Consider the following 55,392-nt stretch of genomic DNA (forward strand, 5'->3'; position numbering starts at 1 on the left):
GCGTGCCGACCGCATCGAGCACCTCCTGCACGCTGTAGGGCGCCGTGCGCGGCGGCAGATCGCGCGCCATGCGGAAGGCGAATTCCGGCTCGCCGACGCGCATCTCGTTGCCCTTCATCGAGGCGGTGCCGCCATCGGCGATCACGGTCTCGGCGAGGATGCGCCCGGCGAGCGGGCCTGCGACATTGATGTGCTTCTGGCCGGCCGCGCTGGTCGCGGCGATCTTCCAGCCGAACAGTTTTTCGCGCGAGGTTTTCTCCAGCGCGGCCTGCACGGCATAGCCTTCGGCGCGGTCGCGCGGCCGGATCGCGCCGTCGAGCGCGCCGAGCTTGGTGCCGGCGCGCCAGTGGTCGTGCAGGACTTTCGAGGCCGCCGCGATCTGGTTGTTGTCGAGCATTGTCATAGTCTCAAACTATCGTCCTGTTGCGTCATTGGCGCTTTAGTCCCTCGCAAAGCGGCGTCTCGAAGGATGCAGGCCACCGCTCGGGCCTCATGGTTCGCCTGGCGACGCGAAGCGTCGTCCAGAGACGCGCTGCTCCTCACCATGTGGGTTAAGCTTAGCCGATGATGATCCTGGTCTGCGGGCTCATCCGCCGCAACAGGCGCAGCATCGACGATTTCGTCATCGAGACGCAGCCGGCGGTCGGCGAGAAATTGGTGCGCGCCAGGTGCAGGAACACCGCGCTGCCGCGGCCGGCGACGCGCGGCGTGGCGTTGTGGTCGATCTCGACGATGAAGTCGTAAAGATGATCCTCGCGGGTCAGGCGGTCGCCGGTCTGTTCGCGGTCAAGCCGGATCGGCTGGTTGTAATGACGATCCCGGGGGTCTTCGCACCAGGCGTCCTCGGGTCGGATCGGGCGGGTCGGCAGGAAGGTTTTCGGCCGCGGGTGACGGTCAGCGCGCCACCACAGCCGCAGCGGATGGAAGACGCCGCGTGGCGTGCCGCCGTCGCCCTCGCGCTTGTTGGCAAGGATTCCGCCGCGTCCGAGCGCGACCGGCACCGTCCAGCCGTCCGCGCTCAGCCAGCCCCGGCGCGGGTCTCCGGCGGCGCGCTGGACCTGAATGGCGGAGAGCGGGCGATCACGTCCATCTGTCATATAAGTGATTGAAATAGCTGGCCTTCCCCTCAGAATCACTCCAATCCAAACTTGCCTTGGAAGCCCCGGTTGTTCTATCTGGCGGCATTACAGGACATTCACCTCCCGCCTGCCGATTTTGGGATAAACTGCTGCTGCCTTGTGAATCGGTAACAATCGCCTACCTGAAACCATATCTACCTCAAGTCTCGGCCATGAGCGCCCTCCGCTTCTGTCCGCCTGCTGCCCCCAAAGGATTGTACCAATGGCCAATGCCCGCAAGATCTTGATCGTGGATGACGATACCGATCTGCGCGATACGCTGGTCGAGCAACTGTCGCTACACGAGGAATTCGAGGCTTCCGCAGTCGATACCGGCGCCAAGGGCGCCAGCGCCGCCAAAGCGAATTCCCCCGATCTGGTCCTGATGGATGTCGGCCTGCCGGATACCGACGGCCGCGAGGTGGTCCGCAGCCTGCGCAAGGGCGGCTTCAAGGCCCCGATCATCATGCTGACCGGCCACGACACCGATTCGGACACCATCCTGGGCCTGGAATCCGGCGCCAACGATTACGTGGCAAAGCCCTTCCGATTCGCGGTGCTGCTGGCCCGGATCCGGGCGCAGCTTCGCCAGCACGAGGCCAGCGAGGACGCAGTGTTCTCTGTCGGCCCCTACTCGTTCCGGCCCGGCTCCAAGATGCTCACCGGCGCCAATGCCAAGAAGGTGCGGTTGACCGAGAAGGAGACCGCGATCCTCCGCTTCCTCTACCGCGCCGGCCAGATGCCAGTGTCGCGCGAGACCCTGCTCCAGGAGGTCTGGGGCTACAATTCCGGCGTCACCACTCACACGCTGGAAACCCACATCTACCGCCTCCGCCAGAAGATCGAGAAGGACGCGGCCAACCCGGAAATCCTGGTCACCGAAGCCGGTGGCTACAAGCTGGTGCCGTGATACGCTTTGCGCTCAACGATTCGTAAAATCGAGGCGCACTCCGGTTCCCGGCCCTGAATGTCGATCGACGATGATGTAGTCCTGCTCGAGCGGGTCCCGACGATGCGTCTGTTGGGCGATACCTCCTTGCGCATGCTGGCGATCGGCTCCGAGCAACGCGATTTCGAAAACGGTGACGTGCTGTTCAAGGCGGGCGACGCGGCCGATGCCGGCTATGTCGTCCAGAGCGGGAGATTCCGCGTCGAGGAAGGTGGCGCCGAGATCGTCGCCGGCCCCGGCGCGCTGATCGGCGAGCTCGCGCTGATCGTGGCGATGAAGCGGCCCTCGACCGCGACCGCGCTCGAACGTGCTTCCGTGATTCGCATCGCTCGCAGCCTGTTCCAGCGCGTGCTGGAAAGCGATCCCGCCGCGGCGCTGCGGCTGCGCGACGACCTCGCGGCACGCACGAGCCAGCTCGCGAGCGATATCCTGATGGCGGGCGCGAAGCTGAGCGGCTGATCTTCTCCCCCTCTCCCCGTTCTTACGGGGCGAGGCAAACCGAGAGTGCGGCCGCAGCGTCGCCTCAAACTTCCAGCACCGCGGTCACCGGCACGTGGTCGGACGGCCGCTCCCAGCCGCGGGCATCGCGGGTGATCCTGAAATCGCTGACCTGGTCCTTCAGCGCGCGCGACACCCAGATGTGGTCGAGCCTTCGGCCGCGGTCGCCGACGGTCCAGTCGGCAGCGCGGTAGCTCCACCAGGTGTAGACCTTCTCCGACAGCGGGATCCGCTCGCGCGCGATATCGAACCATTCGCCGTGCATTTGCGCGGCGAGCAGCTTCTCGGTTTCAATGGGCGTGTGCGAGACGACCTTCAAGAGCTGCTTGTGCGACCACACGTCGTTCTCGTGCGGCGCAACGTTGAGGTCGCCGACCAGGATGTGGCGGTCGTCGCCGCGCGGATGCAGCGGCTCGCAAGCTTTCATCTCGTCGAGGAATTGCAGCTTGTGCTCGAATTTCGGATTGAGCGCGGGGTCGGGAATGTCGCCGCCGGCCGGCACGTAGAAATTATGCAGCACCAGCGGTCTTGAAAGCTGCGCCTTCTCGCCGAAGGAGACGGAGATGTGGCGCGAGTCGATCTTGTCGCAGAAGGTCCTGATGTCGGTGCTCTCGAATGGCAGACGCGAGACAATGGCGACGCCGTGATAGCCCTTCTGCCCGTTCAGCGCGACGTGCTCATAGCCGAGCCGCTTGAAGCGCTTCAGCGGAAACGCGTCGTCGATGCATTTGGTCTCCTGCAGGCACAGCACGTCCGGCCGCGCCGCCTTGATGAACTTGGCGACGAGGTCGATGCGCAGCCGCACCGAATTGATGTTCCAGGTTGTGACGGAGAACCGCATGAGAGCTGCGTCATAGCACGGTTGTCGATGCGGATTTCAATTGTCCACAGGTCTGGATTCGCTCGCAGGTGCGGCGCCGTAGGATGGGTAGAGCGAAGCGAAACCCATCATTGCCCTACCGCCTCACGATCGCGATGGGTTTCGCTGCGCTCTACCCATCCTACGCGAAACGCTACCCCGGCGAGGAGCCGGGATACGTCGTGAAGTCGATCTTGAAAAGCGACGGATCGGGCTTCTGCGTCGAGTCGAGATTGTAGACAGCAACCGTGGTGTCGTAGCCCTGCGGGTCGGTGACGGTCCACTGCTTCAGCTTGCCGTCCTTGGCGCCGACCATCAGCAGGAAGCGGCTGGTGCCGACTAGCGCCTGCTTCTCCTCGATGGTGATGCTGACGTAGACGTCATCGGCCGTGACGCTGACGACGTTGGTATCCTTCATCAGATCGATGCGGTCGGACAAGAGATAACGCAGCGGGGTCTGCGACAGCGGATAGATGTCCTGGGTCGCGAGCCTACGGTCGCGGACCGCGACCGACGAGCCGTCGGCGATGACCTCGACCGGGCTCGGATCGTCATATTCGAAACGCAGCTTGCCGGGCTTCTGGATGTAGAAATCGCCCTTCGTCTTGGTGCCGTCGGGGCCGATCTGGACGAAGTTGCCGACCAGCGTTTGCAGCGACGAGAGGTAGGCCGAGACCTTGGCCGCCTGCGCCTTCTGGTTGGCGTCGAAGGTCTGGAAGATGTTGGCAGGCACATTGCGGCGCGGATCGGGAATGATCGGCGTCGGCTCCTGGGTCGTGCCTGTCGTCTGCGGGCCCTTGTCCTGCGCGCTCATCTGGGTGCCGCCGTCCCGGCTCTTCTTCGGCGCGGGCTTCGGTGTCGGGACGTTCTGCGCGTTCACCGAGGTTGCGGTGGTGCCGGCGAGCGCGGCGGAGACGAGGAGCGCCAGCGCGTAGCGCATGCCGCGGTGAGTGAGATGCTTTTCCATCAGATATGTCAGGTCTCTGTTCGACGCTCGTCCCGCTTGAGCGATCCTATAGCGCCTCATCCGAGGGAGATATGGTTTTTCCGTGATGATGTCCGATCAGAACTGGCCTTCTTCCTCGCCGACCAGAATTTCGCGCTTTCCGGCGTGATTCGCCGGGCCGACGATGCCTTCAAGTTCCATCCGCTCCATGAGCGATGCGGCGCGGTTATAGCCGATTTGCAGCCGGCGCTGAATGTAGGAGGTTGACGCCTTGCGGTCGCGCTTGACGATCGCAACCGCCTGCGCAAACAGGTCGCCGCCGCCGTCCGCGCCCATGCCGGTCGAATCGAACACAGCGCCGTCCTCGTCGGTCGGCTCTTCCGCGGTAACCGCTTCCAGATATTCCGGCTGTCCTTGCGTCTTCAGATGGCGCACCACCTTCTCGACTTCTTCATCCGACGCAAACGGGCCGTGCACGCGGCTGATGCGGCCGCCGCCCGCCATGTAGAGCATGTCGCCCTGGCCGAGCAGCTGTTCGGCGCCCATCTCGCCGAGGATGGTGCGGCTGTCGATCTTCGACGTCACCTGGAAGGCGATGCGGGTCGGGAAGTTCGCCTTGATCGTGCCGGTGATGACGTCGACCGACGGACGCTGCGTGGCAAGGATGACGTGCAGGCCGGCGGCGCGCGCCATCTGCGCGAGACGCTGCACCGCGCCTTCGATGTCCTTGCCGGCAACCATCATCAGGTCGGCCATCTCGTCGACGATGATGACGATGTAGGGCAGCGGATCGAGATCGAGCTTTTCTTCCTCGTAGATCGCCTTGCCGGTCTCCTTGTCGAAGCCGGTGTGCACCGTGCGCGTCAGCTCCTCGCCCTTGCCCTTGGCTTCGACGAGGCGCGCATTGTAGCCGTCGATGTTGCGCACACCGAGCTTGGCCATCTTCTTGTAGCGCTCTTCCATCTCGCGCACGGCCCATTTCAACGCGACGACCGCCTTCTTCGGGTCGGTGACAACAGGCGTGAGGAGATGCGGGATGCCGTCATAGACGGAGAGTTCGAGCATCTTCGGATCGACCATGATCAGGCGGCACTGATCGGGGCGCAGCCGGTAGACGAGGCTGAGGATCATGGTGTTGATCGCGACCGATTTGCCGGAGCCGGTGGTGCCGGCGATCAGCATATGCGGCGTGCGCGCGAGATCGATGATGACGGGATCGCCGCCGATCGTCTTGCCGAGGCACAGCGGCAGCTTGGCGACCGACTCGGTACTCTCCTTCGCGACCAGCAGCTCGCGCAGATAAACCTTCTCGCGATGCGCGTTCGGCAGCTCGATGCCGATCGCGTTGCGGCCGGCGACGACGGCGACGCGGGCCGACAGCGCGCTCATCGAGCGCGCGATGTCATCGGACAGGCCGATCACGCGCGACGACTTGATGCCGGGCGCAGGCTCGAGCTCGTACAGCGTGACGACCGGGCCGGGATTGGCTTTGACGATCTCGCCGCGCACGCCGAAATCCTGCAGCACGCCTTCGAGCGCGCGCGAATTGGCCTCGAGCTCGGCCTTGCTGAGCGGCTGGCTGTCGCTCGCCTTCGGCGCGGTGAGCACGGAGACCGACGGCAGCTCGAACTTGTCGGAGGACTTTTTCTTGACGCGCGGCTCGGCCTTCTTGCGCGGCGCGCGGGCGGCGGGAGTTTCCTCCTCTTCCTCCTCCTCCTCGTCGTCGAAAGCTTCCGTGTCGTGTTCGACGTCCTCGTTGTCGTCTTCGGCCACAGGCGCAATCGACGGCGCAGCGCGGCCGCCGCCGCCGAGATTGGGCTCCTGACGCTCGAAGGCCGCAGCGCGGCCCTGCGGCGCGCTCGACACCAGCGATTTATAGGCTTTCGCGAACAGCCAGCCGAGCCGCGCCTTGGCGCTCATCAGCGCGTGGAACAGCCAGCCGAGCGAGATCGAGCTGCGATCGTCCTCTTCGTCCTCGACGAACGGTTCGTCGTCGTCTGATATCGCCGTCAGTTCCGGATCGCTTTCCTTGGCGCCCCAGCCGCAGGCGAACAGGAAGAAGGCCGCCATCGCAACGAACAGAATCAAGCCGAGCACGAAGCGATAGATGAAGCCGGGCGGGCCGAACACCACGGCAGGCGCGCGCACCAGCGCGTCGCCGACCACGCCGCCGAGCCCGGTCGGCAGCGGCCACGCGGTGTTGTGCGGCCAGCAGCTGGCAAATCCCGCCGCGATCGTCGTGCACAGCACCCAGCAGCCGAGCCGCAGCGCCTCGCGGTCGAACGGGCGGTGCGTCAGCATCCGCCAGCCCCACACCGCAACCGGCAGCATCAGCATGATCGCGCCGAGCCCGAGGATCTGCATCAGCAGATCGGCGCCGATCGCGCCGGGATAGCCGACGACGTTGCGGATCGCACGCGAGGTGGCGTGGCTCAGCGAGGGATCCTGCACCGACCAGGTCATCAGCGCCGCGGCGACGACACCGGCGAGCGCGATCAGCCCAAGCCCGGTCAGCTCGCGCAGCCGCCGCGCCAACGACTCGCGCATGGAGTGCGGCAAATGGCCGACCAGGGGGATGACACGTTCGATCGCTGCCATGCTCAATCTTCGCGCTTCGCGATTAATCCAGGGTTTCGACCAGCCGGTGCAATGCCTCGGCCGTGGATTCACTGTCGGAGACGAGCGCGAGGCGGATGTAGCCCGCGCCCGGATTGGAACCGTCGCTCTGCTCGCGCGCCAGATAGCTGCCGGGAATCACGCGGACGCCGGCGTCGCGATAGAGCCTGACCGCCGCGGCCTCGTCGCCGCCGCGCTGCGAGACGTCGAGCCAGACGCAGAAGCCGCCCGCGGGGCGCTTGTAGCCGTAGCGGTTGCCGAGGATCTGGTCGGCGAAATCGAACTTGATGCGATAGAGCCGGCGGTTCTCCTCGACATGCGCCTCGTCGCTATAGGCGGCGACGGCGACATGCTGCAGCGGCACCGGCACCTGGGGTGCGGCGACGTTGCGGAGCTCGTGGAACGCGGCCAAAAACTTCTTGTCGCCGGCGGCGAAGCCGACGCGCATGCCCGGCAGGTTCGAGCGCTTCGACAGCGACTGGAACGCGACCACATTGGTGAAGTCGGGTCCCGCGCATTCCAGCGCGCTGCCCGGCGCCTCGCGGGTGTAGATCTCGGAGTAGCACTCGTCACTGAGGATCATGAAGCCGAAGCGGTCGGCGAGCTCCTTCAGCCGGGTGAAGTAGGCGCGCGAGGCGACCGAGCCTTGCGGGTTGGCGGGCGAGGCGATGTAGAACGCCACGGTGCGCGCCAGCGTCGCCTCGTCGATCGAATCCAGATCGGGCAGGAAGCCGTTGGCTAGCGTGGTCGGCAGATAGATCTGCTCGCAGCCGGCGGCGCGGGCGCCGGCGCCATAGGCCGGATAGAACGGGTTCGGCATCAGGATCGCCGGCCGGCCCTTGCGCGGGGAGACGTAGCGCGCCGCGGTGATCGCCGCGAAAAACAGCCCCTCGCGGCTGCCGTTCAGCACCAGAACCTCGCTCTCCGGATCGACCGGGCGCGGCAGTCGAAACCGGCTCGACAGCCAGGTTGCCACCGCCCGGCGGAACGGCTCGATGCCCTTGGCGATCGGGTAGCGGCCGAACTCGGCGGTATGCTTTGATAGCACCGGTCCGACGAAGTCGGGCACGGGGTGCTGCGGCTCGCCTAATGACAGCGTAATCAATGGCTTAGCTGGCTGATAGGGGGCCAGCAGCTCGGTCGTGCGCAGGAACGGGGAACGCTCTGCCTGGCCGGCGGAAGCGACAATGCCGGCGCCCTGCGCCGCGCCGGATGAGGCGGTCATAGCCATGTTTGAAGCGCCAGCACTTTCACTGCGGTCGGGGGTGAGGAGGTCCCGACCGTAAACTGATCAAGTCACCATAGATAGGGCGAGGTTAAGACGCGATTAACCATCGGCGGCTGGTCGTGATCTGTGGAGAGGGCCGACGAAAGTCGGAAACGGCAGCCCGCGCGCGGCGCAACAGCATTGCTCGATCCGCCAACGGCGGACGAAGCGGCCCGCGCCGTGATATCAGCGCCGCCCGCAGGAACGCCGGGCCGTTGCGAGCAGGGCGCGTTAGCAGTCGGCGCGCATTCTAGTGTGCTGCTTTACCCGCCATTAAGGCCAGCGTGCGCTGCACAAGTTCCTTCAGCAATTGGCAAGACACCTCGGACGAATGATCCGCCATTCGGAAGGCGCGCGCAGGGGCATGGCCATCAAGATCGAGACACACGGCGACGTGGTGCGCCGCACCGGCAAGGTCATGGCGATCGCCGCGACGGCGAGTGCGGTGATGTCGTTCACCATGGTTGCGCTGGCGTTCGGTTCTGACTTCGCCGCGCCGATCACGGTCGGGCAGATGCAACTCTTCGGACTGACGGCGGGCGTCTTCATCGCGTTGTCGCTGAGCGGCGCCATGTCCTATCGCGCAGGTCGCTTGATGCTGGAGCTGGCGCAGACGCGCCGCGAGCTCGCGCAGATCTCCCAGACCGATCAATTGACCGGCCTCTTGAACCGGCGCGGCTTCGACGCCGCGGCCGCCACCGCGCTCGACCAAGCGGAGGCCGACGGCGTGTCGGCGGCGGTGCTGATGTGCGACATCGACCACTTCAAGTCGATCAACGATCGCTACGGGCATGAGATCGGCGACAAGGTTCTGGTCGCGATCGCCGACGTGTTGCGTCAGTTCGCGATCCGGCGCGGCGCGCTGGTGGCGCGTTACGGCGGCGAGGAATTCGCCGTCGTCCTCACCGGGCTCAGCCACGAGCAGGCGGCGCACGGCGCCGAGGAAATCCGCCGCGACTGCGCGGCCAGGACAATCCTCGACGGCGCCACGCCGCTCCCCGTGACGATCAGCATCGGCTTCACCGTCAAGACGAGCGGCTTCGATATCGGCGACCTGATGCGCACCGCCGACCAGGCGCTCTACGCCGCCAAGCGCCATGGCCGCGATCGCGTCGAGCACGCGCGCGATGCGGCGTGATCCGCGCGGCTCCTGCGCACCGCCGAGCGCATATGACTTCTCGTAGAACGGCCTGTCCGCAGGATCGGTCAACCTCTCCCGCTTGCGGGGTCGAGACGAGCGAAGCTCGCTCTTAGGTCGTATCGCATCGAAGATGCGATACGGGTGGGGGCTCTCTCCCCAATACGACTCGCGGATAGACCCCCACCCCGGCCCTCCCCCGCAAGCGGGAGAGGGGGCGCAGTCCCATCGCGGTGGGCGTTCGATCTCTACGTCACTACGCGCGGCTCAGTGCGCCGGCAGCTTCTCGAATGCCGGCATGCCCGAGGGCACGTGGTGGTAGGCCTGTTTGTCGCAGGTGTAGATCGCGACCTGCGGATTGAAGAGTTTTGGATCGTCGAAGGTCCCGACCTTGAGGATTGCCGCGGGCAGGCCGGGCACCTTGGTCGCCAGATGGGTGCCGCATTCAGGACAGAATTCGCGCGTCACCGCGCGTTCGAGATCGTTGCGGGTGAACTGCTTGGGTTCGCTCGCGGTGTATTTGAAGCCCGCGACCGGCATCGCCATGAACATGTTCGGCCCGCCGCCCGTGATGTACTGGCATTCCCGGCAATGGCACTGCGCCGCCATCATCGGCTCGCCCTCGGCCTCGTAGCGCACCTTGCCGCAATAGCATCCGCCTCCGAGCTTCATGACGTCCTCCCTGTGTTTGTTGTCTTGTTTTGTTGTCTTGTTTTGGCGTCTTGGCCTGCCAGTTCCACATATAGTTTCTCATGGAACTGAAAAAAGAAAGGGGCTCCAACTTGCGCTGGAGCCCCTCAACGGTCCGGGCATTGCCGGGTATGTGCCCGGACCGTAGTTCTGGGACCAACCGCTTGCGGCGGTCGCGTCCCGGGAGAACTCACATGTTGTAGGCGCGCTCCGTGTGCTCGGTGATGTCGAGGCCTTCACGCTCGGTCTCGACGTTGGCGCGCAGGCCGACGATCACGTCGACGACCTTGTAGAGGATCGCCGAACCGATGCCCGACCACACCAGCGTGGTGCAGACGGCCGAGACCTGCGAGATCATCTGCGCGACGAAGTCGTAATCGGCGACCTTCGGCGGGATCGCGGTGTAGTCGATGATGCCCGTGCCGCCGAGCGCCGGGTTGACCAGAATGCCGGTGCCGAGCGCGCCGACGATGCCGCCGACGCAGTGCACGCCGAACACGTCGAGCGAGTCGTCATAGCCGAGCGCGTTCTTCACGACCGTGCAGAAGAACAGGCAGACCACACCGACCACCAGGCCGAGCACGATCGCGCCCATCGGACCGGAGTAGCCGGCCGCCGGCGTCACCGCGACGAGGCCCGCGACCGCGCCGGACAGCGCGCCGAGCAGCGAGGGATGGCCCTTGATGATCCATTCCGCGAACATCCAGGACAGCGCCGCCGCGGCCGTGGCCACGAAGGAGTTGGTCATGGCGAGCGCGGCGCCGCCATTGGCTTCCAGGTTCGAACCGGCATTGAAGCCGAACCAGCCGACCCAGAGCAGCGAGGCGCCGATCATGGTCATGGTCAGCGAGTGCGGAGCCATCAGCTCCTTGCCGTAGCCGGTGCGCTTGCCGATCAGCAGCGCGCCGACCAGGCCGGCGATGCCGGCGTTGATGTGCACGACGGTGCCGCCCGCGAAGTCGATCGCACCCTTCTTGAAGATCCAGCCGGCATCGGCGTTGATCTCGTCGAGCTTGGCCTGGGCCGCGGTCTTCGCCGCACCGTCAGCAGCCGCGGCGAGCGCCTTGGCGGCATCCTGGATCGCGTCCGGACCGGGCCAGTACCAGACCATGTGCGCGATCGGGAAGTAGATTACCGTCACCCAGAGCGGGATGAACAGCGCGATCGCCGAGAACTTCATGCGCTCGGCAAATGCGCCGACGATCAGGGCGGGCGTGATCGCCGCGAAGGTCATCTGGAAGCAGAAATAGACCAGCTCCGAGATGTTGGCGTCGACCGAGAAGGTCGCCGCCTTGGAGTCCGTGGTCACGCCCATCAGGAAGGCCTTGGAGAAGCCGCCGATGAAGTCGGAGCCGCCGGTGAAGGCGAGGCTGTAGCCGTAGAGGGCCCAGAGAACGGTGACGACGCAGACCGTGTAGAAAACCTGCGCCAGCACCGAGAGCATGTTCTTGGAGCGGACGAGACCGCCGTAGAACAGGGCCAGGCCCGGGATGGTCATCAACAGCACCAGCACCGTCGAGGTGAGCATCCAGGCGTTGTCGCCCTTGTTGATGGTTGGCTCGGCGTGAGCGGCAGTCGCGGCGAAGATGCCGACTGCGAGGGCCGCCAGTCCCGCGCCTGAGGGACGCTTGAACGTCATGTTGTCTTACTCCTGAGGTCTTATGGTTTGAGCGCGAAATCAGAGGGCCGCGGCATCGGCCTCGCCGGTGCGGATGCGCACCGCATGCTCGAGGCTGATGACGAAGATCTTGCCGTCGCCGATCTGGCCGGTCTTGGCGGCTGAGGTGATGGCGTCGATGGTTTTGTCGACCTGATCGGAGGCGATGGCGACCTCGATCTTGATCTTGGGCAGGAAGCTCACCGCATATTCGGCGCCGCGGTAGATTTCCGTGTGGCCCTTCTGACGGCCGTAACCTTTGACTTCCGTCACCGTGAGACCGTGAACGCCAATGGCGGTCAGGGCATCACGGACCTCTTCGAGCTTGAATGGCTTAATGATCGCCATAACAATTTTCATGAGTCCTATCCCCGCTTGGGCCCGGTGCGAAACACCGGGAGAATTGCGACTGAGGTTCACCACGCGGAGAGCATCCACTACGCGGGCACAGCCGGGACCCTTAGAATCAAATGCCGTGCCAGATCGGTCGGTTCAGCTAATGGATTATGAATCCGGACCTTTTCCTGCTTTGCGGGAGGTCTTCGACACTGCGCCATTCCGCCGCGCCTAAAATATCATCACCTCTGTTCAAAACGCGGGCACGACAGACTCCGGACACAATTCTGCCCAGCGGCGGGGCAGCGGGTGGTATCCGGTCGAAGTTCTGGCACCTCATGGATGAGACTGAATGAGATGAGGCTGGGCTGGAGCGGCAACGGAGGGTCACCACTCCCTTGGGAGAGGTCGGCGCGTAGCGCCGGGTGAGGGATTACGGTCTCTCGCTAAAGCCCCGGCCCTCACCCGATTTGCTGCGCAAATCGACCTCTCCCCGTCGGGGAGAGGTGAAGCGAGTCCGCGGCGGAAACGATTCGATCCAAACTCATCGCACGCTAGACGGCCTCGCGTTCCGCAAGAACCTTGTCGATCAATCCCCAGTCTAGCGCCTGCTGCGCCGTCATGAAGTGGTCGCGGTCCAGCGTCCGCTCAACCTCCTCCTCGCCGCGCCCGCAATGTCGCGCGTAGAGCCGGATGATGCGCCGCTTGGTCTCCTGCATCTCGGTGGCGTGGATCAGAATGTCGGAGGCCTGGCCCTGGAAGCCGCCGAGCGGTTGATGCATGTGAAGGCTGGCATTCGGCAGGGCGGCGCGGTGACCGGGCTCGCCGGCCATCAGCAGGAACGATCCCATGGAGCGCGCGGTGCCCATGCACAGCGTGTGGACCGGCGCCTTGATGAACTGCATGGTGTCGTACATCGCGAGCCCGCTGGTGATTACGCCGCCATAGGAATTGATGTAGAGGTTGATCGGCTTGTTCGGATTCTCGGCCTCCAGGAACAGAAGCTGTGCGCAGACGAGTCCGGACATGGCGTCATTGACCTCGCCGTTCAGGAAGATGATACGCTCGCGCAACAGCCTGGAATAGATGTCGAAAGAGCGTTCGCCGCGGGTGGATTGTTCGACGACCACAGGGACGAGTTGCAGCATGTCGCGCATCGGCGACCTCCCTTTCAGCAGGTGATGACGTCTGGCGGTGAGTGCGTTTTCGAGCGAAGCGGATGTCACTTCGCGTGGAGAAAACGCGTCGAAAGCTCTACGCTGCGCGCATCAGGCAGCGGCCGTTGCTGTTGGCCGCCCGCGGCCGCGCTTGTCGCGCGTCACAGGCCTCCTGAATGATGCGAAACCGGGTGCCGCCGGCCTCGTTCGGTTCGATCCGGAAGGTGACATGGCTTTCGCGAAACGGCGGTTCGGACTCGCGGAGCCGGTAGCACACCTCTTCGCCCGCGACCGATGACTCAGGCTCGGCCCCGGCAAGGTCGGCATCGGGCAGCCAGCGCTGGCGCAGCGCGGGAATGGTCACGGCGCGCCAAACCTTCTCGGGCGGCGCATCGAGATCATATTCGAGCACCAGGGCGGCCTCGGCGTGATCGGGCTCAACTGCGTCGCTCATTGATCCATATCCTTCAGCAAGTCGGTGAGCGCTTCCATGCGCTTCGGCCAATAGGCGCGATAGCGCGCAAGCCATGTCCCGATGGTGGCGATCCCGTCCGGGTCGACCGCATAATTCACGAAGCGGCCCTGCCGCTGCTCGCGCACAAGGCCGGCCGCGCGCAGCACCGCGAGATGCTGCGACATCGCCGGCTGGCTGATCTCCAGTCCGTCGCGCAGGGCGCTGGCGTTCAGGCTTCCGCCAGCGAGCTTTTCAAAGACCTTTCGGCGCGTGGGATCGGCCAGCGCCTTGAAGATGTCGGCTTCGATCATGTCCACACATAAGCATATGCTTATGTGTCGTGCAAGCCCGACATGAGCCGGAGGCGGGCCCGCGCTTACTGCAGCGCCTCGCCGTGCTGCGTGATGTCCAGGCCCTCCAGCTCCTGCTGCGCCGAGACCCTTAAGGGGACGAAGACGCTGACCAGCTTGAGCAGCGCGAAGGTCACGCCGCCGCACCAGACCAGCGTGACGGCGACGCCGTAGAACTGGATCAGCAGCTGCTTCGGGTTCCCCTCGAGCAGCCCGGAGGTGCCGCAGATCGCCGATGCCGCGAAAATGCCCGCGAGCAGCGTGCCGGTCAGGCCGCCGATGCCGTGCACCCCGAACACGTCGAGCGAGTCGTCATATTTGAAGCGGTGCTTCAGCCAGGTGCAGGCCCAGTAGCAGACCAGGCCGGCAATGATGCCGATGATCACGCCGTGCCACGGCGCGACGTAACCGGAGGCCGGCGTGATGGTGCCGAGGCCGGCAACCGCGCCCGAGATCATGCCGAGCACCGACGGCTTGCGGCGCGTCGCCCATTCGATCGCGCCCCAGGTCAGCGCGCCCGCGCAGGCCGCGAGATGGGTGGCGGTGATCGCCATCACGGCGCGTGAATTGGCCGCCAGCGCCGAGCCGCCGTTGAAGCCGAACCAGCCGACCCAAAGCAGGCCGGTGCCCATCACGGCGAGCGACAGATCGAACGGCGACAGGTTCTCGCTGCCATAGCCATGGCGATTGCCCATCACCTTCGCCGCCACCAGGCCGCTGACGCCGGCGGAGAGATGCACGACGAGGCCGCCGGCGAAATCGAGCACGCCCGTCGAGGCGAGGAAGCCGCCGCCCCATACCCAATGCGCCAGCGGCACATAGGCGAAGATGAACCAGCCGATCGAGAACAGCACATAGGCGGAGAAACGCATGCGGTCGGCGACCGAGCCAGCGACCAGCGCCACCGTGATGATCGCGAACGTCATCTGGTACAGCATGAACAGCGCTTCGGGGATCGTCTTCGCCGCCGGATTGATGCTGTCCATCGTCAGGCCCGCCAGGAACCGGCGGTCGAGCGAGCCGAGCCACGGACCATCGCCGACAAAGGCCAGCGAATAGCCGAAGGTGACCCAGAGGATCGAGACGATCGCAACCGCGGCGAGGCTCTGCGCCATCGTCGCCAGCACGTTCTTCTTGCGCACCATGCCGGAGTAGAACAGCGCAAGCCCGGGGATCGTCATCATCAACACCAGCGCGGTGGCGACGATCATCCAGGCGGTGTCGGCGGCGTTGATGGTCGAATTGACCGTATCCTGCGCGAACGCCGGCGTGCCCAGCGCAAGCAGGATTGCAGCATTGATCGGCGCAGCGGTTTTCGCTGCACGAAGAGCTCGTGCCCCCATCATCATTCCTCGGCGTGTGGTGTTTTTTGCGCGCCGGCGTCGTTGCCGGTGGCGGTCATGAACTGAAGTCTCAGAGCGCGTCGTTGTCGGTCTCGCCGGTGCGGATGCGAAGGGCGTGGTCGATCGGCGTCACGAAGATCTTGCCGTCGCCGATCTGGCCGGTGCGCGCGTGCTGGGTGATGACGTCAACCGCCTTCTCGGCGAGCTCGGAATCGACCGCGATCTCGATCCTGAGCTTGGGCAGGAAGTTCACGACATATTCGGCGCCGCGATAGATCTCGGTGTGGCCCTTCTGGCGGCCGTAGCCCTTCACCTCGGTCACCGTCATGCCGTGGACGCCGATCGCTGTCAGCGCCTGGCGCACCTCGTCCAGCTTGAACGGTTTGATGATCGCGACGACGAGTTTCATGGTCAGGCCTTCATTCCCTTGAGGTTTTTCCGCATGCGCCCTGTCCCCGGGGCGCTAACCTGCCGGCCAGGGGGCCAGCGTTCTGCGTCCACCAAATCTGGCATCTTTCTAGGCAAATGGCACAAAAAAGTTGCAGGTTGAAGGGGAAAACGTGCGCGGCTCGTGAGCTCCCTCACTATACGGGGCTAAAACCCTCGGCCAGAATGTGGCTTTCCTTTGGCCAGCGGTCCCGCTGGCTCGTTCTGCCCCGTTGCGTCCCCACGCGCGCCCCCGAGGAAAACAAAAATGTCGAACCGAACCTGGTTTTACGCATCGGAAGGCCAGCAAAGAGGTCCTCTGCCGGAAGCTCAGCTCCGCGACTTGATCGCCCGCGGAATGGTGCGGGCCGATACGCTGGTATGGACCGAAGGCATGGCCGGCTGGCAGAAGGCGGGTGAAATTCCGGGCCTCATTCCCGGCGCCGGCGCCTCGCCGGCATTCTCGCAGGCCGGCGGGCCGCCGCCGGTGATGGCATCCGCAAGCTACGGCGGCGGGCAATTGTCGATCGATTTCGGCATCTGGGAGTTCATCTGGCGCAGCATCGTGTTCGCGGTCGCAAGCGCCTTCGTCATCCCGCTGCCATGGATGCTGGTCTGGTATCTCAAATGGCTGGTGCCGTGCGTGCAGGTGCCCGGGCGGCCGAATCTCAGCTTCGAGGGGACGGCGATGACGATCGTGCCCTGGTTCTTCGGCGCGGTCGTGCTCATCGTCGTCGTGTCCATGCTCGGGATTCAGTCGCTCAACCTTCTGGTCTTCCTGGTCGAGATCGCGCTGTACTGGCTGTTCCTGAAATGGCTGGTCGCGAACATCGCCTCCAACGGGCAGCTGCTCGGGCTGACCTTCACCGGCTCATTCTGGGCGTATCTCGGCTGGACCCTGCTAGCGGTCGTCTCGTTCATCACGATCATCGGCTGGGCGTGGGTCTACGCCGCCTGGACGCGATGGTTCTGCCAGAACATCCAGGGCACGCGCCACGAAGTGACCTTCAACGGCACTGGACTGGAATTCCTGTGGCGCGGAATCGTGACCTTTATCGGCATCGCCTTCTTCATCCCGATCCCGTGGGTGTATCGCTGGATGATGCGCTGGATCGCGTCACAGACCGCGCTGGTGCAGCGAGGCACGCAGCCGGGCGTGTGACTGGTTTGAAGATGATCTCCGCGCGGAGGCTTTTGCGTTTGCGCGGAGGGATCATGCGCCAGAGCATTTTCGGTCCTGATTGAATCAGAACCGAAGCTCTAGTTTCTTGTTTTGACGCGTTTTCTTCACGCGAACCGGTGTCCACTTCGCTCGAAAACGCTCTACGCCTTGCGCTCGCGCACCGAGCCTTCCTGCGCGACCGAGGCCACCAGCGTGCCGTCGGGCTTGAAGATCAGGCCGCGCGTCAGGCCGCGGCCTGATTGCGCGCTCGGCGAATCCTGTGCGTAGAGCAGCCATTCGTCGGCGCGGAACGGGCGGTGAAACCACATCGCGTGGTCGAGGCTCGCCGGCATCATGCGCTTGTCGAACAGCGTGCGGCCGTAGCGTGCCATCACAGCATCGAGCAGCGAGAAGTCCGATGCATAGGCGAGCGCGCACATGTGCAGCGCCGGATCGTCGGGAAGCTTCGCCGCGGTGCGGATCCAGACATGGATGCGGCCGTCGTCGATTGTCTGGCCGAAGTAGCGGCCGAGCTCGACCGGACGCAGCTCGATCGGCCGGTCGGATTCATAGTAGCGGCGGATGAACTCCGGCATCTCCTTGAACATCGGCTGCTTTGACACTTCCTCCGCGGTGAGCTTCTCCGGCGGCGGCACGTCGGGCATCTTCTCCTGATGGTCGAACGCGCCCTGCTCATCGGCGTGGAACGACACCATGATCGAGAAGATCGCATTGCCGTGCTGGATCGCGGTGACGCGGCGGGTCGTGTAGCTCTTGCCGTCGCGCAGGCGCTCGACCTGGTAGATGATCGGGATCTGCGGATCGCCGGGCAGGATGAAATAGCAATGGATCGAGTGCGGCAGCCGGCCCTCGACGGTGCGGCACGCCGCGACCATCGCCTGTCCGATCACCTGGCCGCCGAACACGCGCTGCCAGCTTGTCTTCGGGCTGTTGCCACGGAACAGGTTCACCTCGAGTTGCTCGAGATCGAGAATGGACAGCAAGTCGATCAGGCTCTTGGACATGGATGGCTTTCTTTGTCGTCTCAGTGTCATTCCGGGGCGATGCGGCAGCATCGAACCCGGAATCCAGCGGTTTGGCGCGAGATTCTCAGGTGTGCAACTGCACACCAGGGTTCGCGCTTCGCGCGCCTCGGAATGACGCCCGTTACTATGGACCTTGTTTCGCCCAGCTATTATCAGGTAGCAAGCACAGTCTGAGAGCGGCAAACGCGTAGAGGAAGGGCATGCCGGGACAGCGAAGTATTGTCATCTGCGGGGGCGCGTTTGCCGGGCTGGCGCTGGCCGTGGCGCTGCGCCAGGGGCTTGGGCCTGACGTGGCCGTCATCGTGGCCGATCCGGCGCTGGGCACGCGGCCAAGCCGCGATCCCCGCGCGACCGCGATCGTGGCCGCCTGCCGGCGGCTGTTCGAGACGCTCGGCGTTTGGGGCCAGGTCGCGCCGACCGCGCAGCCGATCACGGACATGGTGGTCACCGACTCCAAGCTGGAAGACGCGACCCGCCCGGTGTTCCTGACCTTCGCCGGCAACGTCGCGCCCGGCGAGCCGTTCGCGCATATGGTCGAGAACCGCCATCTGATCGATGCGCTCGCCGCGCGCGCGGAGGCCGAGGGCGTCGAGCTGCGCGCCACCGCGGTGTCGACCTACGACGCCCGCACCGACGGCATCAGCGTGACGCTGGCCGACGGTGCTGTGATCGATGCGAGCCTCCTTGTCGCCGCCGACGGCGCGCGCTCGAAGCTGCGCGAGCGTGCCGGCATCGCGACCCATGGCTGGGAGTACGATCAATCCGGCATCGTCGTCACGGTCGGGCATGAGCGCGAGCATCAGGGCCGCGCCGAGGAGCATTTCCTGCCCGCGGGTCCGTTCGCGATCCTGCCGCTGACCGGCAATCGCTCCTCGCTGGTGTGGACCGAGACGCGCAAGGATGCCGCGCGCATCGTCGCGCTGAGTGAGGAGGAATTCCACGCCGAGCTCGAGCAGCGCTTCGGGCTGCGTCTCGGCGAGCTCAAGGCGCTCGACAAGCCGCGCGCATTTCCGCTCGGCTATTTCGTCGCGCGCTCTTTCATCGCCGAGCGGCTGGCGCTGATCGGCGACGCCGCCCATGTGATTCATCCGATCGCGGGGCAGGGGCTCAATATGGGCCTGAGGGATGTCGCGGCGCTGGCCGAAGTCGTCGTCGACGCGGCACGGCTCGGCATCGATCTCGGCCAGGCCGATGTGCTCGAGCGCTATCAGCGCTGGCGGCGCTTCGACACGATGGCAATGGGGGTCGCCACCAACTCGCTGAACTTCCTGTTCTCCAATGAATCGACGCTGCTGCGCGCCGTGCGCGACATCGGATTGGGCCTGGTCGACCGCGCGCCGCCGCTGAAGGAGATGTTCATCCGCCAGGCGGCGGGGCTGTCGGGCGAAGTGCCGCGGCTGTTGAAGGGTGAGGCGCTGTAAAGCTTGTAGCCCGGATGCAGCGAAGCGAAATCCGGGGAAGCATCTCCGGGGAGGGCTGTCCCGGATTGCGCTTCGCTCCATCCGGGCTACGAACCTGCGACGACAATCGACTTAGTCCTGCTCCATCCGGGCTTCTGTAACGGGCCTTGGTTAGTCAATCCCTTTTTGCGTGGTCCGCTTGCCGGGCACTTGCTTCTGTACGGGATCGGCGCGGTGGCCGTCGCCTGATGGGGTGCATTGAGGAGCCGGCCGGCCAATCTACGGAAGCGTGGTTGTGAACCGACTTCCCGGATGGCGGCCTGACCGGATCCGTCGTCCCGGCAAAGGGACTTCGCTCGGGGAAGGCCTGGTGTCGTGGCCTGCCCAGATCGGTTGAGGCTCCTTGGTTAGGTTGCGTGGGCCATCGGATTGAAGGGTTTCGCATCAGCCAGCATCCGATGCAGGATGACTGCGAGCTTGCGCGCCAGCGCCACCTTGGCCTTGCGCATGCCCGCACGTTTGGCAAGCCGCATGGCCCAGCTCTTCAGCGCCGAGCAGTTCCTGACCGGCTTGGTCAGCATGACGTGGGCGGCCTGGTACAGCGCCTCCCGCACCGACGCGTCGCCGATCTTGCTGATGCGGCCAGTGTAGTCGGTTTGCCCCGACTGATACTTCTTCGGGGTGAGCCCAAAATGCGCACCGGTCGCCTTCGAGGAACGGAACCTGTTCGGATCGTCGATCGCGGCGGCATAGGTGAGCGCCACGATCGGGCCGACGGCCGGCGTTGTCATCAGAAGCCTGGCCGGGGGATGCGATCTGGCGAGCCTCTGGGTGTGTCTGTCCAGGCCATTGAACTCGCGCAGCAACACGGCATGGGCTTCGAGCAGGGCCTGCGCCACCAGCTCAAGTCCGGGGTGGCCGGCGACGAGCTCCCGGATCCGGTTGGCGAACGTGCGCTCGGTGGTCTTGCCGACCTTCAGGCCAAAGCCCCGCAGCACGCCACGTACGCTGTTCTCGATGTCGCGCAGCTTCGACTGCAGCAGCTTGCGGGCCGTCAGAACCGCCCGCGTCTCCTGCGCTTCAATCGACTTGCAGTGGACCGGCCGGAACCAGCCGAGCCGCATCAGTTGGGCGATGCCGCGGGCATCGTTGCGGTCCGACTTCACCGGCATCGCCTTGAAGGCATCGCGGACGTGCCGGGTCTCCAGCAGCTCGACGGCAAGCCCGGCCGCGCGCAGCGCCGCGTACAGCCATTGCGACAACGGACCGGCCTCCAGTCCGATCCGCTCCATCGCCTGGCCCAGCGATCGGAACCAGGCGATCAGCGCTTCCGGCTCGCTGGCAACCTTCGCCTCCCGCAAAATCTTGCCCGCGCCATCGACAACGCAAACGCTCGAGCTTTCCAAAGACACGTCGATTCCTGCATAGTGGTACATGGTCGTCCCTTAATGATGCTTGGAGCGGGCTCGCCCGACTCCGTTTGAACACCATCAGTTTGAGGGACGACCGCCTGCCCGAAAAGCCGCACGCGAGCGCGCTTCCACATCGCGCCGTAGCGGCCGGGCGGCTATATCCGTCGGCCCGTTACCCCATCTACGAGATTATTCGTGTGAGATGAACGCGGCCACCGCATCGATCATGGCGGGATCGAGCGCGCGGTCGGGCTGATTGTAGCTCGCCACATCGTCCGCCTCGTCGGTGACGTCGACCAGCACATGGTTCATGTCCGGCAGCCACAATGATTTGGCCGCGATGTCGGCGGCGGTGAGCGCGAGAAAGTCGAGCCGCGCCAATTGATGGTCGCGGCCGCCTGCGACGATCAGCGTCGGGCCGGTGACCTTCTTCATCGGTTCGATCGGATCTTCATTGAAGGCGGAGGCCATGCCAGGCTGCATCGACGGCGCGATCGCAAGCCCCCCCGGCGGCGGGTCGACGATCTGTCCCGCCATGATGTCGTCGATCGCCTTGCCGAGCGGCGCGTATTTGTCCGCCGGCAGCTGCTTTTCGAGCTGCGCCTTCAGGAGGTCGCCCTGCTTGCGCGCCGCGGTCGCCAGCAACACCAGCCGGTCGATCGGCGCGCGCTGCACGGCAAGCAGCGCGACGAGGCCGCCTTCGCTGTGCCCGACCACCGCGATCCGCGAGAACCTGCCGCTTGCACGCAGATATTCGATCAGCGACACGGCATCGTCGACGAAGTCCTTGAAGCGAAAATCCTCCGGGCGGCCGAACTCCTTCTTCCAGCCGCCGGCGCCGCGCTTGTCGTAGCGCAGCGTTGCGATGCCGCGCGCGACCAGTTGCTCGGAGAGCTTCTTCAGCGTTGCCGGCTTGAGCTGCGGCCCGTTGCCGTCATGGTCGGTCGAGCCGGAGCCGGCGATCAGGAGCGCGACCGGCGGCTTCGGGACGCCGGGCGGGACCGTCAGCACTGCGTCGATCGGGCCGACACGGATCTTGCTCTCGTCGGCTGCTGCGCTCGCCAGCGAAGCGAGCAACAGCAGCAATGTGACGATCGCCCGCATGCCGTGGCGCTAATCGATCTTCCTGGCCTCTTCCGGCAGCATGATCGGGATGCCGTCGCGGATCGGATAGGCGAGCTTGGCGGAACGCGAGATCAGTTCCTGCTTCGCCGCGTCGAACTCCAGCGGCCCCTTGGTGATCGGGCACACCAGGATCTCCAGCAGTTTCGGATCGGCGGTGCTTTCGAGATGGTCGGGCGTGGAATTCATTGCTGTCTCCGGCTCGTTTCTGTCTAGCACACTCGATTGCTTGATGTCATGACGGCGGCCGAGTCGCCATCCTTAGCAGCTCCTCGAGCACGGCCTGCTGTTTGTCCTGCGGCAGCGCCTGGTCGGACAGCGCGAAACCGAGAAACGTCCAGTAGAGAATCTGGGCGCGGGCGCGGGCGACGGCGTCGGGCAGGCCGATCTTTTTCAGCAGGCTTTCGATATAGTCGAGCCGGCGGCGGTCGATCGCCTGCACCGCGGCACGCGCGGCGCCATCATGCGCTGCCCAGCTTCGCACCGCCCGCTCCAGCGCGAGCTTGCTGATGAAGGTCAGCCGCAGCAGCACCGCCACGGGGTCCTCGCCCTTGGCCGCCTCGATGCCGGCGATGATCTGCTCGGCGGCGACGTCGCGCCAGCGCTTGAGCACCGCGGCGTGGAACGCGCCGATATCGGCGAAGTGCCAGTAGAAGCTGCCGCGCGACACGCCCATCGCCTTGGCCAAAGGATCGGCCTTCAGCGCCGTGAAGCCGTTCTTAGCCAGGGTCTTCAGACCCAGGTCGAGCCAATCCTGCGCCGAGAGCTGATCGGCCATGGTTCCCCTTGTCGTGTCGGTCGCCACCATACACAAGTGTATTGACAGGCGCCAGCGTCGGGGATCATAACCATACAGCAGTGTATGGAGGCCGTCCGATGCGGGACTATCTGCTGCAGGGTGCCGGCGTCATCGCGATCATCATCAGCCTGATCCATGGCGTGCTCGGCGAAATCAGGATCTTTGCGCGCGCCACCGTCGAGCCGCCGCGGCTGCGTCTGCTGCTCCGCCTGGTGTGGCAGGCCGGCACGGTCGCGTGGATCGGCGGCGGCGCGCTCCTCATCGTGGCGCCTGCGATGGCCAGCGACGCCGCGCGGCACTGGATCGTCGCCACGCTCGCCGTGGTGTTCGGCTGCGCCGCGCTGGCCAATGCGATCGCCACTCGCGGTCGTCACTTCGGATGGATTGGCATGAGCGTCGTGGTGGCGCTCGCGATCGCCGGCTACTAGCGACAGGGAGGCCATCATGGATGATCGTGTCCACCTCAGCATCGCCAACGGCATTGCCGACGTTCGTGTCAATCGCCCGGACAGGCTGAATGCCCTGGATTCCGCGATGTTCAGCGCGATCGCGGACGCCGGCGCGTGACGCCCGGCGCGCGCAACCGATCGAGAACCGGACATAACGCTCGTTCTCGTCGCCGGAGCCACCGGTCATCTCGGCCGCGATCCTGTCGGCCGGCTGCCGTCCGCACTTCGCAGCGCGGCATGAGACAGAGATCGCACCGCGCCGATACAACCCAGCGCCGCTGTCTCTTACACCCGCTGGAAAATCTATGGGGTTATTAATTTCCTGCGGATTCGGCTTACGCGCGGATAACCATGCCTCAGAAAGCCCGGAATAATTATCCAGAAGGAAACTCGATCGGACTATCTGTCGGAGCAGACAATCATGAGCCGACGCGATGTTCCGTATTTTTACGTGCGTATCCGGTGAGCGTGACTGGAGGCTGGTCGTACTCGCCGGCCTGGTTTGCTTCGTCGCAAGCGTGGTTGCCGTCAACATCTTCCATCGGGCCATCGCATCGCGGGCGAGAACGCGCCTGATCTGGATCGCGATCGCGGGCGCCGCGATCGGTTACGGAATCTGGGCGACGCATTTCATCGCCATGCTCGCCTATGAGCCGGGTGTTCCGACCGGATACAGCACCGCGCTGACCGCGCTGTCGCTCGCCACGGCGATGCTGCTGACGTCGGGCGGCCTCGGCTTTGCCGCCACCGAGTCCAGCCGCTGGCGCGCACCGGTCGGCGGCGCGATCATCGGTGCCGGCATCGCCAGCATGCACTATCTCGGCATTTGGGCGCTCGAAGTGCCGGGCCGCGTGGTCTGGTCGATCGATCTCGTCGCCGCCTCGATCGTGCTCGGCATGCTGTTCGGCTATGCGGCGCTGGCGATCGCGGTGCGCCACCAGGATCGCCGGATGACGGCCGCCGCCGCGCTGTTGCTGACGCTCGCGATCGTGTCCCATCACTTCACGGCGATGGGCGCCGTCGCGATCGTCCCCGACCCGCGGCAGGCGCCGGACGCCCTGTCGCTCTCTCCCGCCTTCCTCGCCGTCACGATCGCCGGCGCGGCGCTGTCGGTGCTCGGGATGAGCCTGGTCTGCGTGCTCGCGGATCGCCGGCTTGCGCTGCGCACGCACCGCTTCGAGGAGATCATCAGCCAGCTCTCGCTGGCGCGCCAGCAGGTCGAGGCCTCGCAACACGAGCTGCAGGAGCAGAAGCTGCGGCTGGATACGGCGATCAACTACATGGGCGAGGGCCTCTGCATGTTCGATGCGGACAAGCGCCTCGTCGTGTGCAACGCCCGCTACGCCAACATGTACCGGCTGCCGCCCGAACTGTTGCGTCCCGGGACGCTTCACCGCGACATCATCAGGCATCGTATCCTGAACGGCATCCTCAAGGGCGAGACCAGCGACAGCGCCGCGACCGAGCGGCTCGCGACGTTGAACGCGTTGCCGGCCAACGAGATCAATAGCCGGATCGACGAGCTCGCCGATGGCCGGCTGATTTGCGTCACCAGGCAACCGATGGTCGGCGGCGGCTGGGTGGCGACCCATCTCGACGTCACTGAGCAACGCCGCTCCGAGGCCAAGATCACCCACATGGCGCAGCACGATGCGCTGACCGACCTGCCGAACCGTGTGCTGCTCAAGGAGCGGATGGAGCAGGCCTTGTCGATCACGCGCCACGGCGGGCCGAGCCTTGCGGTGCTGATGCTCGATCTCGATCGCTTCAAGGATATCAACGACACACTCGGTCACCCCGCGGGTGACGCGCTGCTGCAGGCAGTGGCCGTGCGGCTCCGCCGCTGCGTCAGCGAAACGGCGCTGATCGCGCGCCTCGGCGGCGACGAGTTCGCCGTGATCGACTACGTGACGGATCCTGTCGTGGATGCCGGCCAGCTCGCCGAGAAGATCAGGAAGGCGCTCAGCGAGCCCGTCGACCTCGACCTTCATCGGGTGATCACTGCGACCAGCATCGGCATTGCGATCGCGCCGCGCGACGGCGCCGATTCGGACGAGATCCTCAGAAGCGCTGATCTCGCGCTGTATTCCGCGAAGAGCCGCGGGCGCGGCGCATACCGCTTCTTCGAGCCGGAGCTCGATCAGCTGCTGCAGGCCCGGCGCAGCCTCGAGCGCGACATGCGCAGCGCGCTCTTGAACGGAGAGTTCGAGCTTCACTACCAGCCGTTCATCAACGTCGCGAGCGGCGAGACCAGCGGCTTCGAGGCGCTGCTGCGGTGGGACCATCCGCAACGCGGCATGGTGCCGCCGGCGACGTTCATTCCGCTGGCTGAAGAGACCGGCCTGATCGTGCCGCTCGGGGAATGGGTGTTGCGAACCGCCTGCGCCGAGGCGGCGAAATGGCCCGACGATCTCAAGATCGCGGTCAACCTGTCACCGGCCCAGTTCAGGAGCCAGGAGCTGGTGCCGGTCGTGGTGCGTGCGCTGGCGAGCTCGGGAATTGCCCCGCACCGGCTCGAGCTCGAAGTCACCGAGACGGCGATCATCCACGACAGTGAGGCGGTGTTCGCGGCGCTCGGTCAGTTGCACGATCTGGGGGTGCGGATCGCGCTCGATGACTTTGGCACCGGCTACTCGTCGCTGAGCTTCCTGCAGCGATTTCCGTTCGACAAGGTCAAGATCGACCGCAGCTTCGTGTCCGAATTGTCCGCGCCGACGGACGAATCGCGCCGGATTGCGCGCGCGGTAGTCCGATTCGCCGTCAGCCTCGGCAAGACCACGACGGCCGAAGGCGTCGAAACCCGGGAGCAGCTCGACATCCTCCGTGCCGATGCCTGCACGGAGGTGCAGGGCTTCCATTTCAGCCCGCCGGTCAGGCGCGCGAAGGTCGCGCAGATGATCGGCGAGCGGGCCCCGGCGACGGTGGAACACCCCACCGCTCGCCGCGCGGTCGCGGCCGCCGCTTCCTGATGATTGGCCGCAGCGGCGGATCGTGAGACGTAAGGCCGCAGCGAGCCGCCAAGTTCTGGTTTGTGCACGGAGACTGCAGCGGTTTTCGCGGCCGTTAGAATTTCTCTAAGGCATTCAACGCGCCGCGGGGCATTGACTTCGCCATCGCCTCCGCGTCCTTCGGTTCGCGCGCCTTGCGCGCGTCATCGAAACCGGGAGGAGATATTCGTGAGGGTCATTCGGAGTGCTGCGCTGGCAATGTCTGTATTGGGGCTGATGGGATCGACGGCGCTTGCCGACGGCTACAAGAACTGCACCAAGCTCGACAAGGCGTCGTGGAAGCCGGCGAGCGAAGCCGAAGCCAAGGCCAAGGCGGCCGGCTACGAGGTGCGCCGCTCCAAGATCGAAGGCTCCTGCTACGAAGTGTACGGCGTCAAGGACGGCAAGCTGTTCGAGCTGTTCTACAACCCCGAGGATCTCACCCTGAAACACACGATCGCGAAGTGACCTGAGGCCGATGGCAGAGGCGGCGCCGCGACCGCGCGATCCATCCGCGCAGCACTCCGCGTCGCGGACGGTGCAGGTCTGGGACCTGCCGCTGCGGCTCTGGCACTGGACTCTCGCGGCCGTCGTGCTGATCGCGTGGTTCACGCCGAACAGCCATGACCGGGTGCACCGGCTGGCCGGCTATAGCGTGATCGGACTCGTGGCCTTTCGGTTGATCTGGGGCTTTGCCGGCACGCACTATTCGCGGTTCAGGATGCTGGGCGCGAGGCTGCGCGCCGCGCCGCGCTACATCTGGAATCTGCGCCGCGGGATCACCGGCCGCTATATCGGACTCAATCCTGCCGGCACCGTGATGCTGGTGGCCTTGCTGGCGCTGCTCGCGATTTCGGCGATCACGGGCGCGATGCAGGTCACCGTGACCTTCTTCGGGGTCTGGTGGGTCGAGGACACCCACGCCTACGCCTCGGATGCGGTCATCATCCTGGTCGTGTTGCACGTCTTGGGTGTGGTCGTGATGGGCATTCTTCAGCGCCAGAACCTGGTGCAAGCGATGATTACAGGACGGAAGCTGATCCGCAGCCGCTGGTGAGCGATTTCGCCGCTTTCGTCGAGCTTCCGCGGAAATCCACGAACTCTGCCGAGCCTCCGGCTTGTTTTTTCTTATTCTAATTCCAAAGTGGAGAAATTCTAACCGCCGTCTGGCTCTCAGACTGCCAGAAACGTACCGAAATGCTTCTCTGTGGTGTTAGGTGCGCCCAATTGTCGCGGGTTTTCGTTTCCGCGGATCAAGGGGGGCACATGCTGTCGCAGCGTCATACGGACTTGGAAGTATCGAAATTCGGACCGGGCTTTAGCTCCAGGCGTGCCGCACTCCTCGCGGCGACCGCGCTGTCGATCTTCAGCAGCAGCGGCGCCTTTGCGGCCGAAGATAGCACGAACGAGGTATTGCTGAAAAAGCTCGACAAGATGGAGCGGCGCATCCAGGCGCTCGAAGCCGAGCTGAAGCAGAAGGACAGCCGCCAGCAGGCCGACGCCGGCACCAAGTCCTCATCGCGGCCGGCCTCGATCCGGAGCGCCAACGCGACGGCGTCATCCACCGATGCGAAGGAGGCGACGGACGCAAAGCAGGAAACAAAGGGAGCCAAGGGCAAGCCCGAAGCCCAATCCGCAGAGACGCCGGCCAAGCCGATGCTGAACCTCCCGCCGCTGCCAGCGGCGGGAGACAAGCCCATTCTGGGGCTGGCGGACTCGCCTGTTCCCGGCCTCAGCATAGGCGCCTATGGCGAAGTCAAGTTCGGTGCCGTGCAAAACCCTGCCGCCAACGGCCAGTGGCAGAACGGCTTCGATGCGCAACGCTTCGTCCTGCTGCCGACCTACGCGATCACGCCGAACATCATCTTCAATGCGGAGATCGAGTTCGAGCACGCGGGTTCGGGCTTTGACAATGACGACAAGCTGCACGGCACCGCCGAGATCGAGCAGCTCTGGGTCGATTTCAAGATCCTCGATCAGTTCAACTGGCGCGCGCCCGGTATCGATCTCGTGCCGATCGGCTACATCAACCAGCACCACGAGCCGACGCAGTTCTACAGCGTGAACCGGCCCGAATTGTACAACGGTCTCATTCCATCGACCTGGAAGGTGCCGTCGAGCAGTGTCTATGGGACCATCAGCGATGATCTGAAGTATCAGGTGATGGTCAGCACCAGCAACGAGGACTTCGGCGACTCCTTCGACAACCGTACCGAGGCCAAGACCGTGCCGCTTCCCGGAACGCCCTACGCCGCAGGGATCGATGGCCTGAACGGGCTTGGGTTCTCCAGGCCACCGCTCGGCGACTTCCAGCAGCTCAACAATGCCGTGGCCGTATCCGGACGGCTCGACGTCACACCGACGGTCCTGCCCGGCTTCGCCGGAAGCGTAAGCGCGTACTACTCACCGAACACGACGCCGCGCGGGGCGCATGATGATTTCGGCAATTTCTTCGGCCGCTCGAGCCTGACGATGTTCGATGCTGAGTTCCGCTATCGCGTCCCCGACACCGGTCTCGAGCTTCGCGGCGAATATGTCCGCGCGGAATTCGGCCATCCGGAGAATTTGCGCGCGAACAACGATTCCGATCCCACCAACAACGTCGGCAAGACGATGTACGGCTATTCCGGTGAGGTCGCCTATCACGTGCCGCTCGGTACTATCCTAAACAGCGAATGGGAGGCAGTGCCGTTCTACCGCTATACGTACCAGAACCTGCAGACCGGCGGGTTTGCCGGCACAGATGCCAACCTGCCGATCGGCGCCGGTCAGCGACAGTTCCATACCGCCGGATTTGCGCTCTTCCCATCACCGAAGATTGCCCTGAAGGCGACCTATCAGCACGTCATCGACAAGAGCATCACCGGCGCGATGTCGGATTCGTTCCTCGGCGGTGTCGGCTTCTTCTTCTGAGATCAGTGCGGCGCTCGGAACGCGCGCGCCGCCGCAGGACAACAAACGATGGGAGTCGCGTGAAAGATGACGTGGGTTCGATATACGCTGCCGGCGGTGGCGCTCGTGTCGGTTGCTTCGCCTGCCTATGCGGTTCAGTACCTGTCGATCGAGGAGGCGCAGAGGCAGGCGTTTCCATCGGCGACGCACTTCACCGAAGTCCAGACGGGACGCGTCTGGAAGGCCGAATCCGGCGGCAAAGTCGCGGGCTTCTTCGTCTTCGACCGGGTCATCGGCAAGCACCTGTTCATCGACTATGCGGTGGCGCTGACCCCGGCCGGCGCAGTGCATAAGGTCGAAATCCTGCAATACAGGGAATCCTATGGCGGTGAGATCAGAAGTCCGAGCTGGCTGGCGCAATTCGTCGGCAAGACCAGCGGCAGCGCATTGAAGATCAACGGCGACATCAGGAATATCTCCGGCGCGACGTTGTCATCGACGCATGTCACCGAGGGCGTGAAGAGGATCCTGACCGCCTATGCCAATCGCCTTCGATAGTACTCGCCGCGCGCGGCCGCTGTTGGGCACCTTCGTCGAGATCGAGGTCGCAGCTGCTGCCGGATCCGACGCGGCTGCCGCCATTGACGCCGCATTCGATGCAGTCGCCGAAGTTCATCGGCTGATGAGCTTTCATGAGCACGACACCGACGTCAGCCGCCTCAATCGGGAAGCCGGCATCCGCCCGACGCGAGTCCATGCCTGGACGTTCCAGGTCCTGGAGGCGGCGGTCGAGATGCATCGACGTTCCAGGGGTGTTTTCGACGTCACCGTCGCGCCGGTGTTGCAGGCCATGGGTCTGCTGCCTGGATTGGATGGCGCTCCGGTCATCATGCCGGAATGGCGCGTCACCGATCCGATCGAGCTTTCGTCTGAACAGACCGTGCGCTTTCGATCACCGGCGATCGAGATCGATCTCGGTGGGATCGCCAAGGGCTTTGCAGTCGATCGCGCAATCGAGGTGTTGCGCGGCTTCGATATTCCGGGCGGGCTGGTCAATGCCGGTGGCGATCTTCGGGTATTCGGACAGGGGCCGCACACGGTCCACCTGCGCGACCCCGGCGACCCGCTCCGCTTGCTCGCCCGTATCGAGCTGACCGATGAGGCGCTGGCGTCGACGGCGCGTCGATTTGATCTGGTTGATGGAGCAGCTCCGGGTGTATCGGCGATCATCGATCCCTTTACCGGCAAGCCGACGGGTGCCGTTACCGGCGCTACGGTCCGAGCACCGTCATGCATGATCGCCGATGCGCTCACGAAGGTCGTCATGATCTCCGGGACCGGCGCCGGCGACCTGCTCGCGCATTACGGAGCGAGTGCCTTGTTGATCTCGGTCGATGGCGAGGTGCAGATCACGTCCGACTGGCCTCAGGCGGTGCACCTTGCGGCTTAAGCGTCCATTTCGCTATTCGATTTACGCGGCGTTCGCGGTGCTGCTGCTGACCGGTGCTGGCTGGCTCGTGGCGGATTGGCAAAAGAACGTCGCTGGCGACGAGATCTGGCAGCAGAGCGCGGCGACGATGCTGATGGTGCATGGCGGTGCCGCCATGCTGGCGTTATTGCTGCTGGGCGCGCTGATTCCCGTGCACTTGCTGCGCGCATGGCGGAGCCGGAAAAATCGCATTTCCGGATCGATCATGGCGGCGTTCAATGCCGTCCTGATCGTGACCGCCTTTAGCCTGTATTATCTTGGATCGGAGGAGGTGCGACCCTGGATCAGCTGGATCCACCTCACAGCGGGATTTGCCCTTTCCCTGATGCTTCCGCTCCACATCTGGCTCGGTCGGCGGGAGTTGTGGTGAGAGGGCCTCACTGCACCGGCGGGTCGCCGCTGGTGCGCTTCTTGGCGAGATCCATTTCGGTGACCGCGATCAGGATCTCGGCGCGGGTCTTCAGGTCGGGCGCCTCGAGCATCGCCTGCTTCTCGGCGGGACCGTAGGGCGACATCATCGCCAGCGCATTGACCAGCGCCTCGTTGGGCGCGGCCTCGATGCCTTCCCAGTCGACCTTGAGATTGTTGGCCTTCAGGAAATCGGCGAGCACCTTGAGCAACGCCTTGCGGTCGACCGCCTCCTCGCCCTTGCGCGCGGTGAAGTCGCCGGTGAAGGAAAAGAAGTCGACCTTGCACTGCCGGTAGGACGTCTGCACGGTCAGTTCCTCGACCACCTTGAAGCGCGCGACGCCGGTCAGTTCGAGGATGTAGCGGCCGTCGCCGGATTCGGCGAGCTGTGTGATGCGGCCGACGCAGCCGATGCGGAACAGCACGGGATTGGCCTCGTTCGGCGAATGCGTCACGTCGGGCTGGATCATCCCGATCAGGCGGTGCCCGTCGCGCAGCGCGTCGTCGACCATCGCGAGATAGCGCGGCTCGAAGATGTTGAGCGGCATCTGGCCGCGCGGCAGCAACAGCGCGCCCGGCAACGGGAATACCGGGATCACTTCGGGAAGCTCGGCGGGCCCGCGGTATTCGGCGTTGATCGGCATCTGCAGTCCCGCTGTTACAGGCGCGGCTCAGGCAAGATCCGGAATAGTGTATAGCGGCTTTCCGACAAGATCATGCCCAAACAAGAATCCCAAGCGCGCTTACCGCGCTTTAGGAGAACAGGATGGTCGACAACCGCTTGCGCCCCTCGACGGTTGCCTCGTCGGCGCCGCCCCACGCCTCGAAGAACTGCACGAGCTGCTTGCGCGCGCCGTCGTCGTTCCAATTGCGGTCACGCTTGACGATGGCCAGCAGTTGCTCGGTCGCCTCAGCGCGCTTGCCCATCGCGTTCAGCGCGGTCGCGAGATCGAACCGGGCCTGATGATCGAGCGGGTTTGCGGCGACTTTCTGTTCAAGCTCGGCGATCGGGCCGACCGACTGCGCCTGCTCGGCGAGATCGATCGCGGCCTGCACCGCCTTCACGGCGGCATCATTGCGCTTGGATTCCGGAACCATCGCGAGCGTCTGCTTGGCCTGCTCGATGGCACCAGTCGTGACATAGCACTTGGCGAGGCCGGCCAGCGCGGCAATGTTGGTGGCGTCGTGCGCCAGTACCTCGGCGTAGATTTGCGCGGCCGCGGCGGCGTCACCCTCGGCGAGCACGGCCTCGGCCTCCTTCACGATTTCCGCAAGATCGGGTTCGCCCGCTGCGGGGACGCCCTTGGTGATCTTCTCGATGAAGGCGTTGACCTGGCTCTCCGGCACCGCGCCCATGAAGCCGTCGGCCGGCTGGCCGTTGACGAAGGCGATCACGGCCGGGATCGACTGGATGCCCATCTGGCCCGGGATCGCCGGATGCTCGTCGATGTTCATCTTGACCAGCTTGACCCGGCCCTTGGCATTGCGGACCGCTTTTTCCAGCATCGGCGTGAGCTGACGGCACGGACCGCACCAGGGCGCCCAGAAGTCGATCAGGACCGGCTGACGGCGCGATTCCTCGATGACGTCCTTGACGAAGGTCTGGGTCGTCGTTTCCTTGATCAGATCGGGCGCTGCCTGGGGCGTTGAGCCGCCCTGCTCCATTATCGTCACGTTGTCCTCGCCTGGTCTTGAATGAGGTCAGAAAATCCGGGGGCGTTCTAGCACGCTCCGCGCGGCTGGTTCAGCCGTTCTGTCTGGCTAAATGGCGGTCAGACGACAAATTTCAATCGCTTGCCGCTAGTCCCCGTTCCATCGGAGATCGGGTGGGTTTTCGCCGGGCCGCGGTCGAAGATCGCGCTGTCGAGGTACCCCGGGGAAATGCGCCATGGCCAAGGCCTATTACAGCACCGTGTTCGAGCAGCCGGCTGGCGAGGTCTGGAAAATCATCCGAGATTTCAACAACTACCCGGTCTGGGTCCATGGCGAGGGGACGAGCGAGATCGAGGAGGGCAAGTCCGGCGACACCATTGGGGCGGTGCGCAACGTAGTCTACCGGGAGCGGCGGATCCGGCAGCGGCTGCTGGCGCAGTCCGATATCGAATGCTTTCAGACCTACGAGTTCGCCGGTCCGCCGACCCTGCCGATGACCGACTTCACGGCCACCTTGCGGGTGACCTCGGTGGTCGATGGCGACCGCGCCTTCGTCGAATGGTGGGCGATTTTCGATTGCGAGCCCGCCCGCCGTGCCGAACTGGCGCAGACCCTGGCCGGCTGGTTCGAGACCCGGCTCGAATCGCTCCGCGATGCGATGGCGGTCTGAGGCCGGTTCCCGGCCCAAAAGCAAAGAAATCGTGATGCCGGCCGGTTTCGGGCCGATTCGAGCTCAATTTTTAAGGAAACCGAGCGATTTCGTCGCGCCCTGGCCGCGCTCTTGTGTTGCATTCGCTCAAAGCATTTGGCATAGGTCTGCCGTTGCCGGCGAGCAATCGCCGCCATCTCGGATGCGGGTGTAGCTCAGTGGTAGAGCACGACCTTGCCAAGGTCGGGGTCGAGGGTTCGAGCCCCTTCGCCCGCTCCAGAGTTTCTCGCTGACCGAGCTGACAGTCTGATGAAGGCCCGCCCACCGAAGCGGGCTTTTTTATTTCCAGGCAGGCGCTTCGATCTCTGGCTCCGGGTCGAGATGCTTTGGCTGCCGGCCAAGATCGAGCCGCGCCTTCGTGCCGCTCGGGCCCTGATCGAGCCCGTAGCCCCTGGCCCATTTGCCGAGTTCAGTCGCGATCGTGTCGCTGGAGACGACCGCAAGGTCTTGCGGTCCGCCATCTCCCCTTGCGAAGGCGCGCTGCGCCCGACCGGACAGCCTTCGATCGCGGCGCCGATGCAGCTCGATCCTGCCGGGGCGACGAAGGGCCAGAGCATGCAGCGCGATCAGAATCAGATCGTCGCCGCGCACCAGCGGCCAGCGACATCTTCGCTTTGCGACGACGTGGACCATGTCGCTCGCGGCCGCCTCACACGCGCAAACAGATGCTCCGTGTTTACGCGTATGCGATGCCCTGCGACACAACCGTTCGCTTCGTCTGAATATTGCGTCGCAGCGCGCCTGCCTCTTTCGCAAGCACATCACGCCCGAAAATTTCGCCTCAAACTTGTTTTTGACTGCAGCGCACCCAGATGCATCCGCTTCTCAGCGTCGTCGGATGTGCTACCATTTTGTCGTCTGACCTACCTTACAGACCGCCACAATCATCTCTCAGGGCGTTCAAAATCAATAACGGGGCAAGCTGCAACGGCTTGCATAGGGGAGTGACGCGATGAAATCGGCTTTCAATCGATCCATACTTGCGTTCGCGGCGATTGCGCTGCTGGCGGGGACAACCTTCGCCAGTGCGCAGCAACAGACGGACAAGAATCGTCCGTTGAAGAAATACGAATCCGGCAACAAGGAATTCTGGACGCATCCGCCGGATGACTGGTTCCTCGGCGACGAGACCGAAGCGCAGAAGGGCCTTGCCCCGCCGTCCGGCCCGCCGACCGGCTCCTCCGACGCCGAGCTCGCGGCGACGATCAAGAAGATCAAGCTGCCGCCGGGCTTCAAGATCGAGGTCTATGCGTCGAACGTGCTCGCCGCGCGCCAGATGGCGTGGGGCGACAAGGGAACGCTGTTCGTCGGCTCGTTCGGCCTTGGCAACGTCTATGCGATCAAGGACAACAACGGCAAGAAAGAGGTCAAGACGATCCTCAAGGGCCTCAACATGCCCACCGGCCTCACCTTCAAGGATGGCGCGCTCTACGTCATCGCGGTCGATAAGCTGATCAAGTACGACAACGCCGAGGCCAATCTCGACAATCTCGGCCAAGGCAAGGTGGTGTATGACGACATGCCGTCCTATGCGGCGCATGGCTGGAAATACATCTCCGTCGACAAGGACGGCTGGTTCTACATTCCGTTCGGCCCGCCCTTCAACATCGGCATTCCGCCGACCAGCGTGTCGCAGATCCGCCGCGTCGATCCGAAGACCGGCAACGCGGAGATCTGGGCGCTCGGCGTGCGCAACTCGGTCGGCGGCGACGTCGATCCGCGCACCGGCAAATACTGGTTCACCGAAAATGCGCGCGACTGGATCAGCGATGATCTGCCGAGCGACAAGCTCAACATGATCGGCAGGATGGGCGAGCATTTCGGTTATCCCTATTGCCATCAGGGCGACCTGCCGGATCCGAAATTCGCGATGGGCCACAAGTGCTCGGAGTTCACCCCGCCGGTGCTCAAACTCGGCGCTCACGTCGCTCCGCTCGGCATGAAGTTCTATACCGGCAGCCAATTCCCGGCCGATTACAAGAACAACATCCTGATCGCCGAGCACGGCTCCTGGAATCGGCACAAGTATCAGGGCGGCCGCATCGTGCGCGTGATCGTCGGGCCTGACGGCAAGAACGCCAAGCAGGAGGTGTTCGCCTCCGGCTGGATCGAGGGCGACCAGGGCTATCTCGGTCGTCCCGCCGACATCCTGCTCGACAAGGACGGCTCGATCCTCGTTGCCGACGACTGGGCCGGTGCGATCTATCGCATCAGCTACAGCAAGAAGTAACGGCTGAACTCATGTGGGCTGCGGTGGCCTTTGAGGCGGCCGCAGCCTCTCGTGATGCAGCCGGAAACGGAACCACCTCGTCATGCCCGGACTTGATCCGGGCATCCATCCAAACAAACACCCTTCTGCAAGCCAGATGGATTGCCGGGTCGTCCCCGATCAGGTCGAGGACAGGCGGCCGGCAGTGACACGTGGAGAGAACTGGCAATGCGCGTTGCGTCATTCGGAATTCTGTCGGCGGCGATCCTGCTGACCTCGTTTGCCCATGCCGCCGATATCGCCGCCGGCAAGGAGAAGGCCGAGCTGTGCGCCGGCTGTCACGGCGAGAACGGTATCTCGCAGACGGAGAACATTCCCTCGCTCGCGGGCCAGCTCGATCAGTTCATCCAGTGGCAGCTGGTGTTCTTCCGCGCCGGCGCGCGCAAGAACGAGCAGATGCAGCCGATCGTCGAGCAGCTCAACAACGAGGACATCCGCAATCTCGGCGCCTATTTCGCTTCGCTGACGCCGTTCAAGGGCGGCAAGGACGACAATCCGGAATTGTCGGAGAAGGGCAAGCAGGCCGCCGCCGGCCGCCGCTGCGCGTCATGCCACACCGACACCTTTGCCGGCACCAAGGCCGTCGCACGCATCGCTGGCCAGCGCGAGGAATATCTCGTCAAGGCGTTGCACGACTACAAGTCAGGTTTGCGCTCAGGCGGCGCCCAGGCCGCGATGGCCGACGTGGCATATCCCTTGAGCGATGAGGAGATCACGGCGCTGGCGCATTATCTGGCGTATCTGTGAGATGGGCGAATAGCGAATAGGGAGTCGCGAATAGACGCGTAGCCCGGATGAAGCGAAGCGAAATCCGGGAATCGTCGTATCGCAGATCAACTGGACCCGGATTCCGCTGCGCTGCATCCGGGCTACAGAGCTAACCTCCTCGCTGCTTCTCGTATGCCTTCAGATGCGTGTACGCCGTGCGCAGCTTCGGTACCGGAATCTTGGCCGCATCCGCGCGCACGATCAGATCGCCGATCACGTGATCGGCCTCGACCGGAAGCCCGGCCTTGATGTCGCGGAACATCGACGCCGTCATCGGCGAGCCTTCGGTCGTGAGCAGCCCGCGGGTGCGCTGGAAGAACGGGCCGCCCGGCATATGGCCGGCGTCGGCGGCGATCGCGCTGCATTCGTCGAGGATGCCGATCAGGAAGTCCTTGCCGCCGGGCGCGGCCAGGATGTTGCCGACCGAGGTCCGCATCAGGCTGGTGGAGGCGGCGAGGGAGGCCAGGAACACCCACTTCTCCCACATGTCCTGCATGATGTGATCGCTGGCGGCCGCGCCGTTGACGACAGAGAAGGTGTCCGCGATCGCGCGTACCCGGTCCGAGATCCCGCCAGCACGCTCGCCGAAATTCAGCGACTGCATCGGCTGAAGCTGCACCACCTCGCGCGCCTCGTTCAGCGTCGCCGCGATCGCGCAGAGCCCGCCGAGCACGTGGGGTGCGCCGAATGTCCTGTCCAGCACGTCGAGATGCAGCATGCCGTTGAGCAGCGGAATGATCGCGGTCTTGTCGCCGACGGCCGGCGCAAAGGACTTGATCGCATCGTCGAGATCGAATGCCTTGCAGCTCAACAGCACGACGTCGAATTTCTCGGAGAGCTTGTCGGCCTGCACGGTCGGCGGATTCGTCAGCGTGACGTCGCCGTTCGGGCTCTTGATCACGAGCCCGGCCGAGGCCAGCTCGGACGCGCGCTTGGGGCGCACCAGAAAGGTGACGTCGCGGCCGGCCTGAAGCATCCGGCCGCCGAAATATCCGCCGATCGCGCCGGCGCCGACCACGAGAACGCGCATGGGATTTAGTCCTTCTTTGTTGCTTGAGGAGAGCTGGCGAATAGCGAGTAGGGAGTTAGCAATATGTGCGTGCCATCAGCCATCCGCTACTCCCCATTCGCTCCCTTAACCATTTCCTCGACTTCGCGCAGCTGCTCCTTGCCGAAGAAGATCTCGTTGCCGACGAAGAAGGTCGGCGAGCCGAACGCGCCGCGCTCCACCGCGGACTGGGTGTTCGCGATCAGCTTGGCCTTCACGTCCGGCTCCTGCGCACGGGCGAACAGCCTTGCGGCGTCGAGGCCAGACGAGGCGATGGCTTTGCCGGCGACTTCGGGGTCGTCCATCTTCTTCGGCTCGACCCACATGTGGTGAAAGGCGGCCTCGACATATTTCTCGAACACGCCCTCGAGCTGTGCGGCGACCGCCGCGCGCATCAGGTTCAGCGTGTTGACCGGGAAGAACGGGTTCAAGGTATAGGGCTTGACATTGAAGCGCTTGAGGAAGCGCTCGGTCTCGATCTTCTGGAACTCGGGCTTGTTCTTGACGCCCGCCAGCGTCTCGGCCGGCGACTTGTTGTTGGTGGCCTTGAAGATGCCGCCGAGCAGGATCGGCACATATTCGAATTTGACACCGGTGCGCTTCTCGATCGCCGGGATCGCCTCATGGCTGAGGAAGGCGTTGGGACTGCCGAAATCGAACAGGAATTGCGGATTCTGGCGCACGGCGGTCTCTCCCTCGGCTCGCTTAGCATGGGCCCGCTGTCGCAGGCGCCATCAGTAGAATATGATAGTCATCATGTGAGCCGCGGCGCGCGATGTCAAATCAGACGCTTGATCGTCTGCCTGCGCCATACCAGCCCGTAATAGGCCATCTGCAGCACGAATATGGTCGGATAGGCGATCTGGACATCGGTCATCTGGCCGAAATGATGGTGCCGAACGACGATTGCATGACGTTGCTGAGCAGTATCGGCGCGAGGAAGAACAGAAAGGCCTTCCGCAGGGATGGAGGGGGGCACATCGATTTCCCGAACGGAGCTGAGTGTGTGAGTAATGCGTTTAATTGAGCGTGCTGGCGGCACACTCGCTGCACCTCTCCCGCTTGCGGGGGAGGTCGGATCGCATCTTCAGATGCGATCCGGGTGGGGGCTCTCTCCACACGAAGAGTTTCCCGGGCGGCGAGACCCCCACCCCAACCCTCCCCCGCAAGCGGGAGAGGGAGCGCAGCTTGTTTCGTGGCTACTCATCCCCGCGCTAGTCCGCTTGATCGCTGTAGGCGAGCCCGACCGCATGGTCGCGGATGTCGGCCGGCCAGTCTGCGATCAATGTTACGAAGCGCCGCCGGTCATGCGCGAACAGGGCGCGGATCGCGTCCTCGTAATGCGGACGGTTGCCGGCCATCGCGGTCATGAAGCGATAGGCGGCGTCCTGGGCGAGCCGCGTGCGGTCCTTGTCGCCGCTCGCGCGCCGCGCCTCGTCGATCAGCTTGCGGATCGCGACCGACGCGCCGCCTTTCTGCTGTGCCAGCCAGTCCCAATGCCGCGGCAGCAGCGTGATCTCGCGCGCGACGACGCCAAGTTTGGGGCGGCCGGGGCCGCGCGGCGCGACGGGTGCGGGCGGCTCGTCCGCCGCGGGAGCCTCGAGCTTCGGCAGGCGCGCCAGCACGTCGTCGACCGAGCCGCGGAAATCGATATCGACCAATGCGGAGGTGCGGCCGTCGAACACCAGGATCGCCGCGTCCTTGCGGCGGTCGTGCACTTGCTTGGCGGCGCGGGCGACGTGGGGGAGGTCGCCGGCCGCGATGCGGTGATCCCCCTCGAAGGCGACATAGGCAGGGTTCATTGCGGACCTCTTCGGTTGCGTGAGATATTGCCCGGGCAATTTGAGGCAATCACGACGCGTGCATCTCGACTTTCTTGCGTCAGGCTGGCACCAAGCGCCGCTTGCCTGCGCCGACGACCCGAGGGACACCCATGCTGACGGTTCATCATCTGAACAATTCCCGCTCGCAGCGCGTGCTGTGGCTGCTCGAGGAATTGGACGTGCCTTACGAGATCGTGCGCTACCAGCGACAGCCCGACATGCGCGCGCCGAAAGAGCTGTTGGCCGTGCATCCGCTCGGCAAGTCGCCTGTCATCACCGACAACGGCAATACGATCGCGGAATCCGGTGCGATCCTCGAATACATCATCGGTACCTACGGCAATGGCCGGCTGATTCCGCCCGCGAATACGCCGGAGCGGCTGCGCTACACCTATTGGCTGCACTACGCCGAAGGCTCGGCGATGCCGCCGCTGCTGCTGAAGCTGCTGTTCACGCTGATGCCGAAGCGCGCGCCGGCGCTGCTGCGGCCGCTGGTGCGCAAGGTGTCCAACCAGGCACTCTCCACGCTGGTCAACCCGCAGCTCAGGCAGCACATGGCCTATTGGGAAGGTGAGCTCGGCAAGAGCGAATGGTTCGCCGGCAATGAATTTACGGGCGCCGACATCCAGATGAGCTTTCCGCTCGAAGCCGCCGCGGCGCGCGGCGGGCTCGAGGACGGCCATCCGAAATGCGTGGCGTTCCTCGAGCGCATTCACGCGCGCCCGGCCTATGCCCGGGCGCTGGAGAAGGGCGGACCGTACCAAGTCGGCCGATAGCGCCTCACTCATCGCCGCAGCTCGACCAGCGGGAGCAGCCGCGAGTCCGACAGCGCCGCGGTGCGATGGCCGATGCCGGCGAGATAGGCCTCCGCCACGGCGAAGGCGAGGAAAGCCCCGCGGCTCTTCTGCCGGATCAGCATCGCGCGGTCCCAGCGCTCGCCCTCGGGTCCGATCAGGAACGGACCGCCTTCGCCCATGAACAGCAGATCGCCGCCGCTCTTCCGCAGGAAGGGCAGGGTGTGCGCGATGTAGCGGTCGTAGGCCTCCGCGCCGGTGATCGGCTGCGGCGGGGCCAATTCGGGGCTCGCCGAATAGTCGGCGGTCTCCCGAAAGCGCAGCAGATTGAGCATCACCAGCTCGCCCGCGATCTCGCGTTGGGCGAAGTCGCGACCGGCGTTCCAGGTCGGCTCCAGATGGCAGGTTGCGTCCATGTCCGGTCGTCCAATCGATTCCTAAACGGAGGCTGTTTTTATCCGGGTGTAATTGCATTGTCAATAATATCCGGATATAAATGGTCGACCAGCCGAATGGAGCCGCCATGAAATCCGAGACCAGAAAGCTCGCCATCGCCGACTACAAGAAGCGTACGAGCGTCGCCGGAGTCTTCGCGATCCGCTGTCGCGCATCCGGCGAGGTCTGGGTCGGGCAGGCGCTCGATCTCGAGAAGATCCAGAACCGCATCTGGTTCACGCTGCGCATGGGCGATCACCGCGATGCCGAACTGCAGCGGGCATGGACGACGCACGGTGAAGCCAGCTTCTCCCTCGAAACGCTGGAGCGCATCGAGGATGAGGAATTGGCCTATGTGCGCGATACGATGCTCAAGGAGCGCGTGCAGCACTGGCGCGCACGGCTGAACGCGTCCGCGATCTAGAACGCTTTGGAGCGAAGTGGATACCGGTCCGCGTGAATAGGTGGTGCAGCCGCGCTATTGCTTGATCGCCGACAAGACCTCGGCGATGAGCCGTTCGACACCACCACCGGACCGGCCGGTGGAATCCCCCAGGCGCACGATCACGAGGTTTCGCGACGGAATGATCGCGATACGCTGGTCGAGGAAACCTGCGGCAAAGAAGGCGTCGCGCGGGATGCCGGCCCTGATCCGGTTCGCTGCACCCTTGGCCGTGCTGCGATTGGTCCAGAACCCGGCGCCGTAGTCGGTATCGAGCGTCGCCGCGGCGGAGAAATCCACCCAGTTCTCGTTGAAGAGACGCACGTTACCGATCTGACCGTTGTTCAGGTAGAGCATGCCGAACCGCGCCCAATCGCGCGCGCTCGCAAGCATGTTGGACGCGCCTTGCAACGTTCCGGATGCGTCGAATTCCAGCGTCACGTGGCGCATGCCGAGCGGATTGAGCAGCTCGCGCCATGCAAAGGCTAGTGTCTGTTCCGGCCCGCCGACGATATCGCGAATGATCCCAGCCAGGAGTTGGGCTGAGCCGCTGGAATAGTGCCATCGCGTCCCCGGCGGCGCGATCAACGGCGCTTTCGCGGCGTAGCCGGTCATGTCTTCGTCCAGGTACATCCGGCTGGCCTCGTCGAAGCCGAGGAACGTTTCGTCCAGCGCCAGTCCGGACGTCATCCGCATCAGATGCTCGACCGTGATCGCACGACGCAGATCATTGGCGCCCTGCCACTGAGCGATCGGCGCCGCCATCGAGGGTTGGATGAGATTTTTGCGCTGGAGAATGCCGATCAACGCATTCACGACCGACTTGCTGAGCGAGAATCCGAGCAGCTGCGTGTCGACGCCAACTCCCGGCGCATAGCGTTCGGCGATGACACGACCGTTGTGGACCACCACCACGGCCTTGGTCCTGCGCGACACCTCCCCTGCGGGCTCCTCGAATGCATGATCGAGCGCACTCACGAGCGCGGCGTTCGACGGCTCGACAACTGTCGGAGGGGCGATGTCCGGCAACAATGCCGGCGACGTCGGAGTTCTCAGTGCGTCGAGGTCGCTCCGGAGCAGGTAGGGAGGCTTTGGCCCGAGCCGCAAGGTGCAACCAAAGCCTTGGCGAAATGTGGCCTGCCCGTGCACGACTCCCATGACCGATGTCTCGACGACTTTGGCTGTTCGATCGACCTGGTAACTCATCACGTACCGCCACGGCCGAACGCTCGGGACGTCCGCGATCGCCGCAAAATTGGCATCCGGGTCGAGCCCGGAAACGAAGGTCCTGATGCAGACATTGTGCGCGACGAAGTCGGCCATGAAGCGGGCAGCCTTGTCGGCACGAAAATAGCTGCCCGCAACCACAACCGTGACCGGCAGCAGCATCGCCAACGCGATCCAGATCCGAGCGCGCACGCGTCACCTCTTGTGAAACTCCACGCTCTCCGAACGCGGTGAGATAAAGATGCATCGCCGTGCTTCGGCTCATCGTCTGAAGCGCGATCATGCCTTAGCGGGATGCCTGTGCGCTGCCGACCGAGGGCAAGGGCTGCACCGTGACGCCGGGCGGCGGCACGTCGTCGTCGGGCACAAAGAAATCCGATATCAGCGGCACGGAAGCGTCGACGCGATAGCGCTCGAAGTCCCGCACGCCGTTGGCGTAGAGCACCTTGTCGTCGATGCAGAAGTGGCCGGTAAATTCGCGCGACGGCCGGGTGACGATCGCGTAGGCCGCATCGCCCATGATCTCCGGCGTGCGGCTCGCGCGCATCATGGCGTCGCCGCCGAGCAAATTGCCGACCGCGGCAGTTGCGATCGTGGTGCGCGGCCACAGCGCATTGACGGCGATGCCGGCGGATTTCAGCTCGCCCGCGAGCCCGAGCACGCACATGCTCATGCCGTACTTCGCCATCGTATAGGCGGTCGAATGCTCGAACCACTTCGTCTTCATGTCGAGCGGCGGCGACAGCATCAGGATATGCGGGTTCTCCGCCTTCTTCAGATGCGGGATGCAGTATTTCGACACCATGAAGGTGCCGCGCGTATTGATACCCATCATCAGGTCGAACCGCTTCATGTCGGTCGCTTGCGAGGTGGTCAGGCTGATGGCGCTGGCATTGTTGACGCAGATGTCGATACCGCCGAACTCCGCGACGGTCCGCTCGATCGCCGCCACCACCTGCGCCTCATCCCTGATATCGCAGATCACCGGCAGCGCCTTGCCGCCGGCGGCGCGGACCTCGTCGGCGGCGGTGTAGATCGTGCCCGTCAGCTTGGGATGCGGCTCGGCGGTCTTCGCCGCGATCGCGATATTTGCGCCATCACGCGCGGCGCGAAGCGCAATCGCAAGCCCGATGCCGCGGCTCGCGCCCGAGATGAACAGCGTCTTGCCTTTGAGGGACGTCATTTGCCGGCTCCTCCACAGTTAGGGCACACATTACTAGGGCTTCCTCCGCCCTTGTGGGGGAGGGGACGACGAAGCAAGCGCCGCCGCCATCGCGCAACTACGACAGGCGCTACGCATCCGCATGCAGCACGCGGCCGCGCGTCTCCGGCAGCGCGTAGGCGGCGAGGAAGAAGACGCCATAGGCCGCCACCGCGAAGATCGCGATCGCGTTGGCGAGCGACGTCGTCGTCGACAGTGCACCGACCAGATAGGGGAACAGCGCACCGACACCGCGGCCGAAATTGTAGCAGAAACCCTGGCCGGAGCCGCGCAGCCGCGTCGGGTAGAGCTCGGTCAGGAACGCGCCCATGCCGGAGAAATAGCCGGAGGCGAAGAAGCCGAGCGGAAAGCCGAGTATCCAAAGCACTTCATTGGACAGCGGCAGCTGGGTGTAGAGCAGCACCACCGCGATCGCGCCGAGCGAGAAGATCAGGAACAGGTTGCGCCGGCCGATGCGGTCGGCGAGCCAGGCCCCGACCAGATAACCGATGAAGGAGCCGATGATCAGGGTCGCGAGATAACCGGTGGAGCCGACCACCGAGAGCTTGCGCTCGGTGGTGAGGAAGCGCGGCACCCAGAAGGTGACGGCGTAATAGCCGCCCTGCATGCCGGTGCCGACCAGCGAGGCCAGGATTGTCGTCCTCAGGATCGGCCCGTGAAAGATCTCCCACAATGCGGCCGGTCCGCTGCCGGACGCCTGCTGTTGCGCCAATGTCGCGGCGGAGATCTCGGGCTCGGCAACGTAGCGGCGGAGATAGAACACCAGCAGCGCCGGCAGCGCGCCGATCACGAACATCCAGCGCCATGCGCTCTCCGCAGGCAGGATTGAGAACAGCACCGCCTGCGCCAGCACGGCAAAGCCCCAGCCGATCGCCCATCCGGATTGCACTGAGCCGACTGCGCGTCCGCGATATTGCGGCCGGATCGCTTCGCCCATCAGCACGGCGCCCGCCGCCCATTCGCCGCCGAAGCCCAGGCCGAGCAGCGCGCGGGCGATCAGGAGCTGATCGAAATTCTGCACGATGGCGCAGACCAGCGAGAAGAAGGAGAACCAGAGGATGGTGAATTGCAGCGTCTTCACCCGCCCGATGCGATCGGAGAGGTAGCCGCCGAGCCAGCCGCCGACGGCCGATGACAACAGCGTCACCGTGCCGGCGAGCCCCGCGGTGCCGGCATCGACCTTCCACAGCGCGATGATGGTGCCGATCACCAGCGGATAGATCATGAAATCCATGCCGTCGAGCGCCCAGCCCGCACCGCAGGCCCAGAACGTGCGCCGTTCCTGCACGTTCATGTCGCGATAGAAGGCAAGAAGACTGCTGTCCTGGATCTCCGCGACTTCCATCGGTTTGGATTCGGCTGAACTCATGCGCGTTCCCTTGGAAGCAATTGTCGCCGGCACTTCCGAAATCCGCGGCCGGCTTGCGCGGAGGCGGCAATTTACCGCGATGCTGGTGGGTGGGCAAAGGTGCATTTGCGCCGTGCGCATCGATGCGCGATGTGCCCGCGATGGTGGACACGCTTGTGCTGTGCCCGCCCTGCGGTTTCGTCTCACTGTGCCGCCGCCTCCGAGCCGCGCGTGCGCGGGTCGGGCGCGCCGAGCAGTCCGCTGGACGTGACCAGTATCGAGTTGGCTGAGGAGTAGCCGAGCGGCTGGACCAGCTTGTGGCCCTTGGCCTTCAGCTCGTCTAGCACCTGCTCGGGAAAGCCGCGCTCGATCCTGACCTCGTCGGGCAGCCATTGATGATGCACGCGCGGCGCCGCAACGGCGGCGGCGATGTCCATCTTGTAATCGATCACGTCGACGATGATCTGCGTCACCGCGGAGATGATACGGCTGCCGCCGGGCGATCCCGTCACCAGCACCGGCCTGCCGTCCTTCAGCACGATGGTCGGCGACATCGACGACAACGGGCGCTTGCCGGGGCCGGGCAGGTTGGCTTCGAAGCCGACCAGGCCGAAGGCGTTGGAGGCGCCCGGCGCAGCGGCGAAATCGTCGAGCTCGTTGTTGAGCAGCACGCCGGTCCCCTCGGCGACGAGGCCGACGCCGTAGGGGAAGTTCAGCGTGTAGGTGTTGCTGACGGCGTTGCCGCTGGCATCGACGACGGAATAGTGCGTGGTGTTGTCGCCCTCGTGCGGCGGCTTTGCGTTCCGCACGTCGGTCCAGGGCGTGGCGCGGGCGAGATCGATGGTCGCGCGCTGCTTCGCGGCGTAATCCTTCGAGATCAACAATTGCGTGGGCGCGTCGACGAAGGCGGGATCGCCGAGATAGCGCGCACGATCGGCATAGGCGCGCTTCATCGCCTCGATCATCACATGCAGCGAGGCCGCCGAGCCTTGCTTCATGTCGGACATCGGAAAGCCTTCGAGGATGTTCAGGATCTCCAGCAGCACCACGCCGCCCGAGGAAGGCTGCGGCATCGAGACGATGTCATAGCCCCGATAGGTGCCGCGGATCGGCGGGCGGATGACCGGCTGATAGGATTTCAGGTCGTCGAGGCTGATGATGCCGCCGGCGTCACGGATGCCCTTGACGAGCTTCTCGGCGACCACACCTTCATAGAAGCCGCGCGGGCCCTGCTCCGCGATCGCCGTCAGCGTCGCCGTGAGATCGCTCTGGATCAGCCGGTCGCCCTCGTGCAACGGGCTGCCGTTGGCATGCGAGAAAGTCCTGGCCGAATTCGGCCAGCGCGACATGTGGCGATACATGTCGGACAGGGTGTCGGATGTATCGTCGGTGACGATGAAGCCGTCGCGCGCCAGGTCGATCGCGGGCTGAATGATCTGCGCCAGCGTGAACTTGCCGGAGCCGTATTTCTCAAGCGCCAGTGCAAGTCCGGCAACAGTGCCGGGCACGCCGATGCCGAGCGCGGAATAGCGCGATTTGTTGGGGTCGGGCTTGCCGTCTGCGTCCAGGAACATGTCGCGCGTCGCGGCCTGCGGCGCGGTCTCGCGGTAGTCGATCGTGACGTCCTGGTTGCGTTCGGCAAGATGGATCACCATGAAGCCGCCGCCGCCGATATTGCCGGCGCGCGGATAGGTCACCGCCATCGCAAAGCCGGTGGCGACTGCGGCATCGACCGCATTGCCACCCCGCCGCAGGAAATCGGCGCCGACCTGCGCGGCGAGTTTCTCCTGCGCCACCACCATGCCGTTTTCGGCGGGGATGCTGCGAATCGCGTCGGCGGCCGGCGGCAAATAGAAGCGGCGCTGCTCCTGGCTGAACGCCGGCGCAGCGATACCGATCAACAGGAGAGCGGCAAACAACCGTCGCGATATCGTTGCGGCACGTGTCATCGAAGCCCCCTGCTCTTCGTCGATGTGACATTCGCAAAACAAACTCATGCTATATGGGGACGCGTCGGTGAGGCAAAACGCCTGTTCGTGACTCAACTTGAGGAATCTTTATGACGATGGCGGCGACGGCACAGACAGGCATCGACGACGTGAAGACCTATCCGGGACGCGCCGCCGTCATCAGCTGGATCTTCTTCGACTGGGCCGCTCAGCCCTATTTCACCCTGATCACGACCTTCGTGTTCGCGCCCTATTTCGCGAGCTTCGTCGCATCAGATCCGGCGAGCGGTCAGTCGATGTGGGGTTTTGCCACGGCAGCCGCCGGGCTCGCGATCGCGCTGCTGTCGCCCGTGCTGGGCGCGATTGCCGATGCCAGCGGCCGCCGCAAGCCGTGGATCGCAGGCTTTGGTGCGCTGCTCGTCATCGGCGCGAGCGCGATGTGGATCGGCAAGCCCGGAAATCCCGACGTCATTCCCGTGCTGCTGCTGGCCTATGCGATCGCAAGCGTCGGCGTCGAGTTCGCGACCGTCTTCAACAATGCGATGATGCCGACGCTGGTACCACCCGACAGGATCGGGAGGCTCTCGGGTACCGGCTGGGCCACCGGCTATGTTGGCGGCATCCTGAGCCTCGTGCTGGTGCTCGGCTTCCTCGCCGCCAATGCCGAGACCGGCCGCACGCTGTTCGGCTTCACCCCGCTGTTCGGTCTCGATCCCGCCACCCATGAAGGCGATCGCATCACCGGACCGCTGACCGGGCTGTGGTTCATCATCTTCGTCGCGCCGATGTTCCTGTTCACGCCGGATTATCCGGCCAAGCGTCGGTTGCGCGATGCGCTCGGTGAAGGCCTGCGCGAGCTGCGAGAGTCATTGGCGAGCCTTCCGAAGCAGAAATCGATGGCGCGGTTCCTGCTCGCGAACATGATCTACACCGACGGGCTAGTGTCGCTGTTTGCCTTCGGGGGCATCTATGCAGCGGGCACCTTCGGGTGGGACACGATCCGCATCGGCACGTTCGGCATCATCCTGGCGATTGCCGGCACGTTCGGCGGGTGGCTCGGCGGCAAGCTCGATGATGCGTTCGGGCCGAAGCGTGTCATCACGGGCAGCCTGCTGATCCTGCTGTTTGCGATCGTCACGATCCTCACCGTGAACAAGGATTCGATCCTGTTCATACCGGTCTCGCCTCCGGTGCCCGGCGGCCCGTTGTTCGCCGGCGCCGCCGAGCGCGCCTATATCGTGCTGGGTTGCCTGATCGGCGCCACCGGCGCGCCGCTGCAGGCGGCATCGCGCTCGCTTTTGATCCGTCTGGCGCCGAAGGATCGCATCGCGCAGTATTTTGGTCTGTTCGCGCTGACCGGGAAGGTGACGTCGTTCATTGGCCCGCTGCTGATCGGCGCGATCACCGCGGCGACCGCGAGTCAGAAGGCCGGCATGGCGGTGCTGGTGGTGTTTTTCCTCGTCGGCTTGGTGCTGCTGGCGAAGGTGCGCGCCGACGCGTAGCAATTCGTAGCCCGGATGGAGCGAAGCGCAATCCGGGAAGATCTCTCCGCGGGCAGGCGGACCCGGATTTCGCTACGCTCCATCCGGGCTACAGGCCGTGATCAGTGCCGGAAGTGCCGCACGCCGGTGAACACCATCGCGATGCCGTGCTCGTCGGCGGCCTTGATCACCTCGTCGTCGCGCATCGAGCCGCCGGGCTGGATCACCGCGGTGGCGCCGGCCTCGATGCAGGCAAGCATGCCGTCGGCGAACGGGAAGAACGCGTCGGAGGCGACCACCGAGCCTTTGGTCAAGGGCTCCGCCAGCTTCAACTCGGCCGCCGCATCCAGCGCCTTGCGTGCGGCGATGCGCGCGGAATCGACCCGGCTCATCTGGCCGGCGCCGATGCCGACGGTGGCGAGATCCTTGGCGTAGATGATGGTGTTCGACTTGACGTGCTTGGCGACGCGGAAGGCGAATTTCAGATCGCGCAGCTCGGCATCGGTCGGTGCGCGCTTGGTCGCGACCTTGAGGTTCATGTCCTCGACCACGGCATTGTCGCGGCTCTGCACCAGCAGGCCGCCGGCGACCGTCTTGGCCGTGAGGCCGACCGCGCGCGGGTTCGGCAAGCCACCCGCGAGCAGCAGGCGCAAATTGCGCCGGCTGGCGATGATCGAGATCGCTTCCTCGGTCGCATCGGGCGCGATGATCACCTCGGTGAAAATGCCGATGATGGCGCGCGCGGCGTCGGCGTCGAGCGTGCGGTTGACGGCGATGATGCCGCCATAGGCCGAGGTCGAGTCGCAGGCGAGCGCGCGGGCGTAGGCGGTGGCGAGATCGGGCCCCTCGGCAACGCCACAAGGGTTGGCGTGCTTGACGATGACGCAAGCCGCGGTGCGGTTCGGATCGAACTCGCCGATGCATTCATAGGCCGCATCGGTGTCGTTGATGTTGTTGTAGGACAGCTCCTTGCCCTGAAGCTGCCGCGCGGTGGCGACGCCGGGCCGCTTGTCCGGCGTGGCGTAGAAGGCCGCGGTCTGGTGCGGATTCTCGCCGTAGCGCAGCGACTGGATCAGCCTGCCGCCGAAGGCGCGGAAGTCCGGCGCCCTGGTGTCGAGCTGCACGGAAAACCAGTTCGAGATCGCGGCGTCATAGGCCGCGGTGCGGGCATAGGCTTTGGCGGCCAGCCGCCTGCGCAGGCCAAGCGAGGTTGCGCCCTTGTGCGCGGCGAGCTCGTCGAGCACCGCAGAATAGTCCTGCGCCTCGACCACCACGGCGACGTCGTCATGGTTCTTCGCCGCGGCGCGGATCATCGCCGGGCCGCCGATGTCGATGTTCTCGATGCACTCCTCGAAGCCGGCGCCTTTGTCGACGGTCGCCTCGAACGGATAGAGATTGACGACCAGCAGATCGATTGGCGCGATGCCGTGCGCCTGCATTGCCGCCGCGTGCTCCTTGTTGTCGCGGATCGCAAGCAGGCCGCCATGCACCTTCGGGTGCAGCGTCTTGACCCGGCCGTCCATCATCTCGGGGAAGCCGGTGAGCTCGGAGACGTCCTTGACCTTCAAACCGGCTGCGGCGATGGCTTTGGCCGTACCGCCGGTCGAGACCAGTTCGACGCCATGTCCGGCAAGCGCCTTGGCGAAGTCGATCAGGCCGGTCTTGTCGGAAACGGACAACAAAGCGCGGGTCACGCGGCGCAATTGGTCGGTCATGTGGGGATTCCCTAGCTGTTAAGGCAGCCGGGTAGCACGGTTTGGCAGGGTGCGGAACCGGGATGGGCCGGTTTCGTCACAAATTTACAACGGCAGTTCCGGCTCGCGGCGGGCATTGCGCCGGGCGTTGGTGGCCGAGGCAGAGGCCGAGGAGCGCACGAAGCTCCAGCGGACCGTGGAGGCCTGCCGGGCGTCCTGCCGGATCACGATCTGGGAGGTGCGGCGCGGGCCGTCATTGCCGGCCAGGAAGACGCTGTCCTCGAGATCGACCTTGTCGTCGTAGGCCTCGAAGGTCCAGACGTCGCGGTTGGGCAGCACCAGCATGACGCCGCGTGCGTCCGACAGGCGGCTGGCCTTCACCGATGGATGCAGGTGGAAGCGCAGCGCAAAGTCAGCCTCGGCGCCCTTGATGCGGCCGCCCTGCGCCGGCGCCACCGAATCCTCGCCCTCAAGGCGCGTGCCGTCGTGCGCCAATATCAGCACGCGGCGATGGATCACGCCAAAGCGGGAGAGATAACCGTCATGCGAGGTGGTCAGCATGTCGCCTTCGGTGACGGTCTCGCGGTAGTTCTCGACATGGCTGGGGCCGCTGGTGATCGGCGCGCCGCGCAGCAAGCGCTTCATCGCCGACAGCTCGACGAATTGGCACGACGAGGCCTCGTGATAGGTCAGCGTCGAATGCGCCGCGGTGGAGCGCGCGAACGGCCGCCAATTCTCGCGCCCGGTGGACGGCATCCCGCAATTGACGACGATGCGGCTCGGACCGGACGAGAGCTCGAACGACAGGCAGCCGGCATGTGCGTCCTGGCTGACGCTGGGCGGCGGTGGCAGGCCGGTGTCGACGATCACGGTCGCCGTGCCGGCGTCGATCCGTTGGAAGCCGGAATGCGGCATGCTCGACATCGGCACGCCACGCGTGTCGTCATAGGCGAGCAGTGTCGCCACGAGATCGGATGGCGCGGTGCTCATGCCGTTGAACAGCGCGAAGCTGCCGTCGCCGTGCCGGAAGAAGCGCAGCATCGGCATCATGCGGTCGATGGCATTGAGTAGCGCCGGCGGCGGCGCGATGTTCCGCGCGGCAAACGTCTGCCGCAGCGGCAGCAGATCGCTGAGCAATTCGACCAGCGCGCCGGGATTGCGCGAGATATGGCCGCCATCGGGCAGGATCTGGCGCTGCAACTCCTCCGACAGCTTGCGTGAGGTCGCCTTGATGTTGCGCGCCTGGTTGGCGAGGCAGAGCGAGGCGTAGCACAGCGCGATCAGCGCCTGCAGCCGCGGAACGCCGTCATTGTCGAGCGCGGAGTAGCGCAAATAGCGGATCTCGCGCGCCAGCCCGCGCAGATATTTGCGGTAAAACTTGCTGTCGCTGTCGCCGAGCACCAGCGGTGCCTGCGACAACAGCGAGATCACGCGGCGGGCGCGCACATCGGCGCGGCTCTCCAGCGGCCGCTTGCGCGCCTGGTTGGAGATCCAGTGGTCGACCAGCGAGCGGGCGTTGGCGCGGGTCAGCGCGGTGTCGGCGGCGCGCAGATGGCGCAGCCAGCCGAAGCCGAGCAGGGCGGCTTCCCAATCTTCCGACGGCGGCTCGAGGTCGAAGATCGAGCGTCCATGGCAGGTGACGATCTTGCCGGCGAAGACGAATCGGCCGGCATAGATTTCCGCTGCGCGGGTGGCGTCCGCCGTGCGGAGGTCGTGCGGCGCGATGATCAGTCGGTCGGTGCGGCCGGGCCACAGCCGCGACAGCGCGACGGTTCCACCGCTGGCGCGTGCGACCATGCTGCGGGCGAAGCGGCCAGCAATCAGCGTCGAGATGCGTCTGCTTTGAGCGACCGACACGCTTAACCTTGTGGGGAGGGGATCTTCAACGAATCCTTTATTAATCCGGAAACGCGCTCAAGACACCCTCTTGAAACCGCGCGAATCAGTCGGAGCCTAGAAGACACAAGTTTAGAAATCAGGATTTAACCAGCCTTGCCGCGTAAAATCCATCCAGCCCGCCCAGCCGTGGGTCGGCATGAGGCAAATGGCAGGGCAGGGTGCGCAAATCCCCGTCGGCGGTGATGATTTCGTCGAGGTCCGCGACCTCGCCCTTCTCGACCGGCGCACGCCGCAAGCCTGATTCGCCGGCCAGCAGCGCGGCAATCGCCTGTTCGCCCTCCTCGGGCTCCAGCGAGCAGGTGCAGTAGACCAGCGTACCGCCCGGCTTCAGCAGTCCGACCGCCTTTTGCAGCAATCGCTTCTGCAGCCCGGACAGCGCGGCGATGTCGGCCTCCTGCCGCAGCCAGGCGACGTCGGGGTGGCGGCGAATCGTGCCGGTCGAGGTGCAGGGCGCATCGACCAGAATGCCGTCGAAGCTTTCGGCCTGCGCCGGCCATTCGACCGTGTCGCTCACGACGTTCTCCGCCTGCAGCGAGAGGCGTGTGAGGTTGTCGCGCAGCCGCGCCATCCGCGCCGGCGACCGGTCCACTGCGGTGACGCGCGCGCCGGCAAAGGCGAGCTGCGCGGTCTTGCCGCCGGGCGCGGCGCAGAGGTCGGCGATCGCCTTGTCCTTAACGTCGCCGAACAGCCGCGCCGGCAGCGCGGCCGCGGCGTCCTGCACCCACCACTGGCCTTCCGCGAAACCCGGCAGCATCGTCACGGAACCCTGCAGCAGCGTGCGTACGGTTCCCGTCGGCAGTGTCTCGCCGTGCAGGCGGCTTGCCCATTGCGGCGCATCCGACTTCACCGTGAGATCGAGCGACGGCTCGTGGCCGAGCGCGAGCGCCATGTCGCGCGCGGTCGATTCGCCATAATGCGCGATCCAGCGCGTCAGCATCCATTGCGGCAGATCGAGCGTCTGCATCTTGATCTCGTCGATCAGGCCCTGGCCCTCGCGCGCGCAACGGCGCAGCACGGCGTTGACGAGCCCGGCATATTTTGCGGCGCGCCGGTCCGACTGCACCAGCCGCACCGAGAGATCGACCGCTGCGTGATCGGGTACATCCATCCAGAGGATCTGCGCGGCGCCGATCAGGAGCGCGCTTTGCGCGCGCGGCGCATCGGTCGGGATGCCGCGGTCGAGCAGGCGCGACAGCAGATGGCCGAGCGTGCCAAGACGGCGCAGGATGGTCGACACCAGGCGCCGCATCAGCGCGCGGTCGCGATCGGCGAGCGATTTCAGGCCCGGATGCGCGCCGGCGCCGTCGAGCTGGTCGTCGAGCGTGCGATGCTTGTGCAGCACGCCGTCGAGAATGTCGGCCGCGATTCGTCGTGCCGCGAGACCGGGTACTTCGGAAGGAACTGCAAATCTTGAAGGAGGCATGAAGCGGAGATATCTCGGAAGGTGCTGAGTTACATTCGGCTCATGCCTATGAACTGGAAAAACACCTCTGGCACGCGAATATGCCAAATGTAAGAATCGCTCCGAGATATCTTGTGATGGTGATGCCGCCGCTGCGGCGACATCAAAATGCGTGACGCGCAGCCGGAAGGTTTTGCCATGTCTGATAAATCTTCAGCGTCGCTGGATCCAACGCCGCGCAAGCCGCTGACGCCGGCCGCGCAACGCGCCCTCGCCGAGGCCGAAGCACGGCGCAGGTCGGCCGAGGAGGCTGCCGCGCAAAATGCGGCCGCACGGCCGAAGGAGGTTCAGGGCCCGAAGGGCCCTGAACCGACTCGTTATGGCGACTGGGAAACCAAAGGCATCGCCTCGGACTTCTGAGATCCTTGCCGGACAACCCGACTCAGGCCTAGTCAGGGAATATGTCCCCATACGAGAGAATAAATGCTCATCGTGCGCCGGGACGCCCACCCTTCGGCCGATCGCGCTGGGGCCGGCGCTTCTCGGCGGCGCTGCCATGGGTCTTCGTTCTCGGCATGGCCGCCGGCACCATGTTGCCGATCCGGCGATGGGTGCATGTGCCGCTGCCGCATTGGTCCGACAGCCGCTCCCGAGATACCGATGCGATCTGGACGCGTGCCGGCGCACCGGACGCCCGGCACCCCGCCGACGTCATCAGGACGATCGATGGCGACACCTTCGCGGCGCGGGTGCATGTCTGGCCGGGTCTCGACCTGACCACGCACGTCCGTCTGCGCGGCATCGATGCGCCGGAGCTGAAGGCGTCCTGTCTGCAGGAGCTGCGTATGGCCGAGGCGGCGACTTCAGCGCTGCGTGATCTGCTCAGCCAGGGCGATGTCGTGATCTACAATGTCGGTCCCGACAAATATCAGGGCCGGGTCGTCGCCGACGTCGCGACCAGGAAAACCGAGAACGTTTCGGCGGCGCTGCTCGCAGGCGGTTACGCGCGCGCCTATAATGGCGGGCATCGCAGCGGCTGGTGCGCCAACGCCACGCGTTGAAGCGCGAGACGGTCTTTCCGGAAAACCGCGGCGCCTCTTTGGGCCGATCATGTCCCGATGCCGCAATAAACAAAAGCCGCGCGGATGCGCGGCTTTTGTTTCGCCAGGCTCCAATCGATGTCAGCGGGTGACGACGACGGTCGTGCCGACCGAGACGCGCTGATAGAGGTCGGTGATGTCGGAGTTGAGCATGCGGATGCAGCCGTAGGACACGAAGCCGCCGACCGAGCCCGGCACATTGGTGCCGTGGATCGCGTATTCGCCGCCGGCGAGCGTCATCGCCGCAACGCCCATCGGATTGCGCGGCGAGCCGCCGGGGATCACGTCCGGGATGCTCGGCTTGTCGTGCTTCACATCCGCGGGCGGCGACCAGGCCGGGTTGCGATATTTGCCGTCGATCCGGGTGGTGCCCGCCCACTGCTTGCCGGCCTTGCCGACGCCGACCGGGTAACGCATGGCGTGACTGGAATCGAGAATGAGGTAGAGCCGCCGTTCGTTCGTCTTCACCACGATGGTGCCCGGCGAATAATTCTCGGCGTGAATGCCGACCATCTCCGGCCGCGCTTCGGCCGCCGTCGACATCAAAACGCCCGCCCCGATGGTGGCGGCCAACGCCACCGCAATCCTCAACGACATCACTTTCTCCACTGCCCAACAGCTCCTCGCGGAGCCTCAAAAAACAAGGAGCAGAGCCCAAGAGCCGGGCCTGCCGGTCTCGTACGCAATGTTAACCGCGTGGCTTAACCGGATGGTTGCCACGCCAGTCGCGAGACACGTCCTGATAGCGGGAAGAAAGGAAATGTTCGGATTAAAGTAAATGACCCGGAAACAACACTTCGCCGCAAATCCGCCGCAGGGGCGCCTTGCCTCTGACAATTACGTGAAAGGCAGACCTAGTCAAATAAAAGGGCCGCGGCGATCATCGCGGCGACCCAGCACTTCTGTCTCGCGTCTTCCCGGCGTCGACCTATGCCGACGCGCCCTTCTTGTTCTGGCGGTTCTTGACGAGATCGTCGACCACGGCCGGATCGGCCAGTGTCGAGGTATCGCCGAGGCTGGACGGCTCGTCCTCCGCGATCTTGCGCAGGATGCGGCGCATGATCTTGCCCGAGCGCGTCTTCGGCAGTCCGGGTGCGAACTGGATCAGGTCGGGGGAGGCGATCGGGCCGATGTCCCTGCGGACCCAGGCAACCAGCTC

The 55,392-nt window shown here is 64.8% G+C and carries 58 protein-coding genes and 1 tRNA gene (2 of these 59 only partly in view); 23 read left to right on the forward strand and 36 right to left on the reverse strand.

All coding sequences use genetic code 11. The features are described from left to right. Positions 1-397, reverse strand: partial view of a fumarylacetoacetate hydrolase family protein gene (locus tag MTX19_RS01095; protein WP_280984658.1) — the 5' portion only. Its footprint begins 389 nt before the window's first position; the window shows 397 of its 786 coding nt (coding positions 1-397); it begins with the start codon at positions 395-397; its stop codon lies beyond the left edge, outside the window. A 160-nt stretch (positions 398-557) separates the two neighbouring features. Beyond that, complete coding sequence (locus MTX19_RS01100; protein ID WP_280982084.1) at positions 558-1,097, reverse strand: L,D-transpeptidase family protein; 540 nt, start codon at positions 1,095-1,097, stop codon at positions 558-560. Between the two features lie 244 nt (positions 1,098-1,341). Between MTX19_RS01100 and MTX19_RS01105 the strand changes: the two genes are divergently transcribed. Then, a complete protein-coding gene (locus MTX19_RS01105; protein WP_280974802.1) occupies positions 1,342-2,028 on the forward strand; it encodes a response regulator transcription factor in 687 nt (228 codons plus the stop codon). Between the two features lie 57 nt (positions 2,029-2,085). Continuing rightward, positions 2,086-2,526, forward strand: coding sequence for a cyclic nucleotide-binding domain-containing protein (locus MTX19_RS01110; protein WP_280982085.1), 441 nt, complete (start codon positions 2,086-2,088; stop codon positions 2,524-2,526). Positions 2,527-2,590: 64 nt separating this feature from the next. On the opposite strand, the gene MTX19_RS01115 is transcribed toward MTX19_RS01110, so the two are convergent. The 4 genes from MTX19_RS01115 to MTX19_RS01130 form a co-directional block, all read right to left on the reverse strand. Then, a complete protein-coding gene (locus tag MTX19_RS01115; protein WP_280982086.1) occupies positions 2,591-3,406 on the reverse strand; it encodes an exodeoxyribonuclease III in 816 nt (271 codons plus the stop codon). 172 nt (positions 3,407-3,578) lie between these two features. Then, positions 3,579-4,391, reverse strand: a complete 813-nt coding sequence (locus MTX19_RS01120; RefSeq protein WP_280982087.1) for an outer membrane lipoprotein carrier protein LolA — start codon at positions 4,389-4,391, stop codon at positions 3,579-3,581. A gap of 96 nt (positions 4,392-4,487) precedes the next feature. Beyond that, positions 4,488-6,974: a DNA translocase FtsK gene (locus MTX19_RS01125; protein WP_280985795.1), complete on the reverse strand. Its 2,487-nt coding sequence runs from the start codon at positions 6,972-6,974 to the stop codon at positions 4,488-4,490. A 16-nt stretch (positions 6,975-6,990) separates the two neighbouring features. After that, positions 6,991-8,217 carry an aminotransferase class I/II-fold pyridoxal phosphate-dependent enzyme gene (locus MTX19_RS01130; protein ID WP_280985796.1) on the reverse strand — a complete coding sequence of 409 codons (1,227 nt, stop codon included), beginning with the start codon at positions 8,215-8,217 and terminating at the stop codon, positions 6,991-6,993. A gap of 400 nt (positions 8,218-8,617) precedes the next feature. On the opposite strand from MTX19_RS01130, the gene MTX19_RS01135 reads away from it, so the two are divergent. Next, positions 8,618-9,391, forward strand: coding sequence for a GGDEF domain-containing protein (locus tag MTX19_RS01135; protein ID WP_280982089.1), 774 nt, complete (start codon positions 8,618-8,620; stop codon positions 9,389-9,391). Positions 9,392-9,658: 267 nt separating this feature from the next. On the opposite strand, the gene MTX19_RS01140 is transcribed toward MTX19_RS01135, so the two are convergent. The 8 genes from MTX19_RS01140 to MTX19_RS01175 all read right to left on the reverse strand — a co-directional run bounded on the left by MTX19_RS01140 (position 9,659) and on the right by MTX19_RS01175 (position 15,787). Then, a complete protein-coding gene (locus tag MTX19_RS01140; RefSeq protein ID WP_280982090.1) occupies positions 9,659-10,063 on the reverse strand; it encodes a GFA family protein in 405 nt (134 codons plus the stop codon). A gap of 208 nt (positions 10,064-10,271) precedes the next feature. Next, a complete protein-coding gene (locus MTX19_RS01145) occupies positions 10,272-11,720 on the reverse strand; it encodes an ammonium transporter (protein WP_280982091.1) in 1,449 nt (482 codons plus the stop codon). Between the two features lie 39 nt (positions 11,721-11,759). Further along, on the reverse strand, positions 11,760-12,098 hold the full coding sequence (locus MTX19_RS01150; RefSeq protein WP_066514990.1) for a P-II family nitrogen regulator: 339 nt from the start codon (positions 12,096-12,098) through the stop codon (positions 11,760-11,762). A gap of 530 nt (positions 12,099-12,628) precedes the next feature. Further along, complete coding sequence (locus MTX19_RS01155; RefSeq protein WP_280982092.1) at positions 12,629-13,231, reverse strand: ATP-dependent Clp protease proteolytic subunit; 603 nt, start codon at positions 13,229-13,231, stop codon at positions 12,629-12,631. 97 nt (positions 13,232-13,328) lie between these two features. Further along, on the reverse strand, positions 13,329-13,685 hold the full coding sequence (locus MTX19_RS01160) for a hypothetical protein (RefSeq protein WP_280982093.1): 357 nt from the start codon (positions 13,683-13,685) through the stop codon (positions 13,329-13,331). Next, positions 13,682-13,996, reverse strand: a complete 315-nt coding sequence (locus tag MTX19_RS01165; protein ID WP_280982094.1) for a metalloregulator ArsR/SmtB family transcription factor — start codon at positions 13,994-13,996, stop codon at positions 13,682-13,684. The genes MTX19_RS01160 and MTX19_RS01165 overlap by 4 nt, the downstream gene beginning before the upstream one ends. Positions 13,997-14,061: 65 nt before the next feature. Beyond that, on the reverse strand, positions 14,062-15,378 hold the full coding sequence (locus tag MTX19_RS01170; RefSeq protein WP_280982095.1) for an ammonium transporter: 1,317 nt from the start codon (positions 15,376-15,378) through the stop codon (positions 14,062-14,064). A gap of 70 nt (positions 15,379-15,448) precedes the next feature. Continuing rightward, entirely contained in the window at positions 15,449-15,787 is a 339-nt protein-coding gene (locus tag MTX19_RS01175; RefSeq protein ID WP_280974815.1) for a P-II family nitrogen regulator, read from the reverse strand. Positions 15,788-16,072: 285 nt separating this feature from the next. On the opposite strand from MTX19_RS01175, the gene MTX19_RS01180 reads away from it, so the two are divergent. Then, on the forward strand, positions 16,073-16,966 hold the full coding sequence (locus MTX19_RS01180; protein ID WP_280982096.1) for a GYF domain-containing protein: 894 nt from the start codon (positions 16,073-16,075) through the stop codon (positions 16,964-16,966). A 161-nt stretch (positions 16,967-17,127) separates the two neighbouring features. Here the strand turns inward: MTX19_RS01180 and tesB are convergent, their stop codons facing one another. Beyond that, complete coding sequence (gene tesB / locus MTX19_RS01185) at positions 17,128-17,991, reverse strand: acyl-CoA thioesterase II (protein WP_280974817.1); 864 nt, start codon at positions 17,989-17,991, stop codon at positions 17,128-17,130. 221 nt (positions 17,992-18,212) lie between these two features. On the opposite strand from tesB, the gene MTX19_RS01190 reads away from it, so the two are divergent. Next, positions 18,213-19,433, forward strand: a complete 1,221-nt coding sequence (locus MTX19_RS01190; RefSeq protein ID WP_280974818.1) for a ubiquinone biosynthesis hydroxylase — start codon at positions 18,213-18,215, stop codon at positions 19,431-19,433. A gap of 386 nt (positions 19,434-19,819) precedes the next feature. On the opposite strand, the gene MTX19_RS01195 is transcribed toward MTX19_RS01190, so the two are convergent. From MTX19_RS01195 to MTX19_RS01210, 4 genes are all read right to left on the reverse strand, one after another. Further along, positions 19,820-20,848: an IS110 family transposase gene (locus MTX19_RS01195; RefSeq protein ID WP_280982097.1), complete on the reverse strand. Its 1,029-nt coding sequence runs from the start codon at positions 20,846-20,848 to the stop codon at positions 19,820-19,822. Positions 20,849-21,013: 165 nt separating this feature from the next. Next, a complete protein-coding gene (locus MTX19_RS01200; protein WP_280985797.1) occupies positions 21,014-21,928 on the reverse strand; it encodes an alpha/beta fold hydrolase in 915 nt (304 codons plus the stop codon). A 9-nt stretch (positions 21,929-21,937) separates the two neighbouring features. Further along, the gene (locus MTX19_RS01205; RefSeq protein WP_044539258.1) at positions 21,938-22,135 is read right to left on the reverse strand and encodes a Trm112 family protein; all 198 of its coding nucleotides are present in this window, start codon (positions 22,133-22,135) and stop codon (positions 21,938-21,940) included. A gap of 46 nt (positions 22,136-22,181) precedes the next feature. Beyond that, complete coding sequence (locus MTX19_RS01210) at positions 22,182-22,724, reverse strand: TetR/AcrR family transcriptional regulator (protein ID WP_280982100.1); 543 nt, start codon at positions 22,722-22,724, stop codon at positions 22,182-22,184. A gap of 98 nt (positions 22,725-22,822) precedes the next feature. Here MTX19_RS01210 and MTX19_RS01215 point away from each other — a divergent pair, with 98 nt between their 5' ends. The 9 genes from MTX19_RS01215 to MTX19_RS01255 all read left to right on the forward strand — a co-directional run bounded on the left by MTX19_RS01215 (position 22,823) and on the right by MTX19_RS01255 (position 30,932). Continuing rightward, positions 22,823-23,173, forward strand: a complete 351-nt coding sequence (locus tag MTX19_RS01215) for a hypothetical protein (RefSeq protein ID WP_280982101.1) — start codon at positions 22,823-22,825, stop codon at positions 23,171-23,173. 16 nt (positions 23,174-23,189) lie between these two features. Next, positions 23,190-23,312: a hypothetical protein gene (locus MTX19_RS01220; RefSeq protein ID WP_280982102.1), complete on the forward strand. Its 123-nt coding sequence runs from the start codon at positions 23,190-23,192 to the stop codon at positions 23,310-23,312. 316 nt (positions 23,313-23,628) lie between these two features. Beyond that, complete coding sequence (locus tag MTX19_RS01225) at positions 23,629-26,163, forward strand: EAL domain-containing protein (protein WP_280982103.1); 2,535 nt, start codon at positions 23,629-23,631, stop codon at positions 26,161-26,163. 207 nt (positions 26,164-26,370) lie between these two features. After that, positions 26,371-26,649, forward strand: coding sequence for a PepSY domain-containing protein (locus MTX19_RS01230; RefSeq protein WP_280982104.1), 279 nt, complete (start codon positions 26,371-26,373; stop codon positions 26,647-26,649). 10 nt (positions 26,650-26,659) lie between these two features. Then, positions 26,660-27,238, forward strand: coding sequence for a cytochrome b/b6 domain-containing protein (locus tag MTX19_RS01235; RefSeq protein ID WP_280982105.1), 579 nt, complete (start codon positions 26,660-26,662; stop codon positions 27,236-27,238). A 209-nt stretch (positions 27,239-27,447) separates the two neighbouring features. Beyond that, positions 27,448-29,094 (forward strand): hypothetical protein, encoded by a 1,647-nt coding sequence (locus tag MTX19_RS01240; protein ID WP_280982106.1) that lies wholly within the window; start codon positions 27,448-27,450, stop codon positions 29,092-29,094. Between the two features lie 66 nt (positions 29,095-29,160). Further along, positions 29,161-29,631, forward strand: coding sequence for an FMN-binding protein (locus MTX19_RS01245; protein ID WP_280982107.1), 471 nt, complete (start codon positions 29,161-29,163; stop codon positions 29,629-29,631). Next, positions 29,612-30,523 carry an FAD:protein FMN transferase gene (locus MTX19_RS01250; protein WP_280982108.1) on the forward strand — a complete coding sequence of 304 codons (912 nt, stop codon included), beginning with the start codon at positions 29,612-29,614 and terminating at the stop codon, positions 30,521-30,523. The genes MTX19_RS01245 and MTX19_RS01250 overlap by 20 nt, the downstream gene beginning before the upstream one ends. Further along, positions 30,513-30,932, forward strand: a complete 420-nt coding sequence (locus MTX19_RS01255) for a hypothetical protein (RefSeq protein WP_280982109.1) — start codon at positions 30,513-30,515, stop codon at positions 30,930-30,932. The genes MTX19_RS01250 and MTX19_RS01255 overlap by 11 nt, the downstream gene beginning before the upstream one ends. Before the next feature lie 7 nt (positions 30,933-30,939). Here MTX19_RS01255 and MTX19_RS01260 read toward each other — a convergent pair whose 3' ends face one another. Both MTX19_RS01260 and trxA read right to left on the reverse strand, forming a co-directional pair. Beyond that, on the reverse strand, positions 30,940-31,614 hold the full coding sequence (locus MTX19_RS01260; RefSeq protein WP_280982110.1) for an LON peptidase substrate-binding domain-containing protein: 675 nt from the start codon (positions 31,612-31,614) through the stop codon (positions 30,940-30,942). Positions 31,615-31,723: 109 nt separating this feature from the next. Further along, positions 31,724-32,644, reverse strand: a complete 921-nt coding sequence (trxA, locus tag MTX19_RS01265) for a thioredoxin (protein ID WP_280982111.1) — start codon at positions 32,642-32,644, stop codon at positions 31,724-31,726. Positions 32,645-32,858: 214 nt separating this feature from the next. Between trxA and MTX19_RS01270 the strand changes: the two genes are divergently transcribed. Together MTX19_RS01270 and MTX19_RS01275 are read left to right on the forward strand one after the other, a co-directional pair. Further along, positions 32,859-33,293 carry an SRPBCC family protein gene (locus tag MTX19_RS01270; RefSeq protein ID WP_280982112.1) on the forward strand — a complete coding sequence of 145 codons (435 nt, stop codon included), beginning with the start codon at positions 32,859-32,861 and terminating at the stop codon, positions 33,291-33,293. 183 nt (positions 33,294-33,476) lie between these two features. Continuing rightward, positions 33,477-33,551, forward strand: a tRNA-Gly gene (locus MTX19_RS01275). A gap of 60 nt (positions 33,552-33,611) precedes the next feature. On the opposite strand, the gene MTX19_RS01280 is transcribed toward MTX19_RS01275, so the two are convergent. Then, a complete protein-coding gene (locus MTX19_RS01280) occupies positions 33,612-33,965 on the reverse strand; it encodes a hypothetical protein (RefSeq protein WP_280982113.1) in 354 nt (117 codons plus the stop codon). 319 nt (positions 33,966-34,284) lie between these two features. Here MTX19_RS01280 and MTX19_RS01285 point away from each other — a divergent pair, with 319 nt between their 5' ends. Beyond that, positions 34,285-35,562 carry a PQQ-dependent sugar dehydrogenase gene (locus MTX19_RS01285; RefSeq protein ID WP_280982114.1) on the forward strand — a complete coding sequence of 426 codons (1,278 nt, stop codon included), beginning with the start codon at positions 34,285-34,287 and terminating at the stop codon, positions 35,560-35,562. 207 nt (positions 35,563-35,769) lie between these two features. Next, entirely contained in the window at positions 35,770-36,348 is a 579-nt protein-coding gene (locus tag MTX19_RS01290) for a c-type cytochrome (protein ID WP_280982115.1), read from the forward strand. Between the two features lie 130 nt (positions 36,349-36,478). Here MTX19_RS01290 and panE read toward each other — a convergent pair whose 3' ends face one another. From panE to MTX19_RS01310, 4 genes are all read right to left on the reverse strand, one after another. Continuing rightward, entirely contained in the window at positions 36,479-37,399 is a 921-nt protein-coding gene (gene panE / locus MTX19_RS01295; protein ID WP_280982116.1) for a 2-dehydropantoate 2-reductase, read from the reverse strand. An 86-nt stretch (positions 37,400-37,485) separates the two neighbouring features. After that, positions 37,486-38,100 carry a 2-hydroxychromene-2-carboxylate isomerase gene (locus tag MTX19_RS01300; protein ID WP_280982117.1) on the reverse strand — a complete coding sequence of 205 codons (615 nt, stop codon included), beginning with the start codon at positions 38,098-38,100 and terminating at the stop codon, positions 37,486-37,488. Between the two features lie 95 nt (positions 38,101-38,195). Then, entirely contained in the window at positions 38,196-38,459 is a 264-nt protein-coding gene (locus tag MTX19_RS01305) for a hypothetical protein (RefSeq protein WP_280982118.1), read from the reverse strand. A gap of 172 nt (positions 38,460-38,631) precedes the next feature. After that, complete coding sequence (locus MTX19_RS01310; RefSeq protein WP_280982119.1) at positions 38,632-39,219, reverse strand: DUF2239 family protein; 588 nt, start codon at positions 39,217-39,219, stop codon at positions 38,632-38,634. A 131-nt stretch (positions 39,220-39,350) separates the two neighbouring features. Here MTX19_RS01310 and MTX19_RS01315 point away from each other — a divergent pair, with 131 nt between their 5' ends. Beyond that, complete coding sequence (locus MTX19_RS01315) at positions 39,351-40,016, forward strand: glutathione S-transferase (protein WP_280982120.1); 666 nt, start codon at positions 39,351-39,353, stop codon at positions 40,014-40,016. Between the two features lie 8 nt (positions 40,017-40,024). Here MTX19_RS01315 and MTX19_RS01320 read toward each other — a convergent pair whose 3' ends face one another. Then, positions 40,025-40,450, reverse strand: a complete 426-nt coding sequence (locus MTX19_RS01320) for a DUF1330 domain-containing protein (protein ID WP_280982121.1) — start codon at positions 40,448-40,450, stop codon at positions 40,025-40,027. A 107-nt stretch (positions 40,451-40,557) separates the two neighbouring features. Here MTX19_RS01320 and MTX19_RS01325 point away from each other — a divergent pair, with 107 nt between their 5' ends. Then, the gene (locus MTX19_RS01325; protein WP_280985798.1) at positions 40,558-40,893 is read left to right on the forward strand and encodes a GIY-YIG nuclease family protein; all 336 of its coding nucleotides are present in this window, start codon (positions 40,558-40,560) and stop codon (positions 40,891-40,893) included. 54 nt (positions 40,894-40,947) lie between these two features. Here MTX19_RS01325 and MTX19_RS01330 read toward each other — a convergent pair whose 3' ends face one another. From MTX19_RS01330 to ggt, 4 genes are all read right to left on the reverse strand, one after another. Next, positions 40,948-42,330 (reverse strand): serine hydrolase, encoded by a 1,383-nt coding sequence (locus tag MTX19_RS01330; RefSeq protein WP_280982122.1) that lies wholly within the window; start codon positions 42,328-42,330, stop codon positions 40,948-40,950. A 94-nt stretch (positions 42,331-42,424) separates the two neighbouring features. Next, positions 42,425-43,321, reverse strand: a complete 897-nt coding sequence (locus MTX19_RS01335; protein ID WP_280982123.1) for an NAD(P)-dependent oxidoreductase — start codon at positions 43,319-43,321, stop codon at positions 42,425-42,427. Between the two features lie 109 nt (positions 43,322-43,430). After that, positions 43,431-44,729 carry an MFS transporter gene (locus tag MTX19_RS01340; RefSeq protein WP_280982124.1) on the reverse strand — a complete coding sequence of 433 codons (1,299 nt, stop codon included), beginning with the start codon at positions 44,727-44,729 and terminating at the stop codon, positions 43,431-43,433. Between the two features lie 182 nt (positions 44,730-44,911). Next, entirely contained in the window at positions 44,912-46,657 is a 1,746-nt protein-coding gene (gene ggt / locus MTX19_RS01345; protein WP_280985799.1) for a gamma-glutamyltransferase, read from the reverse strand. Positions 46,658-46,767: 110 nt separating this feature from the next. Between ggt and MTX19_RS01350 the strand changes: the two genes are divergently transcribed. Continuing rightward, complete coding sequence (locus tag MTX19_RS01350; protein ID WP_280982125.1) at positions 46,768-48,159, forward strand: MFS transporter; 1,392 nt, start codon at positions 46,768-46,770, stop codon at positions 48,157-48,159. A gap of 101 nt (positions 48,160-48,260) precedes the next feature. Here MTX19_RS01350 and purH read toward each other — a convergent pair whose 3' ends face one another. The 3 genes from purH to MTX19_RS01365 all read right to left on the reverse strand — a co-directional run bounded on the left by purH (position 48,261) and on the right by MTX19_RS01365 (position 53,154). Further along, the gene (gene purH, locus MTX19_RS01355; protein ID WP_280982126.1) at positions 48,261-49,853 is read right to left on the reverse strand and encodes a bifunctional phosphoribosylaminoimidazolecarboxamide formyltransferase/IMP cyclohydrolase; all 1,593 of its coding nucleotides are present in this window, start codon (positions 49,851-49,853) and stop codon (positions 48,261-48,263) included. Positions 49,854-49,937: 84 nt separating this feature from the next. Next, positions 49,938-51,689: a heparinase II/III family protein gene (locus tag MTX19_RS01360; protein WP_280982127.1), complete on the reverse strand. Its 1,752-nt coding sequence runs from the start codon at positions 51,687-51,689 to the stop codon at positions 49,938-49,940. A gap of 118 nt (positions 51,690-51,807) precedes the next feature. Next, positions 51,808-53,154 (reverse strand): RsmB/NOP family class I SAM-dependent RNA methyltransferase, encoded by a 1,347-nt coding sequence (locus tag MTX19_RS01365; protein WP_280985800.1) that lies wholly within the window; start codon positions 53,152-53,154, stop codon positions 51,808-51,810. A 177-nt stretch (positions 53,155-53,331) separates the two neighbouring features. On the opposite strand from MTX19_RS01365, the gene MTX19_RS01370 reads away from it, so the two are divergent. Then, positions 53,332-53,553, forward strand: coding sequence for a DUF1674 domain-containing protein (locus MTX19_RS01370; RefSeq protein ID WP_280978331.1), 222 nt, complete (start codon positions 53,332-53,334; stop codon positions 53,551-53,553). A gap of 155 nt (positions 53,554-53,708) precedes the next feature. After that, positions 53,709-54,194: a thermonuclease family protein gene (locus tag MTX19_RS01375; RefSeq protein WP_348638262.1), complete on the forward strand. Its 486-nt coding sequence runs from the start codon at positions 53,709-53,711 to the stop codon at positions 54,192-54,194. Positions 54,195-54,314: 120 nt separating this feature from the next. On the opposite strand, the gene MTX19_RS01380 is transcribed toward MTX19_RS01375, so the two are convergent. Together MTX19_RS01380 and acs are read right to left on the reverse strand one after the other, a co-directional pair. Then, a complete protein-coding gene (locus tag MTX19_RS01380) occupies positions 54,315-54,830 on the reverse strand; it encodes a L,D-transpeptidase (protein WP_280982129.1) in 516 nt (171 codons plus the stop codon). Between the two features lie 331 nt (positions 54,831-55,161). After that, on the reverse strand, positions 55,162-55,392 hold the final stretch of the coding sequence (gene acs, locus MTX19_RS01385; RefSeq protein ID WP_280982130.1) for an acetate--CoA ligase. 1,722 nt of this gene lie beyond the right edge of the window; 231 of the gene's 1,953 nt are visible here — the last part of the coding sequence; its start codon lies beyond the right edge, outside the window — the gene reads right to left on this strand; the stop codon is at positions 55,162-55,164.

It is taken from the genome of Bradyrhizobium sp. ISRA464 (assembly GCF_029910095.1).
Taxonomy (GTDB): Bacteria; Pseudomonadota; Alphaproteobacteria; order Rhizobiales; family Xanthobacteraceae; genus Bradyrhizobium.

Excerpts from the sequence above, each read along its gene's own strand:
- MTX19_RS01100 (WP_280982084.1), bottom strand. The coding sequence starts at position 1,097 with ATGACAGATGGACGTGATCGCCCGCTCTCCGCCATTCAGGTCCAGCGC.
- MTX19_RS01105 (WP_280974802.1), top strand. The coding sequence starts at position 1,342 with ATGGCCAATGCCCGCAAGATCTTGATCGTGGATGACGATACCGATCTG.
- MTX19_RS01110 (WP_280982085.1), top strand. The coding sequence starts at position 2,086 with ATGTCGATCGACGATGATGTAGTCCTGCTCGAGCGGGTCCCGACGATG.
- MTX19_RS01115 (WP_280982086.1), bottom strand. The coding sequence starts at position 3,406 with ATGCGGTTCTCCGTCACAACCTGGAACATCAATTCGGTGCGGCTGCGC.
- MTX19_RS01120 (WP_280982087.1), bottom strand. The coding sequence starts at position 4,391 with ATGGAAAAGCATCTCACTCACCGCGGCATGCGCTACGCGCTGGCGCTC.
- MTX19_RS01130 (WP_280985796.1), bottom strand. The coding sequence starts at position 8,217 with ATGGCTATGACCGCCTCATCCGGCGCGGCGCAGGGCGCCGGCATTGTC.
- MTX19_RS01135 (WP_280982089.1), top strand. The coding sequence starts at position 8,618 with ATGGCCATCAAGATCGAGACACACGGCGACGTGGTGCGCCGCACCGGC.
- MTX19_RS01140 (WP_280982090.1), bottom strand. The coding sequence starts at position 10,063 with ATGAAGCTCGGAGGCGGATGCTATTGCGGCAAGGTGCGCTACGAGGCC.
- MTX19_RS01145 (WP_280982091.1), bottom strand. The coding sequence starts at position 11,720 with ATGACGTTCAAGCGTCCCTCAGGCGCGGGACTGGCGGCCCTCGCAGTC.
- MTX19_RS01150 (WP_066514990.1), bottom strand. The coding sequence starts at position 12,098 with ATGAAAATTGTTATGGCGATCATTAAGCCATTCAAGCTCGAAGAGGTC.
- MTX19_RS01155 (WP_280982092.1), bottom strand. The coding sequence starts at position 13,231 with ATGCGCGACATGCTGCAACTCGTCCCTGTGGTCGTCGAACAATCCACC.
- MTX19_RS01160 (WP_280982093.1), bottom strand. The coding sequence starts at position 13,685 with ATGAGCGACGCAGTTGAGCCCGATCACGCCGAGGCCGCCCTGGTGCTC.
- MTX19_RS01165 (WP_280982094.1), bottom strand. The coding sequence starts at position 13,996 with ATGATCGAAGCCGACATCTTCAAGGCGCTGGCCGATCCCACGCGCCGA.
- MTX19_RS01170 (WP_280982095.1), bottom strand. The coding sequence starts at position 15,378 with ATGGGGGCACGAGCTCTTCGTGCAGCGAAAACCGCTGCGCCGATCAAT.
- MTX19_RS01175 (WP_280974815.1), bottom strand. The coding sequence starts at position 15,787 with ATGAAACTCGTCGTCGCGATCATCAAACCGTTCAAGCTGGACGAGGTG.
- MTX19_RS01180 (WP_280982096.1), top strand. The coding sequence starts at position 16,073 with ATGTCGAACCGAACCTGGTTTTACGCATCGGAAGGCCAGCAAAGAGGT.
- tesB (WP_280974817.1), bottom strand. The coding sequence starts at position 17,991 with ATGTCCAAGAGCCTGATCGACTTGCTGTCCATTCTCGATCTCGAGCAA.
- MTX19_RS01190 (WP_280974818.1), top strand. The coding sequence starts at position 18,213 with ATGCCGGGACAGCGAAGTATTGTCATCTGCGGGGGCGCGTTTGCCGGG.
- MTX19_RS01195 (WP_280982097.1), bottom strand. The coding sequence starts at position 20,848 with ATGTACCACTATGCAGGAATCGACGTGTCTTTGGAAAGCTCGAGCGTT.
- MTX19_RS01200 (WP_280985797.1), bottom strand. The coding sequence starts at position 21,928 with ATGCGGGCGATCGTCACATTGCTGCTGTTGCTCGCTTCGCTGGCGAGC.
- MTX19_RS01205 (WP_044539258.1), bottom strand. The coding sequence starts at position 22,135 with ATGAATTCCACGCCCGACCATCTCGAAAGCACCGCCGATCCGAAACTG.
- MTX19_RS01210 (WP_280982100.1), bottom strand. The coding sequence starts at position 22,724 with ATGGCCGATCAGCTCTCGGCGCAGGATTGGCTCGACCTGGGTCTGAAG.
- MTX19_RS01215 (WP_280982101.1), top strand. The coding sequence starts at position 22,823 with ATGCGGGACTATCTGCTGCAGGGTGCCGGCGTCATCGCGATCATCATC.
- MTX19_RS01220 (WP_280982102.1), top strand. The coding sequence starts at position 23,190 with ATGGATGATCGTGTCCACCTCAGCATCGCCAACGGCATTGCCGACGTT.
- MTX19_RS01225 (WP_280982103.1), top strand. The coding sequence starts at position 23,629 with ATGTTCCGTATTTTTACGTGCGTATCCGGTGAGCGTGACTGGAGGCTG.
- MTX19_RS01235 (WP_280982105.1), top strand. The coding sequence starts at position 26,660 with ATGGCAGAGGCGGCGCCGCGACCGCGCGATCCATCCGCGCAGCACTCC.
- MTX19_RS01240 (WP_280982106.1), top strand. The coding sequence starts at position 27,448 with ATGCTGTCGCAGCGTCATACGGACTTGGAAGTATCGAAATTCGGACCG.
- MTX19_RS01245 (WP_280982107.1), top strand. The coding sequence starts at position 29,161 with ATGACGTGGGTTCGATATACGCTGCCGGCGGTGGCGCTCGTGTCGGTT.
- MTX19_RS01250 (WP_280982108.1), top strand. The coding sequence starts at position 29,612 with ATGCCAATCGCCTTCGATAGTACTCGCCGCGCGCGGCCGCTGTTGGGC.
- MTX19_RS01260 (WP_280982110.1), bottom strand. The coding sequence starts at position 31,614 with ATGCCGATCAACGCCGAATACCGCGGGCCCGCCGAGCTTCCCGAAGTG.
- MTX19_RS01270 (WP_280982112.1), top strand. The coding sequence starts at position 32,859 with ATGGCCAAGGCCTATTACAGCACCGTGTTCGAGCAGCCGGCTGGCGAG.
- MTX19_RS01280 (WP_280982113.1), bottom strand. The coding sequence starts at position 33,965 with ATGGTCCACGTCGTCGCAAAGCGAAGATGTCGCTGGCCGCTGGTGCGC.
- MTX19_RS01285 (WP_280982114.1), top strand. The coding sequence starts at position 34,285 with ATGAAATCGGCTTTCAATCGATCCATACTTGCGTTCGCGGCGATTGCG.
- MTX19_RS01290 (WP_280982115.1), top strand. The coding sequence starts at position 35,770 with ATGCGCGTTGCGTCATTCGGAATTCTGTCGGCGGCGATCCTGCTGACC.
- panE (WP_280982116.1), bottom strand. The coding sequence starts at position 37,399 with ATGCGCGTTCTCGTGGTCGGCGCCGGCGCGATCGGCGGATATTTCGGC.
- MTX19_RS01310 (WP_280982119.1), bottom strand. The coding sequence starts at position 39,219 with ATGAACCCTGCCTATGTCGCCTTCGAGGGGGATCACCGCATCGCGGCC.
- MTX19_RS01315 (WP_280982120.1), top strand. The coding sequence starts at position 39,351 with ATGCTGACGGTTCATCATCTGAACAATTCCCGCTCGCAGCGCGTGCTG.
- MTX19_RS01320 (WP_280982121.1), bottom strand. The coding sequence starts at position 40,450 with ATGGACGCAACCTGCCATCTGGAGCCGACCTGGAACGCCGGTCGCGAC.
- MTX19_RS01325 (WP_280985798.1), top strand. The coding sequence starts at position 40,558 with ATGAAATCCGAGACCAGAAAGCTCGCCATCGCCGACTACAAGAAGCGT.
- MTX19_RS01335 (WP_280982123.1), bottom strand. The coding sequence starts at position 43,321 with ATGACGTCCCTCAAAGGCAAGACGCTGTTCATCTCGGGCGCGAGCCGC.
- MTX19_RS01340 (WP_280982124.1), bottom strand. The coding sequence starts at position 44,729 with ATGAGTTCAGCCGAATCCAAACCGATGGAAGTCGCGGAGATCCAGGAC.
- ggt (WP_280985799.1), bottom strand. The coding sequence starts at position 46,657 with ATGACACGTGCCGCAACGATATCGCGACGGTTGTTTGCCGCTCTCCTG.
- MTX19_RS01350 (WP_280982125.1), top strand. The coding sequence starts at position 46,768 with ATGACGATGGCGGCGACGGCACAGACAGGCATCGACGACGTGAAGACC.
- purH (WP_280982126.1), bottom strand. The coding sequence starts at position 49,853 with ATGACCGACCAATTGCGCCGCGTGACCCGCGCTTTGTTGTCCGTTTCC.
- MTX19_RS01365 (WP_280985800.1), bottom strand. The coding sequence starts at position 53,154 with ATGCCTCCTTCAAGATTTGCAGTTCCTTCCGAAGTACCCGGTCTCGCG.
- MTX19_RS01370 (WP_280978331.1), top strand. The coding sequence starts at position 53,332 with ATGTCTGATAAATCTTCAGCGTCGCTGGATCCAACGCCGCGCAAGCCG.
- MTX19_RS01375 (WP_348638262.1), top strand. The coding sequence starts at position 53,709 with ATGGCCGCCGGCACCATGTTGCCGATCCGGCGATGGGTGCATGTGCCG.
- MTX19_RS01380 (WP_280982129.1), bottom strand. The coding sequence starts at position 54,830 with ATGTCGTTGAGGATTGCGGTGGCGTTGGCCGCCACCATCGGGGCGGGC.